This window comes from Streptacidiphilus sp. EB129, from assembly GCF_041262645.1.
Classification (GTDB): Bacteria; Actinomycetota; Actinomycetes; order Streptomycetales; family Streptomycetaceae; genus Streptacidiphilus.
Genome location: NZ_JBGCCS010000013.1, coordinates 115,343 through 172,442, shown reverse-complemented (window position 1 = coordinate 172,442; position 57,100 = coordinate 115,343). Strand labels below are relative to the sequence as shown.

Here is a 57,100-nt window from a genome sequence, read left to right as displayed (position 1 = left end):
CTGATCGGGGCATTCGCCTCATTCTTCGTCTCCCTCCAGCGGATCATCCCTGAGATCCACGCCCAGGACTACAACGAGGACACCAAGGCAGCCGTCCTGGACAACATCCAAAAGGCCCGGATGCTCCTCGACTGGTGCGAAAGCGCCATCACTACGGGCCGCACCGACATGGACAAGGCGTTGGCCAAGCTGCTTGAGGACGAAGCAGGCCAGTAACCATGGCCACGGAAAACCGCAGAACTGCGGGTGACAGCGGAGAGGAGATCTGGCAGCGGATAGCCAAGGCAGGTGATCAAGGCCTTTCCTGCCAGGACGCACAAGGACACCTCACCGGAGCCGAGTTCGATCGGGGCAAGGCCTGGATCCGCGACCGACTTCGCGGACGCGAAACCCGCCCCCGTGGCAGCCGTCATGCAACGACGAACGATGAGGACGAAGAAGGTGAGATGCCATGGCCACGCAGCGCCGCCAAGCGGCGCACGACAGTGGAGAGGACATATGGAACCGGGTCGTCAAGGCCGGTGACACTGGACTTCCCCGGCAGGAGGCCATCGGCCGGAACACGGACGCCCAGTTCGAGCGCGGGAAGGGATGGATCCGCGACTTCCAGTGCAAGAACGCCAAGAAGGGCTTCGTGCTGGTGCACGGACACTACGTGGCGACGAACAACGTCGACATGTGCACGCTGTACGCCGCGCTGAGGCTGCACTCCCTGGAGCACCAGGCCGTGCGCATTCGAAAGTGCTGCCTGGACAACCTGCCCCCGGAGGTGCAGAGCGACCTGCCCGTCATGTTGTTGGTCAAGACCTGCAACGACATCCTCGCCGCGCTGAAGTTCCTCAACGACGCCGGCTTCTCGCCGCAAGCCGCAGCAGCAGAGGCCGCGCAGACAAAGGCCAAGACGGCTCCGACCACGGGTAGCGGTCGGAAGACGTCCGGGACCACCACCAGGCGCCGATGAGTCCAATCGGCGGCGCGAGCCGGGCCCACGGGTAGCGTGGGCCCGACCCGCACGTCGAGCGTCACCGCGACCGTCGCCCGACGCAAGTCGAAGTCACGCGCTTCGATGCTCTCCGCAGCCAAACCCTCCGACGGAGCGTCGCGCTGCCGCTGGATCATCCCAGAGCGTGACGCGGCGGGGGGAGGAAGAGGCGCAGGCATGGAAGCGGCCGAGTGGGACGAGGGCGACTTCGACGAGACCGACGAGCCCTTTGAGGACACCTGCGACGAATGCGGCCGGCTACTCCAGATGGGACTGTACGAGGGGGATGATCCGCTGCTGTCGGTCGTGCCGGACTCGTCAGCCGTGTACCGAGACTATCCAGAGCGCGACGGCAAGCGAATGGTCATGGTCTGCTCCGCCGAGTGCCTGCGCAAGATCGAGCGGCGATATGGGCAGCGGCCGTTTGACGAGTCGGAGGTCTGGGCGGGAAAGATCGCCTGGGTCGTCATGACGCACGGCGGGACGACCGTCAGCAACGAGGCCCTTGAGCAGGAGACAGGCCTCGACCCTACGCAGATCCTGGCCGGCTTCGACTGGCTGGAGCATCGCCGCCCGAGAAGTCGGAGCGGACCGGACTCGCCCCCTCAGTAGGCGCCATTCCCGCATGACGCTGCATCAGGCGACGCCGTGCTTTGTGTTAGGTCCTCTTGCGCGGACCGGTGGGCCGGTCTCGAAACACCGGGGTCAGGAGGTAACGCGGAGCGTCAGTTCGCCAAGCTGGCGGCCGGTGGTAGTGATTCCGTATCGGCGCGCGTTGTTGAGAGACGCCTTGGTCAGGGCCTTACGCCGGTGGAAGTTCCGGCCCAGCTCGTCTAGGGCCACGGCCAGCGAGCGTGGGTCGCCAGGAGTGTAGGGAATGCCAGTGCTCCCGAGTATTTCCCTCACACCGGGTAGATCGGCGTAGGCGACCGGGAGTCCGTGGGCTTGGGCCTCGATGAGGACAAGCCCGAAAGCCTCCAGACCTCTGGTCGTGAAGACGAAGGCGTCGAAGTTCGGCAGACGGCGCCACAGTTCAGCGCGGGGCAGGAATGGAACAAAATGGACCCGGTCCCGCAGCCCAAGTTCGATAGCCCGCTGCTCCAGATGCTCCCGTAGGGGTCCTTTGCCGATCACGGTCAAGTGGTGCGGCTGATCGGTCAATGCGAGGGATTCGACGGCGGTGATCGTGGATTTGTTGTCGTCCAGGCGACCGGCGTGCACCACGGACAGGGGTCCGATTCCAGTAGGCGGTTGATCGCGTACCCGGGCATCACTCAAACGGATGCCCCACGGGATGACGGTGAGTCGATCGGTGAATCGGCGTCCGGTGAGACGGTCGATGCGGTCGGCGAGGGCGGAGGTCGGGGCGACGATCGCGGCGCTTGCGGCAGCAACTTCATTCATGACCTCGCGTTCCGATGCGCTGCGCTCGGCCACCATCACGTCGGGGCCGTGGGCGATGGCGATGATCGGGATGTTGCCGGCCGTTCGGGTGAAGGCCAGGCTGAGAGCGAACCCGAGGTACTGGGCGTGAATGGCGTTCGGCTGGATCTTCTCGATGAGCGCACCGACCTCACGGGTCAACTCGTCAACGTACGGGTCGAAGTCGGGGCCGTGAGGGCGTTTCGTCGTGGAGAGGATGATCAGATGATCGAACGCGGCCTTCCAGGCCTGATCGACCGGTGCCCTGCCCAGGAAGGTCGTGTGGATATCAGGCATTGCGCCGTAGAGATCGCTGACGAGGATCATGCTCCCGGACGAAGGCACGGAGGTGCGGTTGATGCCGGTCACGATGTTCAGGAGTTTGGAGGTCATGCGGAGATCCCATCAATGGATGCCCGTTGGGTGGGAATCGGAGATCGGGCTCCCAGGGCCACGTCGACTCGTGAGTCATCGGTGGTGATCTGCCTCTCGCGCTGACGAGCTGGCGCCCACCACGACGCCAGGTGCGGCGTGAGGACGGCCGAGACCTCCTCGGCCGGATGTAAGTAGCCGCTACTGTCCTGTTCTGCCGTCCATACTCTGACTGCCGACCTGGGGTAGACGGGATTTATCCCGATCTCTCCCTTGGGGAGGATTCCATTGAAGGGTGTGGGTATTCCCTCGCTGTTCCAGTAATCCCATGCCTCAAGAGCCTTCGCTTTCTCGAAGCAGTGGTAGAGCTGCTGGTAGCGCGGCATGTAGCGGATCTCGCGGAAGATCATCTGCCCGATCAGTCCAGGCGCGACGTTCCGGAGCGTGCTGAGATCAGCGCCAAGGAAGGTGACGGACGCCGCATCCTGGGACGGATGCAGCGCGGTGCGGGCGAACAGGTGGGACAGTCGTCGCCGGACGTACTCGGCGACTCCCGAGCCGAGAGCTGGTTCCATGCCTTCGATGAGCTGGACTAGCCGGTGATAGCGCGGATTGAAACGGGCCAGGTCGAACAACTGGTCCATGCCGTCCACGGCGGCGAAGGCGAGTCGCTTGTAGAGCCAGTTGTTCAGCTCTCCCGCCTGGGCATAGGTCTTGGTCTCCGGAGTAACGGAGTGGAGCATCAGGTATTCGGACAGAACCTCGAAGTACAGGTAGCCAAGGAACGGCACGTGGGCCACGGCGTCGGACAACTGGTCGATGAACTCGGGTGCCGGAGTGGCATGGCCGGCGGCGTTGCGCAGGGCGGCGTCGAGGAACACGGCCGCGGAACGCAGCCCGGTCAGCACGGCGTGGTCGAGCTGGTCGTTCTCGGCCAGGGTCAGGAAGCTCTGGAAGCGCTCGTAGGTACGCAGGTGGACGGCACCGAGATGCAGGTAGTCGACGCCCTTGAGCCGGATCGGGGCGTCCGGGATGACCTCGAAGACCATGGGCGTGGTGGAAGGCTTCGTCCGCATCAGGTAGGTGCCGAGGTTGTGGGGGCGCAGTCCTTCACGCTGACTGACGAGAGGCGAGCAGTACAGGGCTCCGACCAGGCATCCGGTGGAGACGTGCAACTGCCGGCTGATGCGGATGGCGTCGATGTCCTTGGTGGTGTGCAGCAGGTACATCGGCTTTCCGCTGACGAGCGCTTCGGTCATGGCGTTGTGTCGTATCAGCCAGCCGTTGGGGGCTGATGTCTCCAGATACTGGCGCCAGTCGCTCTCGCTTTCGGCCAGCGAGGCAGGAATTTGACGCTGCGCGGGCAGAGTGTAGTCCGTGTGGGCGTGTTCCCATTCGTCGCGCAAGAGAACTCCCGGGGATGGAGGATTGACAGCGGGTCGGGATGATTTCGAGATGCTAAAGGGTCTCGACGTTCGCTCCGGAAAGGCGGTTTCGGCAGTCGAGAACATAGGTTGCACATTTCTCGATCATCGGGAGGTCGAATCGGGTGTGGTCCATGAGAAGCACCACGGCATCAGCGGTCGCCACCTCCTCCGGGCTCGCGTCGACCCGGGGCATGTTCAGCGTGGTGTCGTCACCCTCCGGGATGTTGGGGTCGGCGCCGCGGACCTCGGCGCCGAGGTTGATGAGAAGTTCGGCGACACGTGCCGAAGGTGAATTGCGAAGGTCTGTGGCGTTGTACTTGTACGTCAGGCCGAGCAGCAGGATCCGAGATCCGTTGATGGTCATGCGGCGCTTGTCGAGTGCTTCCACGAGACGCCGGACGACGTAGTCGGGCATGTGGCGGTTCACGTCGTCGGCGAGTTCCACGAACCGGAAAGGGACGCCGAGATCCTGCTGGACCTTCCACGAGAGGAACAACGGGTCGACGGGTAGGCAGTGCCCGCCGACTCCCGGCCCGGGGGTGAACCGCGTGAATCCGAAGGGTTTGGTCGCGGCGGCGTCGATCGCCTCCCAGATGTTCACGCCGAGGGAAGCGGCCAGCATCGCCATCTCGTTGACCATAGAGATGTTGACGAACCGGAAGACGTTCTCGATCAGCTTGGCCAGCTCGGCGACCTTGGTCCCGGACACCGGTACCGTGGTCTGAAAGATGCCGTCGTAGAAACCCTTGATCACGTCGAGTGATTTGGCGTCGATTCCGGACACCAATTTGGGTGTCCCGTCGAACGACCACCGCTTGTTTCCCGGAGCGATACGCTCGGGACTGAATCCGGCCAGGAAGTCCACCCCGCCTTTGAGGCCCGACGCCGTCTCCAGGATCGGCAGCAGCAGTTCCTCGGTGGTGCCGGGATAGGTCGTGGACTCCAGGACAACGACCGCGCCGGGGCGAAGGTGCTCGCCCAGGGTCCGGGCGCAGGACTCGATGTAGGTCAGGTCGGGCACGCCGTCCCGCAGCGGGGTCGGCACGGTGATCACCGCGATGTCGAAGCCGGCCAGCGCGGCAGCATCGGCGGTCACGGAGTAGATCCCGGAATCCAGCACTGCGCGCAGCCGCGAGGAGGCCACGTCCTCCACGTAGGAGTGGCCGACGGCGAGCTGCTGGACGCGGTGCGGGTCCACGTCGTAGCCGACGACACGGTGACCCACCTCTGCGGCGCGTACGGCCAGTGGAAGCCCTACATAGCCCTGACCAGCGACAACTATCTGCATGGCAGCTCCTACTCGATTGCGGTGCTTGAATGGACCGTCGTTCCTGGTCTGGCAAGGAGAAGCGCTGTGCCCCTGGTGTCTGTCGTGATGCCCGTGTACAACTCGGCGGCCACCCTCGGCGCAGCCGTCCGATCGGTGCTCACGCAGACCCACAGCGACGTGGAGCTGCTGGCCACCGACGACCAGTCCTGCGATGGCTCCATGGACCTGCTGCACGAGTTCGCCGAGCAGGACGAGCGCGTTCTGCCGAAGTCGGCACCCGAGCGGTGCGGTGCGGGCCGGGCTCGCAACCTCGCGATCGAGCGGGCCCGCGGGGACTACATCGCCTTTCTCGACAGCGACGACATGTGGCTTCCGGAGAAGACCGAGAAGCAGCTCGCCTTCGCTGCGGAGGTCACTGCGCCTTTGACGTTCACCTCGTACTTCAAGATGGCCGCCGACTACGACGGCGAGAGCACCGACTGGGTTCCGAACGGGCGGGTGGTCCGTGCGCGGGAGCACGTGGACTACCGCGCGATGCTGGTCCAGGACCACATCGGTGCTCTCACCGCCATGTACGACCGCAATGTCCTGGGCACGAGGCTGATGCCGGAGATGCGCAAGCGCCAGGACTACGCTCTCTGGCTGTCGATCATGCGGGACGGCGCTGACGCCCGGGGCCTGGCTGAGCCGCTTGCGGTGTACAGGGCCCACCAGGCGGGATCGCTGTCCTCCAACAAGCTCTCGCTCGTGCAATACAACTGGGCCCTGTGCCGCGAGCACGAGCAACTGTCGGTCCCGCGGGCGACGCGGGCGCTGGCCGGCGCTGTGTGGCAGTCGCTGCGCAACTCGCTCATCTAGATCCGTGCACGGGCCCGAGGAGCCCGGTGCGCAACCGGTTCCTGGGGTGCCCGACTGGGGCCCGCCCCGTGGCCGTGCCGCGTGCTCGGGGGCTGGACCTGGAGGTGGGACTTTGTGGGTCACCGTGCCGTCGGCCGGCTACGCGGCCGAGCCGTCGGCGGCCCTCGCGCGGAGGAACAACTGGAGGAGTAGCCGCCGGTCGGCGACCGGGACGGTCTCCTGACCGCTGTGGAGTGCCTCCCGACCGTGCAGGAAGCGGCGCTGGTTCACGATGAGGTAGTCCCCGGGCTGGAGCATGAAGGAGACCTGCCCCCGGACGAGCTCGCCGGCGAGCTCCCGGGCGGCGTCGGCGTGCGCCTGGCCGAGCTGGGACCTCTCCAGCATCTTGGCGGTGAAGCGGACAAACCCCCCGCCCGGGTCGGAGCCGTCCAGGATCGGGAACGGCTTGTACTCCTCGCCGACGCCGTGCAGGTCGAAGAAGGTCCCGTAGTGGTAGGCCGTCTCGGCCAGGAGGGCGCGGCTGTCCTGCGACAGCCGCGCCACCGCCGCGTGGGCGTCGGAGAGGATGCTGGGGCCGCCGCCGAGCGGGTCGGGGCGAACGCACAGGAGCGTGGTGTAGTCCGGGGGCAGGGTTGCGTTCACCAGGTCCATGTGGAATGCGTTGTACCCGATGCCGCTGGACTTGCCGGGGTCCTTGTCGACCTTGACGCCGATGTCCTTCCACAGGGGCCACCGCGGGAAGGGCGAGAAGGGGACCGCCACCTCGGCCGCGAAGGCCATCGCCAGCCGCAGGAGGCGGTCGTCGTCGGTCCCCAGCGCCTTGGCGAGGGTCCCCAGGCGCAGCACGGCGTATCCGCCGTCATCCCCGGTCAGCGCGTGGCGCAGGATCGCGGCAGATTCCTCGAACCGCGCGGTGGCCTTCAGCTCGGTCCGGTACCGCTCCATGGTGGAGGTGGCCAGGAACGAACCGTCCAGTTCCCACGTGGGGAGAGAACGGTCGATCAGAGCGGCTTGGAGTTCGCTTGGGATGTCGATGAACACGCGGGGTTTCCTTCTCTCTTGGGGTTCTCGGCGGGGACCAGGGGCAGGCGGACGACGATCCGCTTGCCGCCGGTGGCGGTGTCCGGGATGACCTCAGCGCGGCCACGGAGCTCCCGCACCAGGGCGTTGACCAGGAACAGGCCTCGGCCCCCGTGGTCGTGGGCAGTCGGTAGGGGCTTCGGCTTGAACGGGTGGGCATCCGCGACGGCCAGCACCAGTTCGGCCCCGTCCTCGACGGCGAAGCTGACCGTGGCGGTGGGCGAGAGTACAGCCGCGTGCTGCACCACGTTCGTCACGAGCTCGCTGATGATCAGGCGTGCCGTGTCCACGACTTGCCCGGACATACCCCAGCCTGCGAGGACTTTGACGGTCTCACGGCGGGCCAGCGGGACGTGCTCGGCCATGGAGATCACCTGGAGGTCGTGGTGCATCCTGGACATCGCGCAGCTCACCCTCTCTCCGGCGGCAGCTGCCCGGACCGTGACAGAGAGTAATATTTCCAGCATGCAGGGGTGTTCACCATCGTGAACCCACAGCCCCGAAACAGTTCATGGCCGACGAGACACCGCCCGACGGAGCTTTCAAGGCACTGATGCTGGTACCGAAGGTCGCTTGCTTCGCGGACGCCCGTCTGGCCGACTCCATCCACGGGGTCCGCCACAACGCGCGCGTCAGCCTGCTCACATCCGTGCTCGCCATCGAGCTCCGGCTCGACGCCGGCGACGCCGCTGCGCTGCGCGCTGCCGCAGCCATCCACGACCGCCGACGGCGCGACGACCGGGACGACCCCGGCCACGGGCAGCGCGCCGCGCGGCCATCTACCTGCGGCCCGATGAGGTCGATGAAGCAGCATCCGCACGGCAGCAGCGAGAGCTTGGCCCCGTCGCCGTAGTGGATGCTGCCGCCGAACCCGGATAGGACGTGCCAGATGCTGCCGCAGCGGGTACCGGCGAAGCCCCGGTCGACGAGGCACGGGCGGTGGCGGAAGGGACGGGCCAGCCTCCAGCTGCACCACGCTCAGATCCGGCCGCGCAGCCAGGACCGCGCGGGCCGCGGCCAGCCCGGCCGGTCCGCTGCCTGCGATGACGATATTCCGATGCATCACTGGGCTCCCGATTGTGGTGGTGTCGGGCCGTGGGGGGGGGGGGGGGGGCGGGGGGCCCCCCCGGGGGGGGGGGGGGGGGGGGGGCCCCCCCCCCCCCCCCCCCCCCCCACGGCGGGCTGCGCCGGTGCCGAGGGACACCCCACGCCGTCCGGGCACGCCGCTTGACTGGCGGCGCGTCACATCAGGACACCAACGGGCGTCTTCGCTCGGAACGGGACAACTGTGTGCCCGGTGTGTGCCCGCCCCGATCACTCCCTGTCCCCGTCCGCCGCCGTGCGGCATCGTGGTGGCAGACGTCTACATCGCCGGGGGTGGTCCGTGAAACTGGCAACGCATCCGCTCGTGCTGATCCGGCTGGAGAGGGGCTGGTCACTCGCGGACCTCGCCCGGCTCATGCACCGCGAGGCCGCCCGCCATCAGCTGCGCTCAGGAATCGACCGCAACCGGATCTGGAAGTGGGAGCACCAGGTCGAGCCCACCGAGGAGCACCAGCTGCTGCTCGCCCGCGTCCTGGGGGTCCCCGCCGCCGAGGTCGAACACCTGGGGTGGCCGTGGTGGCTGCCCGCCCACGCCGACCCACTCCCGTTCGACCCCGCCGGCAGCCGAGCCGCGATCAGAGAGGCCACCACCGCCCGCATGGACCGCCGAAGCTTCCTCGTCTTCGCCAGCAGCGCCCTGGCCACCGGCGCGGCCCAATGGGCCACCACCGAACCCGGCCGGCTCACCGGCGCTCTGGCCGGGCAGTCCGTCGACCCCGAGCTGCTTTGCTGGTTGGAGGAGCGCACCACGGAGCTGCGCGGCCTGGCCAACGCCAACGGGCCACTCGTGGCCGAGCTGCTGGAGATCCACCTGAAGACCACCGTCGCCTTGATCCAAGAGGCCCGGTACGGCCAGGCCACCGGGCAGCGGCTGCATTTGACGGCGGCGCACCTGGCGCAGTCGCTGGGCTGGCTGCGCTTCGACGCCGCCCAGCACGGTGCAGCACAGCGACTGTGGCAAGGCGCCCTGCACGCGGCCCACCTCGCCGGCGACCGCGACCTCGGGGCCGGCGTGCTGTCCGACCTCGCCTACACCTGCACTTGGCTGGGACAACCCAAGGACGCTGTTCGGATCCTGGGCCACGCTCGCGCCCGCACCACCTCCCCCGCCGCCCGCTCTCTGCTCGACCTGCGCCACGCCCGCGCGCTCGCCGTCCTGCGCGACCGCTCTGGCGTCACCAGAGCTCTGGCTTCCGCCGAGAACGAGCTGGAGCACTCCGACCCACGGCACGCACCGGGGTGGGTGGCATGGATGTCCCCGGCGGACCTGTCCGCGGACGCCGGCCGCTGCTGGCTGGACCTGGGCGACCAGCACCGCGCGGCCGCCGCAATCGAGGGAGGGCTCTCCCAGCTCGATCCCGCGCGACGACGCACCCGGGCGGTCTTCCTCACCTACCAGGCCGAAGGCGACCTCCGCGACAAGGACATCGAGGCCGCCGCCGAACACGCACGCCTCGCACTCGACACCTCGCTGGACAGCAAGGCCACCCGCTGCCTCGACCTCGTCACAACCCTGATCAACCGCTTCGAGCGCCACAGCGAGCCAGCAGCAGCCGATCTGTGCGACTACGCCCGCCATCGCCTGGCGGCGTGATTCCTCCATCAAGCACGAACACGACTCGCCCTGGCCAGCTGACATTCCCGTGCCGGTGAGCCACCGCGGTCCCGCGATACCGGCCCAGCGCGTTGGTAGCGTCGGAGGATGCCGTGCCGACCGGCTTGGCTTGCCATTCGACGGGGAGAGACCTCATGGCCACCACGATCCGCAGGGCAGTGATCCCCGCCGCCGGACTGGGCTCCCGCCTGCTGCCGCTGACCAAGGCAACCCCCAAGGAGATGCTCCCGGTCGGCGACAAACCAGTCATCGAGCACACCGTTCGCGAGCTGGTGGCGTCGGGCATCACCGACATCACCATCGTCGTCTCGGGCGGCAAGTCCCTGATCCAGGAGCACTTCCGCCCCAACCCCGCTCTCGTCGACCAGCTGCGCGCGGACGGCAAGGCCGCGTACGCGGACGCGGTGGAGGAGGTCGCCGAGCTGTCCCGGCGCGGCCACATCACCTACCTCGACCAGCACGGCCCCTACGGCAACGGCACCCCGGTCCTGAACGCGGCCCGCAACTTCGGCGACGAGCCGATGCTGGTCCTGTGGCCCGACGACGTCTTCGTCGCCAAGGTCCCCCGCGCCCAGCAGCTGATCCGCGCGTACGAAGCGACCAGCTGCCCCGTCCTGGCCCTGATGCCGATGGAACCCGGCGACTCCCAGCGCTACGGCGTGCCTGTGGTCAAAGAGGACCTGGACGACGGCCTACTGCGGATCACCGGACTGGTCGAGAAGCCCAAGCCGGCCGACGCACCCTCCGCGTACGCGGCCATCGGAGGCTACGTCGTGACCCCTGGCATCATCGACGAGCTGCGCGAGCAGACCAAGCGCTGGTACGAGCACAAGACCGGCGAGGTCTACCTGACCAACGCCCTCAACGCCTACGCGGCCAGCCGCGCCGTGTACGGCCAGGTCATCCAGGGCCGCTGGTACGACACCGGCAACCCAGCCGACTACCTCGTCGCCCAGTTCGCCTCCGCCCTCGCCCATCCCGAATACGGGCCTCTGCTGCGCCAGCTCGCCCGCGACCTCGACGGCCACCCCAGCGCCAACCCGACCAGCTGATCCGTCTCCCTTGGACCGCACGGTCCGACCAGAGCGCCGGCGACGACGGAGTTCGACAAGGTGCCCGAGCGAGTCGGCCGACCTGGCACCGGCCCTGTCCTCGGAAGGCCGCGGGTCCCCGGCATCATGCAGCCCGCGTCCTGCGGTGGGTGGCCGGTAGGACCAGTGACGCGGGTCGCAACGCGGGCGCGCCGAATCGGGCGATGGCCCGATCGACCGTCGGTTCCAGGCTCCGCTTCAACTCCGTGCGCTGGTCGAAAGTGAGTTGCACGGACGCGGATTCGCTCGGTGCCAGGCCGTGGACCCGTACCGTGATCGCTCGCAGCCGGGCACGTTGCAGGGCGAGCGAGTCGAGCAGGGTATAGGCGGTCTGTTGCAGGGTGGCGGTGTGGTCGGTCGCCTCGGGCAGGGTTCGCGAGCGCGTGGTGGTGGTGCGGTCGGCGTAGCGGACTTCGAGGTCCATGCGTCGGGTGACCTGGCCGGAGGTGCGCAGCCGTGCGCCGAGTTCGACGGCGATCGACAGTGCGGCGCGGCGTGTGGCGGTCGGGTTGGTGGTGTCGTGTTCGAAGGTGCGGCGTGCGGAGATGCTGGCGGGTGGGCCCTGGGGTTGGACGGTGCGTGGGTCGGTCCCCGTGACGCGTTCGGCGATGAGGCGCCCGGTGGTGGCGCCGGTCATGCGCTGCAGGGTGGGTAGCGGGACGGTCCGCAGGTCGCTGATCGTGGTCAGGCCGTAGCCGGCCAGGGTGCGTTCCACAGCGGGGCCAACGTCCGGCAGGGCGCGGACCGGGAGCGGGTCGAGGAGGGTGGTGATCGCCGTGGGGTCGTTGGGGATCTGGTGGATGGTCCCGGGGTCCGTGGTCTGTGCGGCGAGGGTGGCGATCAGCCGGTTGGGGCCGATTCCCAGGGTCGTGGTGACGCCGTACCGTGCCTGGACGCGTAGCTGCAGGAGCTGGGCCAGGTCGGTGGGGTGCAGGTCGAAGTAGCGCGTCGCCCCGGACAGGTCCAGCAGTGCGGCGTCGGGCGGCAGCGCCTGCACGACCGGTGTCAGGTCTTCCATCGGTGCAAAGAGCTGCCGGTAGATCTCCTCCTGGCACCGGTGGAAGTGCGCGTACACGATGATGGCCATCAGCCTGCGCTGCCCGGAGAGGCGTGCCACATGCGCCGGGTGTTGGCGGCGTCGTCACCCGGTGTCTGCAGGTCGGCCCAGGGGTTGAGGGTGTAGCCGGACGGCAGGGTCAGCACCCGCCCGGGGTCCGGAGACGGGGTGTCGTCGGTGGGGGCTGCGGTGAGGAGGCGGTGCACGGCGGCCGCTCCCCCGGTCTTGTGGGCGTCGGCGAGGTCGGCCAGGTTCCAGGCGGCGGTGCCGACCACGCTGATGCTCCGCGGGCCGCGCCGCTGGACGGTGCCGCGCACCAGGAGCAGGAAGCTGTGGAAGACGACGTTGGCGCAGGCGGCGGCGTCGTCGAAGAAGGCGAGGTCGACCAGGCCGGTGCCGTCGTCCAGGGTCGCGAAGATGATCCTTTTGCCGGTCCGGTTCGGGGGCGTCTGGTTGGCGACTTTCGCTCCGGCGACCAGGACGGTCTCGCCGCGGCCGGCCTGTGCGAGCAGTCGGGCCGGGGTGACCGCGAGGTCCTTGAGCAGCTGGTGGTGCTCGGTCATCAGATGCCGGGAGGCATCGAGTCCCAGGATGGACAGTTCCTCCCCGAGTGCTTCGTGGCTGGTCATCACGGGCAGGCCGGTGGGGGCCGGGGCGGTGGTGTCGTCGGCGAGGGTGAGCTGGGTGGGGATGGCGGTGTTGTGGTGCTGGCGGTGGAGTTCGGCGACCTGGAGCAGTAGTTCGCGTCGGTGCTGGCCCCGGGCCAGGGTGTCCAGGGCGCCGATGCGGGCCAGTCGTTCGGCGATGGGGCGTGAGGGGCGGGCGCGGGTGAACCAGTCGGTGACCGAGGTGTAGGGCTGGCCGGCGACGATCCGCTGGGTCTCGGCTTCGCTGATGCCCTGGACGTCGCACAGGGCAAGGCGGATCCCCAGTCGGCGTTCCCCGTCGGCGGAGTCGGCCGCGGGGGCGGGTTCGGCGCGGTAGGTAGCGGCGGAGGTGTTGACGTCGACGGGCAGGATCGGCACCCCGAAGCGGCGGGCGTCGGCCAGGATCAGCCGGGCGGGGTACATGCCCGGGTCGTGAGTCAGGACGCCGGCGAAGAACTGCGCAGGATAGTGCCTCTTGAGCCACGCGGACTGGAAGGTCGGCACCGCGAACGCCGTACCGTGGGCAGCGCAGAAGCCATAAGCAGACACCGCGGCGAGAACGTCCCAGACCTCCAGGGTGACCTCGCGGGTGTAGCCGCGGTCGTGGCAGTGCTGCAGGAACCAGGCCCGGATCGCGGGCTGGCGCTGCGTGTCGCCCAAGGCGCGGCGGGTGACGTCGGCGAAGCCGAGATCGCAGCCGGTCATCGTCGAGATGATCTGCATGACCTGCTCGTTGAACACCACGACGCCGAGCGTCGGTTCCAAGGCGGGGATGAGGTCGGGGTGCGGGTAGTGGGGTTTGCGGCGTCCGTGGCGGGCCTCGATGAAGGGGGTGACCATGTCGGCTGCGACCGGGCCCGGGCGGAAGAGGCTGATGTCGATGACCAGGTCGTCGAACGTCTCCGGCTGCAGACGGCCGATCAGATCCCTCTGCCCGGGCGACTCAATTTGATAGCAAGCCAAAACCTGGGCGGAGCGGATCAGCTCGAACGTGGCGGGGTCGTCCGGGGCGACCTGCTTCGGGTCGTCCGGGTCCAGGTGCTGGCCGGTGGTGCGGGTGATCTCGGTGAGCGTGTGGGCGATCGCGGACTGCATCCGCACGCCCAGGATGTCGAGTTTGATCATAGAGAGGTCTTCGATGTCCTCCTTGTCGAAGAACGACATCGGAATGCCCTCGCCGCTGGTCGGGGCGACGGGGGTGCGGTCCAGCAGGGTGGCGTCGGAGATGATCAGGCCGCAGGGGTGCATGGCGATGCCGCGCGGCAGCGCGTCCAGGCCCTCGACCAAGTCCCACAGCTGGCCGTAGCGCTCTGCGTTGGCGGCGACCTCGCGCAGTTCGGGCAGTTCGGCCATGGCGGAGCGGGCATCTTTGGCGCGGATGTGCGGGAACGCCTTGGCGAGCCGGCCGATCTCGTGCGGATCGATGCCCAGAGCGGCGCCCGTGTCGCGGATGGCGTGGCGGACCCGGTAGGTCTCCGGCATGGACACCGCCGCCACCCGCTCGGAGCTGTAGCGGTCGAACACGGCCCGGTAGACCTCCAGGCGCCTGGCACTCTCCACGTCGACGTCGATGTCGGGCAGTGTCTTGCGCCGGGTGGAGAGGAAACGTTCCATCAGCAGAAGACCGTGGTCCATCGGGTTAGCGCCGGCGATCCGCAGCAGGTGCACCACAAGTGAGCCCGCGCCCGACCCGCGCGCGGTGGCGCGGATGCCCAGGGCCCGCGCGTCGTCGACCACCGCGGCGACGGTGAGGAAGTACGTTTCCATGCCGGTGGCGCGGATGATCTTCAGTTCGTGTTCGAGGCGCTCCCAGGTGGGGCGGTCGTGGTGGTAGCCGCGGATCACCATCTCGGCGGTGACCCGGGAGCGCAGCACCCGGTCCGCCGTCCTGGTCTTCGCGCCCACCAGGTGCGGCTCGGGCAGATGCAGCTGCCCGAGCCCGAGGTCGGCGTGAGGGTCCATCCGGCACTCGTCGGCCGTGGCCTGTGTGGCGGCCAGGAGCGCAGCGGCTCCCCCGTGCTCTCGTCCGGCCGCAGCGGCGATCTTCTCGGCGACGGCGCGCATCGCGTCCGGCGGCTTGAGCCACCGCTGCCCGCAGTCGAGTCGGGCGGGGTCGATCGGCACCATGCGCCGGGCCGCGTCCAGCACGTCGGCAACGGGGCCCTGGCCGGGGTCGGCGTAGCGCACGGCGTTGGTCAGCACCGCCTCGATGCCCAGGTCGGCTGCCAGGCCGACGGTGTGCGCGGCCAGGCGCAGTGACCCAGGTCCGGTTCCGTCCCGGTGGTGGGCGACAGCGGCCAGGCGCAGGCGGTCGCCGAACAGGTCGCGCCAGGGAGCGAGCAGAGTGGTTGCGCGGTCCGCGCGTCCGGCGGACAGGGCGCGCAGCGGCTCGGAGTCCGGGCCCAGCAGCACGGTCAGGCCGGCGTCGGCGCAGTGCGCAAGCGCGGACCATGCCAGCAGTGGTGTGCGCGTTGCGGGGTCGGCGTGGGCGGCGCTGATCAGGCGGCACAGCGCAGCCCAGCCCGACCCGTCGCGCGCGAGCAGCGTGATCCGGGGTGCGGACTCGTCGACGTGCGCGCCGCCGCGCACCGGCGAGCGGCGCGCAGTGGGAGTGGTGGGGGCGGGTGGTTCGCGCAGGGCGACGGCGAGGTTGGCGCCGAAGATCGGGCGCACCCCGTCCTTGATGCACTGCTTGGCGAAGCGCACGACGCCGGACACGGTGTCGCGGTCGGTCAGCGCGAGCGCGTCCATCCCGCGTTCAGCGGCGCGGCGCACCAGGTCCTGGGGGTGGGAGGCGCCGTAGCGCATCGAGTAGCCGGACGCCGTCTGCAGATGGGTAAACACACTGCCCGCGCCTCCTTGCTCCCGATAGCCCCCTCACCCAACCTGTCCCCTTTGTCCCCTTCGATCGTACGACCAAATCGTACAGATGTGCGAACATGTGGAGGCTAGCAGGCCTCACGGGTCATCACCACCGAGTACCGCGCCCGCCTGGCACCAGCGCCTGGCCCGTGCGCGCCCACTGTCAGCCTGTTCGAGAGAGCCGCTCGCCGACGAACCGAAAGCCCGTGTCCGGTTGACGGCCAGGGCTGGTGACCGGGGCGTTGCCGCTGGTGACTGAGTCACCAGTTCAGTCACCAGTTGCGCATCAGTGCAGGTCAGAGGGTTGATGCCTCCTCTCACGCTGTGGGGTGCGAGCGGCTGGTGACTGGAGCGCCCGGGGCTGCGGGGACTGGTGACTTCACAGTCACCAGTGCTCTGTTGTCGTCTTGTGATGCTGGCCGGGTGACTTCGGTGACCGGGGCGGTGACCAGCACCGGGTTTGGTCAGGGCAGGAGATCCACCAGTTCCCTGGAAGGCCCGCTGATGCCCCGCACCGCCACCGATCGACCACCGCGTACCGTGCCGGACGGCTCCCCGGCGACGCTGCCCCCTGCCGGACTGGACCGGGCCCACCGTCGCGGGCTGCTGGTGCGTCTGGGGGTGTGGGCGGCGATCGCCGCCGGCCCGCTGGCCCTGTTCACCTCCTGCGCCAGTGCCCCGGTCCCGCGCACTGCCGCGCACACCGCTGCGCCGACGGCCCCTGCGACGGTGGGCGCGGACCCGGCCGGGTTTGCGCAGATGTTCGTGTCCCTGTGGCTGCGCGCAACCAGCACGGCCGACGATGCGCAGTCCCGCGCGGTGCGCGCGATGGCCCCGGGGGTCGACCTGCTGACGGATGCGCAGAACGCACAGACTGCGCAGAGCGCGCAAGGCGGTCCGAGCGTTGCGCAGACCGCGGTGATCCGCAGTGCGCAGATCCAGCCCGGCTACTGGTCGGTGGTGGTGGCGGCCGAGCTGGGATCCGGCAGCACGCTCCAGGTGCGCTACTTCACCGTCCCGGTCCAGACCGCAGCGTCCGCCGGGAGCGGTGTGCTGGGGGCGATGACGGTGGCAGCGGCCCCCGCGGAAGTAGCCGCACCCACCAGCGGTGGCACCGCGCAAACCGTCTACGCACTGGACGCGGCACCGGGCTCGGCGCTGGCCCAGTCCGCGTCCGGGTTCCTCCAGGCCTACCTGACCGGCGCAGGTGCCACCGCCCCGCTGCTGGCGCCGGGCGTGCAGATCGCCCCACTGTCTCCAGCGCCCTATGCGCAGCTGCAGGTGCTGTCAGTGGGTGTGGACCGCGCGGGCATGGACGGCCCTGTCCCGGCGGACGGCACCACGGCCGAGGTGTGGGTCCAGGTGGACGGCACCGATCCGGCCGGGAGCAGCTGGCCGCTGCGCTACGCCCTGCGCATGCGCGCGCGGGCCGGCCGCTGGGAGGTGGCCGCGCTAGAGCCCGGCCCGTTGCTCACCGCAGCCCAGCCATCCACCCCCACCCCGGTGGCCGTACCGGTGGCGCCGAACCCCAGCACCGCCACTGCCTCTCCCGCCTCTCCCTGAACCGGCCCTGCTGCGCACCCCGTGCGCAGCCGCGGGCGCGCTGTGCGCGGACCGCCAGCCTCTGTGCATTTTCCGTACGAGCTTGGAGCGCGTCATGAGTCGACCTGCCGTTCTGGCCGGGGCCCTGCAGGGCCTGGGCAACCACTTCATCGGGATGTTCGCGGGGTGGGCTCTTCCCTCGCTGGAAGCGGCCGGCGGGCTGATCGTGGTGGTCACGATGGTCCGCCGGTTCTCGTTGAAGGCCGGGATCGGGGCGGCGCTGGCGCTCGTGCTGATGCTGGGGATCTACCAGTCGCGCGCGCAGCTGGCGTCGATGTTCACCAATGAAGTGCAGACCGCGTCCACCACCGGTGCCGCGCAGCACAGCCTCGTCATGCCCCTGGGCGGTACGGGCGGGCTGCGGTGAACCCGGGTAAGGGCGAGGCGGTGCTGATTGCGCGCTCCTATACCCGGGCGCGCCGGCATCCGTGGGTGCTGGGCCGGGTCGGGGACTGGACGCTGCCGCTGGGGCCCTACACCCCAGCGCAGCTGGTGGTGGCCGGGGTGGGGGTGCTGGCTCTGATCGAGACCTACGGGGTGTGGGCGCCGTTGTTGGGGCCGGTGCCGGTGTTCGCGCTGGGGGCGTCGGTGTGGGCGGTGCGCAGTGTGCGCATCGGCGGGCGGGTTCCGGCGGCCGCGCTGCTGGGTTTGGTGTCGGCGTTGCTGCAGCCGCGCGCCGGGCGGATCGGCGGGCGCACCGCGCGCGACCGCGCACCGGCAGAACTGTTCGACGGCTTCTACGTCACCTCCACCGAGGTCCCAGCCACCGGCTTCGACGGCCTGTCAGCCCCCGCTGCGCACACAGTGCGCGCAGTGCGCGCAGTGCGCGGACCGGTTGCGCAGCTGGTTGCGCAGACCGCGCAGCACCAGCCGGTGGCGGTGCGCAGCGGTAGCGCGGGTGGGCCGGTGGTCGCGCCGACGGTGCTGCAGCGGCTGCTCGCCGCCTCCAGCGACCACTCCGTGGCAGCGCCCGTATATAGAGGAGTGGAGTAGCGATGCGCGTCCCGATTCGTCATGTGGTCGACAACCTGCTGTGGACAGTGCACGGCACAGTGTGGGCGGTGTACCGGGTCACCCCGGTCGCCACCCGCTACGCCCCGGCGCGGGCCCGCAGGGAGCTGTTGGGCCGGTTGACCACGATGGTGCGTCAACTCGATGGTGCGCCGCGCTGGTACGGGCTGTGCGCGCAGGTCGACCACGGCGAGGTCATCGGACGGATGGTCGACGGGGTGGATCTGGACGCCCATCCCGAGTGGGAGGAGGTCGCCGACGCCGCGCTGGGCCTGCTGGTGGATCAGGAGATGCACCGGCGCACCCATTGGCTCGCGGTCCCTCTGCAGGCGCCCTCGGGCCGGGCTGAGGTCCAGGCCGCTGCCCGGGCCGGGTGGAGCGAGGTGGCGCACCTGCTCGGGCTGCCGCCGGTGATGGTGGACGCCGCCGAGGTCGCCGCCTACCGCACGCGCGCCGCCCAGGTGGCGGCACAGCTCAGCGGCGGCCCGCAGCTGCGTCCGGCGCGGCCGGCGGAGATCGTGTGGATGTGTCAGCACGCGGTCCACCGCGGCCTGGAGGAGCCACTGCTGCTTCAGGCGCAGTCGGCGACCACCGGCGCGGGACGTCTGGTCAACGGTGTGCTGCGCTCGCCGTCGTACCAGGGACTGGGGCAGGTGCGGCTGACGGAGGGCGGCCACGATGCCAGTCCGCAGCGGGCGAGCGGGCGCCAGTCGGGTGCGTGGTGGCGCCGGGCGGAGGGGACCTCGCCGGTGCGGCGCCAGTGGCTGGAGGTGGAGAGCGCCCAGGGCACCTCCTACCAGGCGCAGCTGGTGATCGGTGAGCAGCCGTCGGCGGTGGAGTGGTCGAGTGCGGACGTTTTGGCGCAGTTGGAGGTGATGCCGTTCGGGGTGGACTACGTGGTGGATCTGCAGGTGGTGCCGGCGGAGAAGGCGCGGCGTCAGGTGCGGCAGAAGAAACGTGAACTGGTGGACCAGTCCGAGCAGTACGGGGCGGAGACCACAGGGCTGCCGGACAGTATCTTCGGTGCGGCCGGTGACCTGGGTGAGCAGAGCGTGCGGTTGGAGCGGACCTCCAGCGAGGTCGAGGTGCAGTCGGTGACTGCGCTGACGGTGTGGGGTGACACCCCGGCGCTGTGCGACGAGCGGGCCCGCGCGCTGGAGGGGGCGCTGTCCGGGATGAACTACACGGTGATCCGGCCGATCGGCGGCCAGGTGCAGTTGTTCGCCTTGTCGCTGCCCGGGGCGGCGGCGTCGCCGAAGCTGCGGGAGTTCCGTCAGCACGAGCTCTCCGAGGACTGGGCGATGCGTGGGGCCGGTTCCAGTCTGGAGCTGGGGGACGCGGTGGGGGCGCTGGTGGGGGTGAGCTTGGACTGCGGCACGGTGCGGCCGGTGCTGCTTGACCTGGCCGGCGCGCCTGGGCGCAACGTCTCCGCGTCGATGGGGATCGTGGGTGAACTGGGCTCGGGCAAGTCGGTCTGCGAGAAGCTCCTTTGCAGTGCGGTGGTGGACCGGGGCGGGCAGGCGATCGTGATCGACCGCACCCCGCTGCGCGAGTGGGCCTCCTTCGCCACCGCCGCCACCAACGGCAGGGCGCAGATCGTGGACGCGGCGACAGCGACGGTGAGCATCGACCCGTTGCGGCTGTTTCCGCCGGCCGACGGGGTGCGGTGGGCGATGAGTTACCTGACGCTGCAGCTGGGCATCGGGCCGATGACCCCGGCCGGGGCGGTGCTCAGTCACGTCGTGCACAAGGTCGCTGCCAGTACCCGGCCCAGCATGCGCGCGGTCCTAGAGGGCCTGGACCAGTTGGCTGCCGAGCCCGAGCAGCCCAAGCGGGCGCAGGAGGCTGCGAACCTGGCCGACATGCTGCGGATCGTGGCCGACGACCGGTTCGGCGCCATGGTGTTCGACCCGACGCTGCCGCCGCTGCGCTGGCAGGACCTGGACGGCGACATGGTCGTGATCACCACCGCGGGCCTGACCCTGCCCTCCCGCGAGGCCCTGGCCAAGCCTGAGCTGCTGGCCCAGCAGCCGCTGGAGGCGCTGATCGGACGCGCGGTGCTGTACCTGGTGGCCGCCGTGGCTCGCACGGTCGCGTTCAGCGACGCGAGCCGGTTCTGCCTGATTGCTCTGGACGAGTGCTACTGGCTGACTTCCTCCACCGAGGGCAGCGCCCTGGTCCACGAGGTCGTCCATGACGGACGCAAACACGCCGCCGGAGCGCTGCTGGGCTCGCACGACGAAGAGGAACTTGGGGATGCCACCACCCGCGGGCTGCTCGGCTACAAGGCCGTCATGCGCCACAGCGACCGGTCCCTGGCCCGGCGCAGCGCTGCGTTCCTGGGCCTGGACCCGGGCAACGAGGAGGTCGTCAGCGACATCACGATGCTGTCGCCGGCCCGGGAGGAGGCGGACGACGAGGACCACAAGGGCGAGTGCCTGCTGCGTGACAGCCAGGGCCGCATCGGCCGGATCCGGGTCCTGATCCCGGAAGTGGAACGCATCAGCGTACGGATCCGCACCACCCCGTCCTCCGCCCAGGCGCACGATCAGCGGCCCGCCGAACCGCCGGACGCGCCCCCACCCGGGGTCGGGAACCGGCGGCTGCGCCGCCCGGCGGCCAAGGCGTCGGTGGGAGGGACGCGTTGAGTACCACCGGCCGCCTGGTGAGGCTGCTGTGTCGGTGTCCGACGCGCTACCAACTGCGCCGCGTGGTGACGCTGGCGGTGACGATGGTGCTGTTCACGCTGACCAGCCTCCAGGTCGCGGCTGCGGCCGATGGCGGCAGCACCCCGGGCATCCTGGGCCCTTTCGACGTCACCAGCTCGGAGAACGTGCCGCTGGACCACTACGAATTGGTCTCCAACCCCGGCTCGGTCACCGACTTCCAGCAGGAAGCCCAGTCCTACCTGATGGGCGCTCTGTTCTCACTGGTGCGCATGGTGGTGGGGCTGGAGTGCTGGCTGATCCACTGGGCCTATAGCTTCCCCCTGGTCCAGGCCGTCAGCCAGCAGTCGCAGCAGCTCGCCGACGCCTACCGCCTCTACGTCGTCGACGCCCTCGGGCTGCCTGGCCTGTTCCTGGCCTGGGCGGTGGTGGTCTGCTCGATCATGCTCATGCGCGGCAAGGTCGGTAAGGCCCTGGGCGAGCTCGCTCTCACGTTCCTGATCGTCGCTGTTGCCGCCAGCGCTCTGGTGCGCCCGGACGTGATCCTGGGCGCGGGCGGACTGCTCGACCAGACCCGCCAGGCCAGTCTCGAGGTCGCCTCCATCACCACCCACCACGGTGCCCCGCCGCCGGCGAGCGTGGACCCGGCCAGCGTGTCCGCGCCGATCCAGCAGTCCCTGACCGAGACGTTCGTCGCCGAGCCCTACCAGTTGCTCCAGTTCGGACGCCTGATCCCCCAAGGCGACAAGGCCTACCCGGCGTACCAGGCCGCGATCTCGATCGGCCCGTTCAACACCAACGCCCACGCCGACGGCTCCGCCCCGTGCGTCAAGATGACCGGCCCCGGCGCGGACGGCTTCTGCAAGACCGGCGACGCCCCCACCCCACCGAACTGCTCGGGGCTGACAGCGTTCGGCAAAACCGTCTGCGAGGAGAGCGGCCCCACCAGCGCCAGCAACTTCCGCTCCTACACCGACCTGGCGAACGGCTTCAAAACCGTCGACCCGGCCGTGTCCGCCTACATCGCCCCTCCGTCGTGGGACCGCGTGTTCGGCGCCCTGCTGGTACTGATCGCCGCCCTGGTGGTCGGCATGATGGTGCTGGCGATGGTGATGGCGATGTTCGCCGCCCAGTTCGCCGACGCGGTCCTTGCCTCCTGCGGCTACGGCGCCCTGGTGTGGGCCACCCTGCCCGGACCGAGCCGGGCCGTGCTCTGGCGCTGGGTGGGCAGCTTCGTCTCCTCAGCGCTGGTGATGTTCACCGCGGCGGTGTTCCTGCCGCTGTTCGGCGTCGCCGTCAACGCGTTCCTCGGCGGCGCGGGACCCGGCCTGATCCCGCGCCTGTTCCTGGTGGACCTGCTCGCCGTGGCCGGACTCGGCTTCCACCGCCGCCTGCTGGCCGGCGCCGGATCGGTCGGCACCCGGGTGGCCAACCGGCTGCGCTGGGCCAGGATCGGCGGCTCCGGATCCGGGGACGACGCCACCCGCACCGGCCAGGTCCTCGCCGGCGCCCTCGCCCAGGCCGGTATCGGCGGCGGCCTCAGTGCCGGCGCAGGGATGGGACTGCTCGGCGGCAGCGCGGCCGGCTCCCCCGCACACGCCCATCTCCTGCGCCGCGCCCGAATGCTGTCCAGCGCCCGCGCACTGGGCGACATCCCCGGCACTCCCCTGCACCCCGGACGGCTGCTGGGCGACGCCACCCGCCAAACCCGGCACGCCCTGTCCCCGGCCACCACGGCGGTCCGTGCCGGCCACCACCTGTGGAAGGGCAAAGCCCTGTCCCCCGAAGCACTGGAGCGACGCACCATCAAACCAGGCACCGGTGGTCACCTTCCGGTCGGCTCGCGCCTGCACAACCGGCTCATCCAGACCCGAGGCGGCCGCACCCTGCTCGGCACCAGCCACCTGGCCTGGAACACCACCCTCGGCGCGCCAGCCACCTGGACCCGAGCCCGCCGACACGGCGTCACCCTCATGGACAACGCCGAACGCCAGGCGCGGCACTACCAGCTTGAGTACCAGAACTACCGGGACACCGAGTGGCTGCCCGGCGCCCGCGCCATGACGACACCCGCCCGCGAGATCGCCAAAACCAGTCAACGCCTGAGCACCGCCGCCTCGCTCTACTCCCCGCACCACGCCGACACGGTACGCCGCGCGGCCACCGCGGCCGCGGCGCCACCCGCACCCACGCCCACAGCGCCCACCCCACGCGCAACGACATCGGGACCGATGCGGCCCCCGCACCGCACCGCCAGCACCAGCGCAGCGCCGGACCCCGCGCGGGAGAGCTTCGTGGAGTACCTGCACCGGGTCCAGCGCGAAGCCCGTGACCGGGACGGCGGCGCATGAAGACGCTAGCCTTCCTCGTCGCCCTGGGCGTCACCGCCCTGGGGCTGCTCGCGCTGCCCCTGGGGCTCGCGGCCAGCGGCGCGGCCAGCGCCTCCGCCAGCACCGCGTCGGGTGCGGGCCCGGTGGCGGCCGGGTTCCCCGCGGTGCTGGCCACCGCCTACCAGCAGGCCGCCACCCGCGCCCCGCAACTAGTCCCGGCCTGCAAGGGGATGCGCTGGCAGATCCTGGCCGGCGTCGCACAGGTCGAGTCCGACCAGGCCAGCGGCCACAGCATCGCGGCCGACGGCGAGATCACCCCGCCGATCATCGGCCCGCGCCTGGACGGCACCGGCGCCGGCGGCAACACCACCGTGGTCCGCGACACCGACCACGGCCGCTGGGACAGCGACACCGTCTACGACCACGCCATCGGCCCGTTCCAGTTCCTGCCCTCCACGTGGGCCACCGACGGCCTCAACGGACGCGGCACCGCCGCTGCCCCGGACCCGGAAAACGCGTTCGACGCCGCCCTGACCGCAGCGGTCTACCTGTGCGGCAACGGCCGCGACCTCACCCAACCCGCCGCACTGCACGACGCCCTGTATGCCTACAACCACAGCAACGCCTACGTGACCCAGGTCGAGGCTGCCATCACCGAGTTCGACCAGCAGGTCCCCACCAGCGCGGGCCCGACGAGCGGACGGGCCGCCATCGTGATCCGGGCGGCCCTCTCCCAGCAAGGAGTCCCCTACTCCTGGGGCGGCGGCACCGCCCACGGCCCCAGCCGCGGCATCTGCTGTTCCAACGGCGGCCAGAACGGCAGCCTGATCGTCGGCTTCGACTGCTCGGGACTGACCCTGTACGCCTACGCCCAGGCCGGGATCACCCTGCCACGCCTGGCCTCCGACCAGGCCGGCATCGGCCACCGCATCCCCGCCTCGGCAGGCCTGGCCGCACTGCACCCAGGCGACCTCATCTTCTACGGCTACATCCCCGGCAGCGACTCCTCCATCTACCACGTCGCCATATACCTCGGCGCCGGCAAGCAAGTCGCAGCGCCGCGCCCCGGCCTCGGCGTAGAGGTCGAGCCCGTAGACATCGCCGGAGGCTCCTACGCCGGCGGGATATCAATCGTATGAAAAACCGCAAAACATCCCTAATCGCCCTCGGCCACACCCGCATTGCCCGCCCACTCACCCGCGTAGGAGAACGGAGTGTTTTCACCGGGGTGAAGTAGAGCCACGGATTCGGTCTGTTGGGGAGCCAGTGGTTCTTCGGTGAGTTCGGGAGCCAGTAGGTGTGATGGTGTGGAACATGCCGCTTTCGGAGTAATCGTGAGGGCTTGGGCTGTTCGGCCGTCACGCTGTGCCTGTTGATCACGGTCCAGGTCAGGGAGACCGCTGGTGCACAGGTCACGTGAGTGGCTGTTCGAGAGGATCCGCCGGGCTCAGCGCGAGCAGGGGCTGTCGGGGCGGGAGCTCGCCGCGCGGTTCAAGGTGTCGCGGAACACGGTGAAGAGGGCGTTGGAGTCGCCGGTGCCGCCGAAACGCAAGTCGCCGCCGCCGCGCAAGAGCGTCTTGGAGCCGGTGAAGGGCTTCATCGACGCGATGCTGCGCGAGGACCTGGACGCGCCGTCGAAGCAGAAGCACACAGTCCCGCGGATCATCGAGCGGCTGGCCGCGGAGCACGACTTCGAGCTGGCCCGGAACACCACGGTCTGGGACTACGTCTCCAAGCGGCGCCCGCAGATCCGGGCGGAGGCCCTGGAGGGGCGCCGGCACCTGGACGGGATGGTGCCGCAGGCGAAGCGGCCGGGGGAGGAGGCGGAGGTCGACTTCGCGGACTTCTGGCTGGACCTGGCCGGGCAGCGGCGCAAGTGCGTGCTGTTCACGCTGCGGCTGTCCTACTCGGGCAAGGCGGTGCACCGGGTCTACGCGACGGCCTCGCAGGAGGCGTTCTTGGAAGGGCACCTGGAGGCGTTCACGGTGCTGGGCGGGGTGCCGTCAGTGCACATCCGCTACGACAACTTGAAGCCGGCCGTCAAGCAGGTGCTGTTCGGCCGCTCCAGGTTGGAGTCGGCGCGGTGGGCGTCGTTCAAGTCCTGGTACCAGTTCTCGGCGTTCTACTGCGCGCCGGGCGAGGACGGGGCCCACGAGAAGGGCGGGGTGGAGCACGAGGGCGGGAGGTTCCGCCGCAAGCACCTGGTCCCGCCGCCGGTGGTGGAGTCGCTGGCGGAGCTGAACGAGCGCCTGGCGGCGATCGACGTCGCCGAGGACGCCCGGCACATCCACGGCCGGCCGACTTCGATCGGGTTCGACTTCGAGGCCGATCGCGAGCGGCTTCGGCCGCTGCCGGCGGACGACTACGACTGCGGGATCGACCTGACGCCGGTGGTCGCGCGCAACTCCCGGATCACGGTGCGGCAGTGCTACTACTCGGTGCCGGCGAAGTTCATCGGCGCGAAGGTGCGGGTCAAGCTGCGGGCGAACGAGTTGTGGGTGTTCGACGGGCGCAAGGTCGTCGCCCGCCACCCGCGGCTGACCAGGCGTTACACCTACCACGACTTCCTGGACCACTACCTGGAGATCCTGCTGGTCAAGCCGGGCGCGTTCGCCGGGGCCTCGGCACTCGCGCAGGCCCGGGCGGAGGGCGGCTTCACCAAGGTCCACGAGGCGTTCTGGGCGGCGGCGAAGAAGAAGGCCGGCGACCGCGAGGGCACCCGGATGCTGATCGAGGTGCTGCTGCACCGCCAGCTGCCCGGTGAGGCGCTGGTCGCGGCGATGGAGACCTGCCTGCGGATCGGGTCGGTCTCCACCGACCTGGTCGCCATCGAGGCTCGCAAGGCGATGGAGGGCACCGACGCGGACGACGCCGAGCTGCTGGCCGACGCGGACGAGGTGGCCCAGGACGGTCCGGCGGCTGCGGACGGTGGGGCCCGGGTGATCTCCCTGCACGCGCGCCGCCTGCCGCCCGACCCGCGCCAGGGAATGCCCGACATGAGCAAGTACGACCGGCTGCTGAGCCCGGTCGCCGGCCGCGACAGCCAGACCCAGAAAGGCCACGGCGCATGAGCCCGACCATCACCGTCACCGATCAGGACGACGAGCAGGACACCGACGGCAGGGTCCCCGGCCGCAGGATGTCGCTGCCGGGCGATCCGGAGGACATGCTCATCGACGAGGCATGCCGCGAGCTTCGCCTGCCGGCCTTCCGCGAGCGGTTCATCGACCTGGCCGCCGGCGCCCGCCGCGAGCAGGCCACCTACAAGCAGTTCCTGCTGGACATGCTGCAGGCCGAGCTGACCGACCGGGACCTGCGCCGCCAGCAGCGACTGCTCAGGTTGGCCCGCTTCCCGCGGCCCAAGCGGCTGGAGGACTTCGACTTCGCGAAGAACCCGAACGTCACCCCGGAGGTCGTCGCGGACCTGAAGTCCCCGACCTGGGTGCGCGAGGGTCGGCCGCTGGTGCTGATCGGCGACTCCGGCACCGGCAAGTCCCACCTGCTGATCGGCATCGGCACCGCGATCGCCGAGACCGGCCTGTCGGTGCGCTACACCACCACCAGCGCGCTGGTGAACGAGCTCGCCGAGGCCGACGCGAGCCGCCGCCTGTCCTCCGTGATCGCCCGCTACAGCAAGATCGATCTTTTGTGCCTGGACGAGTTCGGCTACCTCAACCTGGACCGCAAGGGCGCGAAGCTGCTGTTCCAGATCTTCACCGAGCGCGAGGAGCGCAAGGCCACCGCGGTCGCCACGAACTCACCCTTCACAGAATGGGACAAGACCTTCGGCGACGCCCGCCTCTGCGCGGCCATCGCCGACCGGATCACCTTCCGCTGCACCCTGATCCAGACCGGCACCGAGTCCTACCGCTACCAGGCCACCCAGGAATCCCTCTTCCCCTCCCCGAACTGACCCGCCTGTCCACGTACTCATCAAATCACTCGGCTACGAAGGACGCACCTATGACGTCAGAGACCGCCTCGGTCGGGCAATCTGGGCAGGAATCGGTAGTTATCGCCAGCTTCGACAACCGCCACCGCGCCGAACACATGCTGGCGTCGCTCGGGCGAGGCTTCCGCAGGAAGGCCCGCAAGGGCCGCACGACAGCTGCAGTGGTCAGCGCAAACACCGACGGCTCGCTGAAGCTAACTCAGTCTCGTGTGCTGACGGCCAACGGCTTTGCGAGCGCCCTGCTCCGCATCTCCCTCTCCTGGACGGTCGGATTCATGGGTCTGTTCTCCACACTGAAAGGGGCAAGGGTCGGGGCCCGCACCGCTGAAGTGCGGGAAGGACACGTCGGATCCACCGAGCACCAAGCCCACAGGATCCTCGCGGAAGCCGGCCCCCATGCCGCCATCACGCTGGTTCGCTGCGAGGACACAGACACCCGGCAGATGGTCGCCGCAGCAGCGGCCGAACGTGCGAAAGACAGCTGGGACGGCTCGCTCACGGAGTTCCTCGCCTCCCTCGACCCCGGTAGCGCTCACGATTGGGTGCGCGCCGCTGTCGGTGAGAAGTCCTCCAACACACACCGCGACCAGTGACTGACAGCGCCGGCCCCGGACCGGACACCCGGCGGGAGGCCAAACCCTCGCACCGCATGATCGTGTGGGCTGCTCTGCGGATCGTGGGATCCGCCACCGCGCTGGTGACCTTGTACTTTCTGCTCCCCCTGAACCACTCCTCGACATGGCCCGCCGTCACGATGCTGGTCATCGGGCTGGTGGCATTCATCGGACTGGTCGCCTCTCAGGTCCGCTCGATCATCCGGTCACCGTTCCCGGGACTGCGGGCCGTCGAAGCCCTGGCCACCAGCGTTCCGTTGTTCCTACTGCTGTTCGCGAGCACATATGTCGTCATGGCCGCGATGTCGGCCGGCGACTTCGGCGGGTCGCTGACGCACACCGACGGGTTGTACTTCGCCGTCACCGTCTTCTCGACGGTCGGATTCGGCGACATCACGGCCAAAAGCGAGGCAGCTCGGCTCGTGGTCACCGGGCAGATGATCGCCGATCTCGTCGTCCTCGGCCTTGCGATCAAGATCATTATCGGCGCCGTCAGTCGCCACCGACAGCCGGGGGGAGCCTCAGGACAGGCCCCCGAGGGGATCTACCGCTAGGAGCACAGTCGCTGACGAGCAAGCGGCTCCGCGGGCCGCCGAACGATGACCGGTCGAGGTCGCCACACCAGTGCTTGTCGGGCCCTGACTGGGGCCTGCTTATTCGGAGGCATTCTGGGACGAGTGCGACCCGCGTCCGTGAAACGCCTTCGGCTCGCCGGTGGTCAGGCCGACGTCGGCGTGCCGTTCGATCACGGCGAGGCGGTTCTTCAGCCGTACGCCGACACACCACCAGCAGCACGAAGGGCTGGACTCACGGGTCCAGCCCTTCGGCACATCCAGAGGCGAGCCCCTGGCCGCGACTTGTCAGGGAGGCGACCCGGGCCCGCGATGACAAGCTACCGACGCTTCAGGCCCCGGTCCCTACGGACACTCCGCTCAGGCGCACCAGGTCACCCGATCAGTGGCTCCCGATCTCGTCGGAATGGCTCCCGAACTCGCCGAAGAACACCCGCCATGGTCGAGTACGTCTCCACCACGAACGGCCTAGACCTGGCTCCCGTTCACCCCGGAGCAGTGGCTCTCATATGACCCGACAAAATCAACGGAGAACACCGTGAGGCGAACTGGCCACACGACCGAGCAGCCCGCGCCCGACCCGCCTCGCCGATCCAAACAGCGGCGTCGGCGGCGGGAACCTCCCGTCGCGCTCGTCCTGCTCGCTGCCGCAGCACTGGCCACCCTCGGCGTCGAACTCCTGGTGCACGGACACGGAACTCGGCCCGGCCCGATTCCTGTATCCGCACCGGCACCCTCAACCACGACCGCAGCAGCTGTCCCGAACACGTCCCCCATCACCTCGACCATGCCAACACCACCCCAGCCCACCCCGTCCGACACCGCATCACCGACCGCCTCGCCAGCCGCCACCTACGCACCCGTCCCCGAAGCGGCTGTCCTCGCGCCGGGCGACGGCCCCGGCGCGGACGCCACGGTGCAGCAGATGCTCGACCGATCCAGCCCCGCCGACCTTCCCCCCGCACTGGAACACAACTTGGAACAGCTCGGCCGTCAGGTATGGCTCGCCGACATCACCGGCATCGGCCGCCAGCACTGGCCCCGCTACTTCACCGTGCCCGGCACCTCCGGCTACACCGCGGTCCGCATCCAAGCAGCCATCGCCCGCGCCGACGGCACCGGCAAAGCCCGCGTCACACTGCTGTGGGCCGGCACCTCCCCCGCCAGCGACACCCGCATCGCGCAACCCGGCACCGTCGAGTTGACCCAGCAGACCAGCGGAACCTGGGAGCCGACCCAATGAGCGACACCGCACAGACGCTCCCGTCCACCACCACGACAACCGCCCGCATCCTGGCCGTGCTGCTGCGGCACCACCTGGTCACCACCGCGCAGCTGCGCGAACTCCTGGACGACCGGCCCGAGGACTCCGGACAACTCGACGACCGGCTGGAGAACCTGCACGCACAGGAACTGACCGCCCGGCACATGGGGGCCTGGCACCTCACCGAGGAAGGACTGTCCATCGCCTGCGCCCAGCCGGAGAACACCGGCCTGCGCCCCGACCGCCCACCGCACTCCCACACCACCATGACCCTGACGACACTCGGCCTCGCGCTGTGCCGCCAGCACCGCACCGCATTCCACGCCGCTCCCTTCACCAGGCAGACCCAGGTCATCCACCGCTTCCGCGACCACCACGGACACACGCCCAGTTGGAGGCTGACGCCCGCCTGCGCACCTGCCACCGCATCCCGGGGGCACTCCTCCCCCTGACGCCCTGATCCAGTTGTGGCCCGCCCGCCTGCCCCGCGGCGCAGGCCACCGAGCGCCTGCTGGCCCTGGCCCGCTTCTACGCACCCAGGGGAGCGACAGGTCCATGGCCGGGGCACCGCTGGTACCCCGGCCCCCGCACCTGCTGCTGATCTCCCACTCCCCGGACGACGGGCTGGAACAGGTCCTGCAGCAAATCGATGCCGCAGCCGACACAGAGCCGGACGTCGCTGTGCTGCTCACACGGGCACCGCTGGGCGTGACGTCGCTGGCCGAACTCGAGCACCGCGGCCCGCGGTCCGCCTGTGGACCTCCCCAGCGAGTCGCAAGAGAGAGGTGTGGATGCAGTTGCCGTGCGGTATAGGGGAGGACGAACAGTGAGGGATGTTTCGGCACCGTTTTATCGCCCCATCGGGTGATTTTGAACGGTTTTGTCATCCTTGGGAGTCAACCCGGCTCTCCAGAAGGGCAGCTGACATGCGCTCATGATTCGAACATGGAAATCGAACGCATGCCGAGACCGTCAAGCGAAGCGCTACGATCCGGTCAAGATCGGTCTACATTCTGTGAGGGGGGATTCCCAAGGTGGCACTGCACCAACGCTCCTTCGACCACGCACAGGCACGTACACGTCACACCGTCCTGGGAGCAGCGGCTTCCGCTGTCCTCGTGCTGATGACCGCGTGCGGAGGTGCCGGTAGCCACCCCTCAGCAGACTCCGCACCGCCGTCTGTCCCCGCGTCCGGGTCGCCGAGCGCATCGCCGACTCTGAGCGCCGCAGACGCGGCAAAGGCAAAGATCCTGGCCACTTACCAGGGATTCTGGAAGATCCAGGAAGAGGCGTACTCCACTGGCAACCTGAACGGACTACCGGTCAACACGTATGCCGTCGGTCAGGCCGCCGCAGGCATCACTTCGTCCGTGGACTACTACAACTCGCAGCACCTCGTCGTGCGGGGCCACCCCCAGCTCAGCCCGCAGGTCACGTCGGTCAACCTCACCACGGCTCCCTACAGCGCCACCATCACCGACTGCGTGGATACGACCACGTTCGTTCCAGTCGACGCGACAACTGGCCAACCCGAGAAGCTGAACAGCAGCGTTCACCGGCACATCTGGACCTTCACAGCCACGTACGACAACGTCCAGTGGTACATCAACTCCGGATCGATCAACCGGAGCGGGACGTGCTGAAGACCCGCTCGGCCTTACTCGGCGTGGGTGCCGCACTCGTGGCCATGAGCCTCTGGACGCCGACTCCCGCCTCAGCGGACGGTAGCGGAACCGGCGTCGGGTGCGGGGCTTTCGTCGGTGACTGCAATGTCACTGCGGGCAGCAGCGCACCGCCTTCTCCTGGCACTCCTGCCTCAGGTAGCGGTGGGGCAGGGGGCGGCAGCGGGAGCGGCGGGGGATGCAGCTTCCACGGCCAGGCCTTTCCATGTTCGGGCCCCAGCGGGTGGTTCGATGAACAGGACGGCTGCTACTACAAGCTGATGGACCCGCAACCGCCAGCGGACAGCACCTGGTGGCAAGGCCACAAGCCTGGTGACGGCGCGGTGTACTCCGAGACGTGCCCGCTGATAAGCGGAGCCGGGCTACCCGGCGGCTCAGGCAAGTGGTTCCAGAATCCACCGCCGGGATACGGCGGCACGGTGGACGTCGCCGCACTGGCCCAGCAAGCGGTAAAGAACATGGCGCTGGTCGGTCCAGCTATCGGCATCGCGCCCAAGCCCGGCGGCAAGTCGCTGGTGGGGTTGCCGGTGTGGTTGTGGGACAACGTGGCGCCGACGACGTGGGGGCCGAACACCGCACAGGCGGCGGCGGGCGGGGTGACGGTGACCGCGACCGGCAGCGTGACCCAGATCGTGTGGAACATGGGCGACGGCTCCACGGTGACGTGCACGACCCCGGGCGTTGCCTACCAGCAGTATTTCGGCGCGCAGACGCCCGCGTGCGGCCACGTCTACACGGTCGGCTCGGGCAAGCAGCCCGGTGGGGCCTACGCGATCACGGCCACCGCGACCTGGGTCGTGAACTGGACTGCGACCACGGGGCAGACCGGCCAGATCACGGTCACCCGGCAGTCGCAGTCCTCCGCGATCATCGGCGAGCTGCAAGTGCTGAACAGCAACTGATCCATTATCCGCAGCGCCCGGCGCGACGGCCGGGCATCACGTTCTGGCAGTAGGGATGCATAGCATGGCGATTACCAAGCCGCCCCGGCAGTCGAGCGGCTCTTCGGCAGCGCCCGGCTTCGGGGTTCCCCCGGTGGGGATCACCGGCAGCGCGCCGCGGCGTGCGCGCCGCCCCGTGGTGGTCGCCGTGGGCACGATCCTGACCGTGGTCGGAGCACTGGGCGCGTACGCGCTGGTCAACCACGCCGGTGACCGCGTCGCGGTGCTGGCCGTGGCCACGGCCGTGCCGCGCGGGCAAGTGGTCACCGCAGCCGATCTCACGGTCGCCCAGGTTGCCCCCGATCCCGCACTGCGGCCGGTGCCCGAGGCGGACTCCGGCCAGATCGTCGGCAAGACCGCCGCGGTCGACCTGCCCGTGGGCAGCCTCCTGACCTCGGGGTCGGTCCGCGCGGGCACCTCGCTGACCGCGGGCAAGACCCTGGTGGGCGTGCTCGCGAAGCCCGGCGTGATCCCCGCCGGGCAACTGCTCCCGGGCGACAACGTCACCGTGGTCAACACGCCGGGGCCCAACGGTGCGGGTAGCGCTGGCACGAAGACCACGGTGGCGCCGCTGACCATCAACGCGGTGGTGGTCTCGGTCGGCGCCGCGGACGCGAACGGGAACTCGATCGTCGACCTGGCCGCGGATCCGGGCGACGGCCCGCAGCTGGCGACCTGGGCCTCGACCGGCTCGGTGGCCATCACCAAGCAGGCCGGGTCCTGATGGCGGTCATCGCCCTGTGCTCGGCCAAGAGCGGTGCGGTGACCACCAGCGCGCTGGCATTGGCGCTGGCCGCGCCGCGCCCCACGCTGCTGGCCGAGTGCGACCCGGCCGGCGGCACGATCCGCTCCGGGTTCCTGCAGGGCCACAGCACCACCGCCGCGCTCGGACTGCACCGCCTGGCCACCGCCTGGCGGTCCGGAAAACTGGGTGAGGACTTCCACCAGCACATCGTGTCCCTGGACGGCGGCACCGGTCAGCGGCTGCTGCTGCCCGGGCTGACCGACCCGGCGCAGGCCCCGGCTCTGGCCGGGACCTGGGAGCAGCTGGTGCTGTTGTGGCCGGTCCTGGAGGGTGTGGGCACCGACGTGGTCATCGACGCCGGGCGGGTCGTGGTCGACTCGGCCGGGACGCTGTCGGCGAGCCGTTCCCCGGCCGCGTTGCTGCGGCGGGCGGATGTGGTGCTGCTGGTGGTGCGGCGCAGTCTGAACGCTGCGGTGGCGGCGGCGCCGGTGGTGGCCACGGTCCGTCGCGACCTGCAGGAGCACGGCACGGGTGCGGACGCGCTGGGGCTGCTGGTGGTCGACGAGGAGCGCCAGCCGTCGAACAGTGAGCTGAGCACGCATTTGGGTCAGGTCCCGGTGTTCGGTCAGTTGCCCTTGGACCGGGAGACCGCGCGGGCTCTGACCCACGGGCCCAGTGGGCGGGCCATCTCGCCTCGCGCAGAGTTGCTGCGGCATGCCCGGACCGCTTACGAGCAGATCGGGGCGATCGTCAACCGGCGCCGGGTGCAGCTGGATCCTTCCGGCGCGCTCACGTCGGTGTACACGGGGGTGGGCGGCAATGGCTGACACGATGCGACGACCCGACGGCAGCTATCCCCCTCCCCCGCCGCCCCGGCAGCCGGGGCTGGCGCCGACAGCCGGACTGCGGGACCGTTTCGCCGCCGCGCTGCAGCAACCACCTGCGGCCATGCCTCACCCGAACCACGCAGGCACCGGGCCCGCTGCGGTACCCGGAGCAGTCGCGGCTGGCACGGTGACCGCCGGTGTGCTGCCCGTCGGCTTTCCCGTCATCAGCGAGTTGCGGGGCCTGGTCGCCAACCGGATCGCCGCCGAGTCGGCCGGGGTGGTGATGAACGAGGAGGACCGCCGGGTGCGGGGCCGGGCGCTGGTGGTGCAGGTGGTGTCGCAGTGGGCGACGGACTACGCGGTCAAGCACGGCCCGCTGACCCGGCCGCAGGAACTCGCCATCCAGGACGCGGTCTTCGACGACCTGTTCCGCGCCGGCAGACTGCAGCCGCTGCTGGACGACCCGCGGGTGGAGAACATCCTGATCGACGGCTTCGACCAGGTCGAGGTCGACTACCAGGACCGCCCCCAGGCCTCCTATCCGCCGATCGCCGCCAGCGACGCCGACCTGGTCGAGCTGATCAACCAGCTGGCCCGCACCCAGGGCCAGGGCGAACGCGTGCTGACCCCCTCCACTCCGAATCTGAACCTGCGGCTGCCCGACGGCTCGCGCCTGGCCGCCTCCTACGGTGTCACCGCCCGCCCCCATGTGGTGATCCGCCGCCACCGGATCCTGGAGAACCACCTGTCGAACCTGGTCGCGTGGGGCACCATCGACCCGATCCTGGAGGCGTTCTTGCGCGCGCTGATCCGAGCACGCAAGAACGTGATCCTGGTCGGTTCCCAGGGCGTGGGCAAGACCTCGCTGCTGCGCGCGATGGCCCGCGAGATCCCGGCCACCGAACGGGTGGGGACCCTGGAGAGTGAGTACGAGCTGTGGCTGCACCAGCTGCGGCCGAGGGTGGTGGCCTACGAGGCCCGCGAGTCCAACGGGGAGCGCGGACCCGACGGCCGCATGGCCGGCGAGATCTCCCTGTCCGACCTGTTCCCGCAGCTGCTGCGCATGCACCTGCGCCGGGTGATCGTCGGCGAGGTCCGCAGCCGGGAGGTCGTGCCGATGCTGCACGCCATGAACGAGGGCGAGGGCGGCTCGATGTGCACCCTGCACGCCCGCTCCGCGCGCTCGGCCATCGACCGCATCGTCACCCTGTGCCTGGAAGCCGGGATCGGGATGACCGAGACCCTCGCTTACCGGCTGGTGGCCGAGACCCTCGACTTCATCGTCTACATCCGCCTGGTCGACGAGACCGCGCTCCCCGGCGGGGTCAAGCACCGCTTCGTGTCCCAGATCCTGGAGATCACCGGCATCGGCGAAGGCCAGCGCCCGGCCGTGCAGAGCGTGTTCGGCCCGCGCGAGAGCGGCGGCCACCGCGAGCCGCGCGCGGTGCCCGACGTCACCCCGCTGTGCATCGAGGACCTGGTGCGCGCCGGCTTCGACCGCTCCCTGCTCCAGCACCCGTTCGGGGCCTGGAGCCAGCCGATCCGCACGGTGGTGCCGCTGTGACGATCTCCGTAATGGCCCTGCTCGCCGCCCTGTGCGGCGCCCTCGCCACGGTGGGCCTGGTCCTCGCCGTCGCCGGGAGCGTGGGCTGGACCCCGTCGACCGGATCGCGGCGCCGTACCCGGGGCGAGCGCCGACTGCGCGCCGTACTGGGCACCGACCGGTCCGGGGCGCGCACCGCCTGGTGGGCCGCGCGCCGCACCCGACTGCTGGCCGCGTGCGCGGCGGGCGCTGGGGTGTGGCTGGCGACGTCGTGGCTGCTGGGCGGGCTGCTGGCCGCGTGCGCGGTCGGCGGGCTGCAGTGGATGCTCAACCCCGGCCAGGAACACGCCCACCAGATCGCCCGACTGGAGGCCCTGGAGGAATGGGTACGCCGAATGTCCGACATCCACACCGTCGGCATCTCCTTGGAGCAGGCGGTGGTCTCCAGCATCCGCACCGTCCCGGGACCGATCGCGGTGCCGGTGCAGCAGATGGTCGCGCGCCTGGGGGCGGGCTGGAAGCCCGCCGACGCCTACCGGGCCTTCGCGGACGACCTGAACGACTCCACCAGCGACATGGTCGTCGCCCTGATGCTGCTGCACGTCACCGACCGTGGCGCAGGCCTGGGCCGGGCACTGAGGGAGTTGTCCGCGGCCGTGGCGGAGGAGGTGCTGATGCGCCGCAAGGTCGAGGCCGACCGCGCCAAACCGAAAGCCAACGCCCGCTGGGTAACGATCTTCTGCCTGGGCGTCTTCGGCCTGTCGATGTTCTCCGGCTCCTACGTCCAGCCCTACAGCACCCCCCTGGGCGTGGGCGTGCTGGTCGCCCTGGCGCTGGGGTTCGTCGGGCTGCTGGTGTGGATGCGCCGCATGGCCACCATGCGCCCCACCGCGCGTTTCCTGTCCCCGCTGGACCGTACCGGCACCGCGACCTTGGAGGATTCCCGGTGATCGACCTCGCACCCGTCCTGCTCACCGGCGCCACGGTCGGCGCCGGCATCACTGTCGCCGCGGCCGGGCTCATGCCCGGGCGCACCGACCTGGGCGACGTCCTGTCCCGTCTGGACGCGAACCGCCTGGACGTCCTCGAACCGCGACGCCACGCGGGCGCCGTCACGGTCACCGAACGCCTGGGCGCCCGGGTGCTGGCCCAGGTGGGCGAGCAGGTGCTGCGGATCCCGCGCCGCGAACTGGAACTGACCGGGCGCAGCGCGGCCTGGTTCATCGGCAAGAAGCTGACCACCGCCCTGGCCGCGATGCTGATGCCGATGGCAGGGGTGGCGCTGTACACCGCGGCCATCGGCCCGCCCCCGGTCGCCATTCCGCTGCTGGGGGCGTTGGCGTTCGCGGTGGTGGCCTGGTTCCTGCCCGACATCAAAGTGCGTCAGGAAGCCGCCGAGGCCCGCACCGAGTTCCGCACCGCCGTGGCCTCCTACCTGGAACTGGTCGGTCTGGAACGCGCCGCAGACGCCGGCCCCACCGAATCGCTGCGCCGCGCGGCCGAGGTGGGTGACGGGTGGGTGTTCCAGCGCATCCGCGACGCCATCGTGCGCGCCGAACTGGCCGGCATCCCGCCCTGGGACGGACTGCGGCAACTCTCCACCGAGATCGGCGTGCCCGAACTCGGCGCACCGGCCGACATCATCGCCCTGGCCGGCGAAGAAGGCGCCGCCGTCTACTCCACCCTGCAGGCCCAGGCCCGCTCACTGCGCGGCCAGCTGCTGACCGACCAGCAAGCGGACGCCAACACCGCCAGCGAAACGATGGTCGCCCCGGTCGCCGCCCTGGTCATCCTCATGACCCTGTACATCGCCTTCCCCGCCATGATGCGCGTCATCAACAGCTGACAGCCCCATCCCCTTCACCCTCCCCCGTCGACCGACCCGGAAAGGCCCTGCCCATGCACCTCGACCCCACGCTGCAGGCACTGTTCACCGCTGCCCGCCACCGCACCGCCCAACTGCGCGCGTTCGTACGGCAGCGCCAGCCAGAGCCGGACAAGGGCGCGCTGTCCATCGAGCTGGCCCTGCTGGTCGGCGCCCTGGTCGTGATCGCGGTGGCCATCGTCGCGATCCTGATCGCCAAGGCCACCCAGAAGGGCGCCGCCATCGGCTGACACGCCGTCGGCCCACCCAGACCCTCCACCACGCGCCTCAAGGAGGTGAACCGATGCCGCGTCCCCTCACCCTGCCCAGACCCCGAGGTCTGGCGACGGCGGACCATGCTCCGAAGCTCCGGCCGAGGCGCCCTCACGTGATCGGCGACCGGCACGCCCGTACTGCGGATCGCGGGGCACTGTCGCTGGAGCTCGCGTTCCTGGCACCGGTGGTGATGCTGCTGCTGTTCACCACCATCCAGGCCGGCCTGTTCCTGTATGCGCGGGACGTCGCGCTGACCGCCGCCCAGCAAGGAGTCGAGGCCGCCCGCGTCCAGGGAGCGTCGCTCAGCGACGGCGAGGCCCGCACCTGGGACCTCCTGCAACGCACCGGCGGCAGCATCACCGGCCAGAGCGTCACCACCAGCAGCGGCACCCAGGTGCAGATCACCGTCACCGGCCACGTCGACACCTGGATCCCCGGCCTGTCCCTGCCCCTGTCGCAGACCGCCACCGGCGCCAAGGAGGTCCCCGCGCCGTGACCCTCCACCGCCTCCGCCACCTCAGCCGAACCGGTCGGGCGGCTGCGCGCCGCGACGGCGGGGCCCTGTCGCTGGAGCTGGCGATCCTCGCCCCGGCGGTAATCATGATCCTGCTGCTGGTCATCGCCGCAGGCAGGATCTACCTGTCGGGCAGCACCGTGGACGACGCGGCCCGCGACGCCGCCCGCGCAGCCTCGCTGCAACGCAACGCCACCACCGCGCAGGCCACCGCCCTGCAGGTCGCCACCAGCGCCCTGGCAGCCCAGGGGATCCACTGCTCCAGCACCTCAGTCGATGTTCCGGTCGACGGTTTCAACGCTCCCCTGGGGCAGCCCGCCACGGTCACGGTGACCGTAAAATGCCAGGTCAACCTCGCCGACGTGGCATTTCCAGGCCTTCCAGGGACCAAGATCATGACAGGGACGTTCACGTCCGCGATCGACCCGTACCGCCAACGCGCTCTCGGATCCAGGCACCCTGACGTGGTGTCACTGACGACCGCAGGCAACGGGGGTGGGCACGATGGTCCGGATGCGTAGACCCGGGGAGGGTTCGGAGCGTGGCAGTCTGTCGTTGTTCACCGCGATCACGATGGTCGGGATCCTCGCGATACTCGCTCTGGTCGTCGACGGCGGCGGAAGGCTCCAGGCCCTGGCTCACGCCGAGGGCACCGCGCAGGAGGCAGCACGGTCCGGGGCCGAGTCGATCAACGTCGGCCAGGCCGTCTTGGGGCAGGGCATCACCATCGACAACACCCAGGCCATCACCGCCGCCCAGTCCTACCTGCACAGCGCCGGCGTCACCGGCACCGTCACCCTGGACCCGGCCACCAACACCCTCAAGGTGAGCGTCGTCGACCACTACACCCCGCTGTTCAGCTTCTTCGGGTCCACCGACGTCACCGGGAACGGCAGCGCCACCCTCGTGTACCAACCAGGAGGCTGACCTCCCATGACGAACCGTCCCCTGGCCGCACTCCGCGCCCTGACCGCCCTGCTGCTCCTGGCAGTGCTCCTGGCCGGGACGCCGATCGCCCTGCTGCGCCTGGGCGTCCTGCCCGCCCAGTGGCCCACCTGGGCCCAGACCACCCACGCCCTGACCGGCCCCGACAACGGACAACTCTTCCTCGGCGCCATCACCCTGCTCGGCTGGTGCGCCTGGGCCTCGTTCACCCTGTCCCTCGCCGTCGAGACCGCCGCCGCACTGCGACGGCGCAGCGCTCCCCGGATCGCGGCGCTCGGCGCCACCCAGCGCCTGGCCGCACTGCTCGTCAGCAGTATCGTGCTACTCCTGCCCACCACCGGGGCGCTGGCCGCCACGGCCGCGCCGGCCAGCGCAGCGACCCTGCACCTGCCCCACGCCACCACGCGCACCCCGCAGCAGGCCACCCAGCACCTGCACGCCACGCACACCTCGACAGCCGCGTGGAGCGGACTCACCCACACCGTCCGCCCCGACGACACACTGTGGAACCTGGCCGAGCACTACCTGGGTGACGGCATGCGCTGGCGCGAGATCGTGGCCGCCAACCAGGGAGTCGTCCAAAGCGACGGCTCCGCCCTGACCGCCTCGACGAGCCACCTCACGCCCGGCTGGACGCTACGCCTGCCCGCGTCCGCCCACGTCCCCGCCACCAAGGCACACGAGACGCGCGAGGGCCACCACCACACGACCTCTGCCTCACAGCACTCGCACACCGAGGATGGCGGCCCGCTCCACGGGGCCAGCCCCGAACACACGCACAGGGTTCGGCCCGGGGAGACGCTGTCGCAGATCGCCCAGGACGACCTGGGCAACGCCGACGCCTACCCGACGATCGCCGCCGCCAGCACGGGCACCCTCCAACCCGACGGCCGCCACCTCACCAATCCCGACCATATCGACCCCGGCTGGGAACTGACGATCCCCCAGCCCAACCAGACAACCCCCGCACCCACCGCACCGATCAGCAGCACCCCCGCACCCGCGCCGGTCAGTGGCGGCAGCGGTTCCGGTGCCGGCAGCTCTGCCGGGAACACGGCCACCATCCCGCGCCCCGGCACCTCTTCAACCTCCCCAACCGCGTCGCCGGCCCCAACAAGCCCGCCCCCGGCAGCCACCACCTCGCCCTCGGCCGACGCATCCGCGCCGCCGGCGGGAGTCGGCACCGCCACCTCACCCGCGCCCGCGTCGGTACCCCAGCCCTCGACACCACCCGCCACGGCATCGGATTCCAGCCTGCCGCTGCAGGTAGGCGCGGGGATCGCGGCCCTGCTGGCCGCCGGGCTGCTCACCGGATACGGCGTCAAACGCGCCCTGCAGCAGCGCGAACGGCGCCCCGGTGAGACCATCGCGGTCCCTGACGAGACCAGTGCCCTGGAGCACGCCCTGATCCACCAGGCCGAACCACCCACCGCGGAGCTGCTGGACCGGGCACTGCGAACCCTGGCCGCCCGCCTGCCGACCGACACCCCACTGCCAGACGTGGACGGTGCACGGATCACACCCCTGGGCATCCAGCTGCACGCCGACGCAGACCCGCTGGCGCCATTCACCGCCGGCGCCGACGGATGGTGGCAGCTCGACCCGGCCGAGCCACTGCTCAGCGACGAGGAAGCCGACCGGGTCGACCCGCCGTACCCGCTGCTCGCCGTCCTCGGCCGCCAGCCCGAGCACGGCATGCTGCTGGCCGACCTCGCCCAGGTACGCACCGTGCTCCTCGACGGACCCACCGAGCAGGTCCGCGAGGTCGCCCGCTCCATCGCCCTGGACGCCGCCACCTGCCCGTGGGGAGAACAGGTCCAGGTGATGTGTGCCGGAATCACCGACCCGGACCTGCCGGCGATCGTGCACACCGGCCGCGTCCAGCACCTGCGCCGCCTCAGCGAGGCCGTACAAGACCTGGCCGAACTCCTGCTCACCGCCCACCAGGACGCCGATACTCCGCTGCCCTGGCTGCTGGTGGTCGCCGACCAGGCCGACGAACGCGACGCCTGGCAGCTCGCCGACCTGATCGCCCGCGTCCCCCACGCACCCATCGCCCTGGTCCTGGCCGGCGAAGGGCTCGACTCCCTGTTCCCCGACGCCCCACACCTGGACTGCACCAATGCACAGCCCCAACCCAGTCCGGTCCCAGACTCACCCGTCGTGCTGCAGCGCGTCACCGACGCCGAATACCAGCAGCTCATGACCGACCTGCGGACCACCGAACAACCGGCTCGACCGGCCCAGGGAGCCTGGATCCACGTGCCCCACAGCGTGGAGCAACTCGAAGCCGAAGCAGCGCAGCAGGAAGCCGCGCAGGTACCGGACGAGCAGGCGGCCGCCGACGCCGGTGCTGGGCCGGGGCTGACGCCGTTTCTGGCCTTCACCCAGCACCAGGCGTCGCCGGGGGCGGGACCGGCAGCCGTGCCCCTCCTGCCCCCGGCCCGCGCCAGTATCACGGTGCCTGACGCGGACTCACCCACTGCCGATACCGCGCCGGATGGGGCCGTGCCCGACGACGGCGACCGGCAGACTGAGCTCGCGCCCGTACCCGAGCCAGGCCAGGCGCTTGAACATCACGACCCGGCCGATCCGGCGGCGCTCAATGCTCCCGAGATCCTGGTGCTGGGGCCGCTGGACGTGACCGGGCTGGGTTCCAGTGGTCGCGGCCGCCGGCTGGCGGAGTTCGCCGCCTACCTCTACCTGCGTCCGCAGCGCACGGCTGACGCCATCGCCGAGGCCATGGACCCGATGACCCCCTGGGAGCACCGCACCGTGGTGGCCCGCACCTCGGAACTGCGCAAGCTGTGGGGCAACGCCCCCGACGGCACCCCCTACCTGCCCTACGTCTCACGCACCGCCACCTACCCGCGCCTGGTCGCGGTGCGCTGCGACTGGACCCGGTTCCAGCGCCTGGCCGAACGCGGACTCGCCGCCGGCCCCGCAGGCACCGGCGACCTGGAATCCGCACTCGCCCTGGTCCGAGGCCGCCCCTTCGCCGGCAGCAACGCCTCCTGGGCCATGCCCGAACAGCAAGAAATGATCTCCCGGATCACCGACGTCGCCCACACCCTCGCCGCCCGGCGCATCACCACCCACCACTGGGACGCCGCCCGCACAGCCATCGGCACCGGCCTGCACGTCAACCCCACCGCCGAAGTCCTGTTCCGCGACTGGATCACCCTCGAACACCGCCGCGGCAGCCGCACCGAACTCGCCCGCGTCATCACCGAACTCCAGAAAGCACTACGGCCCCTGAACGTCGACATGCAACCCGCAACCCAGGCCCTGATCACCGACATCTACAACCGCGAGCAGCACCACGCGGGAAGTGCCTGACCCCAGCGACAACACCCGCCCACAATTCCACGAGCAGCTGCCCTGCGACTGGGCACGCATCGAGAAACTCGCCGAGCGAGGCCTCGCACGGGGCCCCGCCGGCGTCAGCGACCTGGAAGCCGCCCTCTGCCTGGCCTGCAGGCGGCCCTTCGCGGGCAGTGCAGCCCCCTGGGCGATGCTGCTCCGGCGCCGTGTCGGTTCCGGTGAGCACCCATGCATGCGACCCTGCGCTGCTCGGCCGCCCAGCTGGCGTGTTGCAGGGCTATCAGGTCGGGCGGGATACGCGGCGTGGGCACATGATCCATTGTCGCAGGCGGCACCGACAGGACGCGCGGGCCAGGGCTACGAGATCGGGCCGAGATCCCAGGCCTGCGCGTGCCCGGCGGCGATCGCGTCGATGCGCTTGGCCAGCTCGAAGTCGGCGGCCGTGAGCTTCCCGCCAGCATCGTGGGTGGTGAGGGTGAACCGGACGCCGTCGAACGTGAGGTGAATGTCGGCGTGGTGGTGCGTCAGCCTGCTGATGTCGGCGACGTGGACGATCAGCGCCACCCCGGCGTGGTAGCGGACGGGAAACAGGCGCGTGATCGTTTCGTTGCCCGTCCGCTCCCACAGCGGCACCTCGTCCATCCGCAGCATGATCTCGATCCCGTTCAGTGCCACCGGGTCACTGCTCACGATGCCCCTTCCAGTGCTGGTGCGAGAGCCTGCGCCAGCTCCCGCCCGACCGGGGCATCCTGCCACGGCCGCATCGCCGACGACAGGGCTCCCAACTCCCGCCGCATCCGAGCGCTGCCGGTCTCCACAGCGATCTGCGCCGCACGGGCGCCGATCTCCGCCGCCTGATCGGGGGCCTTGGCCCTGGCGCACACCGTGGCGTGACGGGCCAGCCAGACTCCGGAGTCGCGCCGGCCCACACCGGAGGCGGGGCCGATGACCTGCGTCCAGAGGTCGGCGGCTTCCGCGTGGAGGCCGAGTCTGCCGTAGCAGGTGGCGCGTTGGACTTCGAGGTACCCGGGGGTTCGGCGGCAGGCGTTGCCCCAGGGCAGCTCATCGTCGACGCGGTTGATGAGCCGCCCGGCCTGTGCCAGGAGCTTGTCGACGCTGCTGCGGTCGCCGGTGAGGGACGCGCCGTGGGCCTGCTGCTGCAGCGCCATTACCCTCACCTTGGGGGCGAGGTTGCGGGGGTTCGCGAGGGCCGCCTCGCACAGGTCGGTGACGCCGACACCATCCCCAAGGTCGGTCCGCACGGAAGCGTGGTTGACGAGGGCGTAGCCGACCAACTGGGCATCCCGGGACCGTGCCGCTATCTCACCCGTGACACCCCGCCAGAACGCCGCTGCAGCCAGGTCCCCGGCGTCCTGGTACAGCCAGCCCACCAGCGCCGCATACGCGGCACCGGACCGCAGCAGGCCCCGACGGGTGTCGCCGGTCGCGTTGCGGGACAGGCGATCGATCAGGGAGTACTGCTCCGAGACGGTGCCGATGAGGTCGAGCGGCCCGAGCATCATGTCCGCCCGGTAGTGGCCTTCGAGCTGCTGCTGGAAGTAGGGGATCAGGTCGGGGTCGACTTGCCGGGGCGGGATCGGTCCGGCGGTGAGTGCTGCGGCGGTGGCCGACATGAAGCTGCGGCGTTCCACGTCGTCCTCTGTGCTGTCCACGGGGTAGTCGTCGGGGGTGTCGAAGCCGAGCCGGGTCACGGGCTGCCCGAACGTGGCCTCGATGGCGGCCTGGTAGTCCGCGCGGGGCCAGCCGGGGTCGTTCGACTCCCACTTGCGGTAGGTGCGGACGGCGACGTCGAAGTGGGGGTCTTCCAGGACGCGCTGTCCCGCGAGGCTGATCGCTGCGGCGGCTTCGTTCTGGGAGCGCAGTCCTTGTTTGAGGCGTGCGGCGCGGAGCCGGTTGTTGCCGCCATGGGGTTGATCGTCGCGTGCCACGGGGTCCCCTTGCGTGGTGATGCCGCGAAGATGCCGCACAGATGACGGTGCCGTGCCTCGTGGCCGGAAAGCTCTGTCTCCATGCTGGCGTATGTGAGTACAGGACGTGACCATTTGGTCGCACATTCATCAGCCAGTGGTGTGCCTGCGGGTGCGGGATACGCCGACGCCCAACTCCATGCCCTCGCCTGCATCGTGTGCACCAAGGACGACGGTGAGCTGCTGCCCGCCGGCCACGGCCAGACCGAGGCCCGGCCGGGCGAGCCGCTCACGTGGGCCGTGGCAGCCTGCCCGGAGCACCAGGACGGGGCGTCGTGACCGTGCTGGCCGTCCCGGAGATGATCAGGATCGGTGACGCCTGGCACATCGTAGCGATCCCCGCCACTCGTGGCCGGCCGCTGTTCGACACGCTCGCCGCCGAAGGCCGCCATCGTCTCGGACCCGTCGCCTACTCGGCGAGTTCCGGGCAGACGTACTGGCTGATCCGCGCGGGCCGCCAGTACTACACGTGGCCGCGCGGCTGCCGTCTCCTCACCGCCGGGGTGTGGGTGACGCTGCCCGCGCTTGGCGTCAGCACCCGCCTCGCAACGTGGCTACAGCCACCCACCGCGGACCTCTACGACACAGACCTTCACCTCACCGGCGCCACCTGGCTCGCCGCTGCCCTCGACATCAACCCTGGGGAACCCTCATGAAACTCCACCCCGACGACACCGCCGCCCTCAACGCCTGCTCCTGGGAGGCAGGCACCTGCGGCATCTGCTCGAAGTCCAGGCCGGTGGCCGACGCCGTCGACGTGCCCGCCTGCCGCAACTGCCTGGAGTACAGGCTGTTCCTCGACCGGGACTGCCGGATGCCCCTACGGTCCCTCCCACAGCCCGCAGGCGAGCCACGGTGAACACAAGCCCGGGCAGCGTGTCGTCCACGCCACGCACCGGCGAAGTCGAAACCGAGGGTGCCGGCAATCAGCAGTGAGCGGGCAGGCCCGGTCGGTGCCCGCCGGGCCTGGGGATGGCTGCGTGCCCCGGGAGCCCGGCGGTGTGGGGCCCCGGGGGGACCTGCGGTCAGCTGCAGTTGATGATGAGTGAGGTGACGATGGTGCAGGTGCGGGTCGCGCTGTCGTTGGCGGGGTTGGGGTCGACGGGGGTGCTGGCGGTGCGGGTCGCGGTGACGGCGTAGGGCCAGCCCAGGGTGAGCAGGCCGATGGGCACGGTGAAGGTGCGCGTCGTGCTCGCCCCGTCAGCCAGGGCGCCCAGGGTGCAGATGACGTGGCCGCTGGCCGCCTTCACGAGTTCCGCGGTGAACACGGGGACCTGGAGGTCGGCGGCGGGCAGTGCGGTGGCCACAGTAGTGCCCTGGTCCACCTGGCCGAAGGTCGCAGGGTCGACGCTGGGCAGTGGATCGCCGTACTGGGCCAGCTTCAGCGGCAGGAGGGCACGGACGACCATCGCCCCCACCTCCATCGCCCTGCTGTTCCTGCCCGCCCCGTGGTCACCCACGTCAACCCCGGCTGGGGCAGCGGCACCGTCGGCGTCGAAGTCACCTCCCCCGGCGGCACCAGCGCCCCCGTGCCCGGCGACCACTACACCTACGCCACCGCCGGCCTGAGCTTCACCCTGGCCGCCATCGGCGTGCCCGGCCTGCTGGGCGGCCACATCAACTACACCATCACCGTCACCGACAACGGCCCCTCCGCGTTGACGTCGGCCACCGTCACCGCCACCCTGCCCAGCCCGATGACCGCCACCAGCAGCTGGATCCGGGTCCCCGTGCGGGGCCCGGATCCAGACCTGCCCTCGGTCGCAGTTCGCGCCGTGGTCGGCGCGAGGTGGTCAGTGCTGGTGGCTGGTCACTCGGTCGGATCCGGCCCGGTCGCGTCGGCGTAGCCAGCGGCGGCCGAGCAGGCCGGCGGCGAGGTGGGCCAGCAGGCCTGCGGCGGCGATGGCGAGGCCGGCTTTGGTGCCGAGCCACAGGTGCAGGCCGAGGCCGACTGCGGCCAGCGGGATTGCGGCGAGCCGGACCGCGCGCAGGCCGGCGGGCTGGCGGTTCATCGGGCGGCGCCGCGGGTGGCGGGCTTGGCGGCGGCTGTGCGGGTGGGGGGCTTGGCCGCGGTCACGTAGCGGATCCACGGGTGCAGGTCCCCGGCGCTGACCTCCTCGAAGCGGGCGTCGCGGACCAGTGCCTCCAGCAGGTCGATCGGGTTGTTTTCCATCGCGGGTCCGGTGACGGCGCCGACCAGGTGGCGGCCGACGCGGCCCCTGGGGGGACGGAAGTCGGCGATCATCAGGCGTCCGCCGGGGCGTAGTACCCGGTACATCTCGGCCACGGCCTGCGGGCGTACGGGTGCGGGCAGATGATGGACCATCAGGCTGCTGACCACGACGTCGAACGAGTCGTCGGCAGCGTCGAGCTGTTCGGCGATCCCGCGCTCGAAGGTGCAGTTGGGCTGCTTCGCGGCCAGCTTGCGGGCGTGTTCGACGACCTGGGCGGACGGGTCGATGCCGAGCGCGCTGCCCGCGGGGGAGACGGCCGTGGCCATGCGCTGGGTGAGGTAGCCGGTCCCGCAGCCGAGGTCCAGGGCGCGGTCGCCGGGGCGGGCGCCGCTGATCTCGGCGAGCCGGGTGAAGACGTGGTTGCGGCGGCCGCCGAAGGCGAGCGTCCCGAAGAGCTCGTAGCCCCGGCCGTGGGCGATGGTGATGCCGTCGGTGTCGGTCTGCGGGTCTCCGTGCAGCAGGCGTGCCAGTTCCATACCGTTCCCCAAACTTAGTGGCGACTAAGAACACTGACCTTAGTCGCCACTAAGTTTCCTTGGCAAGAGCCGTTTACGATGACCGGGTGACCTCGCCCACTCCCGCCAAGCCGCGCCGCACCCGCCTCAGCGCCCAGGACCGGCGCGCCTCGATCCTGGACGCCGCGATCAAGGTGTTCGCCGAACGCGGCTACCAGCGCGGCAAAGTCTCCGAAGTCGCCGCCCGGGTCGGCGTCACCGAGCCGGTCGTCTTCCAGAACTTCGGCTCCAAGGCGGCCCTGTTCGCTGCCGTGGTCGACCTCGCCGCCACCCGGATCTGCGCCGAACTCGCCGACACCGTAGCCACCGGGATCCCCGTCACCACCCTGGTGGCCCAGGCCCTCTCCCCCGCCCACCTCGACCAGATGCACGCCCAGGGCTCACTCGGCGTCCTGTTCGCCGACTCAGTGGCCCCCGCCGCCGAACCAGCCGTCGCACAGGCCGGCCAGGCCGCTGTGCGCCGCATCGCCCACGCACTCGCCGACACACTGCGCCACGGCCAGACAACAGGCGACATCCGCGCGGACGCGGACCCCGACGCAGTCGCCTGGCTGCTGCTCTCCCTGATCTCCGCCCGCCCGCTACGGCTGGCCGCCATGCCCCAGGACACCCGCGACCACCTCGACACCGCCATCGCCACCATGGCCGCAGGACTCCTCACCCCACACACGGCACAACCGCCGACACAACACCCACCCACCTGAGCACCCCGCGAACAGCCACACCCCACCAGTGCCCCCCACACCACAACATGACCTCCCCCTGCCGGCCAGACCAGGATCACCCACCCCGCCCCGCCCCGCCCGACGCCGGCCCGCGGCGGGCACGGAGACCGGCAACTCCCGCGCCCGCAGCAGCAGCCCGGGGGCCTCTTCCCCGCGGCTGCCCGCCACCTTCTCCCGGGCGGCCGCGCTGTCCTCCAAGCGCCTCGCGTGCCAGGTCAGCTCCCTGCGCGAGACCAGCCAGCCTTCCCCATCACCCCCGCCACCGCCCAGGTCGCCCGCGCGCGGACCCGGTGGCGCAGCAGAGCGGGGTCCCGGGAGTGGGGACAACCGCCTTGCCCTCAGCCGCCTTCACGATTTCCGGCGGGAGCGGACACCCGTACAGGAAGCAGTCGGCCCCGCCGAACCCCCTTGTCCGCGCCGCTGACCTGGCTCTTCCCCACCGTCACCACACTTTGGGTCCACCCCGTGGTCCCGGGGGGCGCCGGCAACCAGCAGTGAGCGGGCAGACCCGGCGGCGCCCGCCGGGCCTGGCGATGGCCGCGTGCCCCGGGAGCCCGGCGGTATGGGCCCCCGGGGGGACCTGCGGTCAGCTGCAGTTGATGATGAGTGAGGTGACGATGGTGCAGGTGCGGGTCGCGCTGTCGTTGGCGGGGTTGGGGTCGACGGGGGTGCTGGCGGTGCGGGTCGCGGTGACGGCGTAGGGCCAGCCCAGGGTGAGCAGGCCGATGGGCACGGTGAAGGTGCGCGTCGTGCTCGCCCCGTCAGCCAGGGCGCCCAGGGTGCAGATGACGTGGCCGCTGGCCGGGGTGCAGTCGCTGCTGGTTGCGGTCATCGGGGTGGGCAGGGTCGCGGTGATGGTGGCCGAGGCCAGGGCGGAGGGCCCGTTGTTGGTGATGGTGATGGTGTAGTTGATGTGTCCATTGAAGAGTCCGGGGACGCCGGTGGCGGCCAGGGCCACGGCGAGGTCGGCAGCGGCGTAGGTGTACTGGTCAGCGCTGCTGGTGGCGCTGGTACCGCCGGTGGTGGCGGCCTGGACATCGACGGTGCCGATGGAGCCGGCCGGGGCGGTGGCGGTGCAGCTGGCGGCGGTGCAGGTCACGGCGGTGGCGCGGTGGCCGGCGCCGAAGGTGATCGTGGCGCCGGTCAGGTTGCTGCCGGTGATGGTGACGACGGTGCCGCCGGCCGGGGGTCCGGTGGCGGGGGCGACCGAGGTGATCACGGGGGCGGCGATGTAGGTGTACTGGTCGGCGGTGCTGGTGGTGCTGGTGCCGCCGGGGCCGGTGACGGTCACCTCGACGGTTCCGGCGGTTCCGGCCGGGGCGGTGGCCGTGCAGGTGGTCGCGGTGCAGGACACGTCGGTGGCCGGGCCGTCGGCGCCGAAAGTGACCGCGGTAACACCGCCCAGGTTGGTGCCGGTGATCGTGACCGGGGTGCCGGCTGCCAGTGGGCCGCTGCTGGGGCTGATCGCGGTGACGGCCGGTGCGGGCAGGAACGTCAGGGCGATGGAGGACGGTGAGGTGGTGGCCAGGGTGCCGGTGACGGTGTTGGTGGCCGGGTCGATCAGCGAGACGGTGTTGCCGTCCTGGTTGCCCGCGAACAGGGTGCCGTCGGGGCCGAACGTCAGCCCGGAGGGGAAGGCGCCGGTGGGGATCGTGGTGGTGACCGCGGCGGTGGCCAGGTCGATGACGATGACGTCGTTGCCGCTCTGGCTGCTGACGTAGGCGGTGGTGCCCGCCGGGTTCAGGGCCACCAGGGTGGTGGAGGTCGCGGTGCCGATGCTGCCGGTCAGGGTACGGGTCGCGGTGTCGACCACATCCAGCTTCCGCTGCCCGCTGGTGGTGACGTAGAGAGTGGATCCGTCCGCGCTCAGGGCGCTGTGGTCGGCGCCGGTCACTCCGGTGATGGTGGCGGTGATCGCGGCACTGGCGGTGTCGATCACCCACACCGTGTTACTGCCGACCGCGTACAGGGTCGCGCCGTCGGGGCTGACGACCACATCGGTGGGAACGCTCAGGCCGGTGACGGTGGCGGTGACGGTATCGGTGGCCGTGGAGACCACCGACACCGTGCCGCTGACGAGGTTGGCGACGTACACGTCGGCGCCGTCCGGGCTGACCGCGGCGTAAGCCGGATTCGAGCCCACCGGCACGGTGGCGGTGACAGTATCGGTGGCCGTCGAGATCACCGACACGCTGGCGCTGGAGAAGTTCGCGACGTACAGCTGCGACCCGTCGGGGCTCAGCACACCCTTGAACGGGTTGGCGCCCACCGGGATCGTGGCCGTGGTGGCACCGGTGGCGGTGTTGATCACCGAGACGGTCCCGGCGCTCTGGTTGGTCACATACGCGGTGGTCAAACCTGCCGGGGCCGCCTGCGCGGCCGGGGCGGACAAGCCGCCAAGCCCCACGGCCCCCAGCGCGCCGGCAACGGCCAGGGCGGTGATACGGGCGCGCCAGTGGGCACGCGGCGGTTGCATGATCGAAGACACGGGGTCTCCCTCCTCCGTATCCGAGCCGCCGCAGCGGGGACCGAAGGGCCCCCTTGAAACCGCGACGGTGCGGTCGCACGGGGCGGACCGAACCGCCCGGCGGCCGATCCACCGCCGGACACGGACCCTCGCCCCCTCGCCCCCTCGCACGCCGCGCGGCGGGGACCGGGACCGGGCCGCGACAGCCTCCAAATCAGGCGACAGACAAGAAAGTTGGCCTACCTGCGTCATCGCTGAGCATGTCATCGGCATGTGCCCACACGGTGCAGAAGCGGTGAATCCAACCTGGAAAATCCACCCCGAAGACCACTTACGGAAGATATTGACCATCCATGTCTCTTTTTTCCGGCTGGCCACTTGAATCCCGCGGTCCGGCCGCACGGCGCACTGGACAAGGCCGTTCATCCAGATGCACCGCGAGCAGCACCGCCACGGGAGGGCACCGCGGGGCAGGCGCCGGACCAGGCCAACCCGACCGCCCCGCCAGAGATGAACCACCACCCGGTGAACCCGCGCGGCTACCGCACCAGCCAGACACCATCACCGCGGCCTGCAGCCGGGCGGCCTCGGAGGCGACCGCGGCTGCAGGCCGCGCGCGTGACCGGATGCCCGCCCCGACTCCTCAGCCGAGGTGCTGGGCGTTCAGGCTCGTGAGGTGTTCGTGAGCGGGGTCCTGGTCCGGGTAGAGGACCTGGATGTCGATGCGCAGGTCGGCGCCGGGGTCGATCGTGTGCCCGCCGCCGTCGGGGGAGGCGAGCAGGACACTTCCGTCGGTGCCGTCCTGCAGGATCCGGCCCCAGAAGACGTTGGTGAAGCCCTTGTACAGCGCGGTTCCCCCGGGCAGGTCACCGAAGCCGAGCGCCCATTTCACGACGCGCGTCTCCTGGGCACGCACCGTGATCCGGTAGGAGTAGATCCACTTCTGGGTCTCCCAGTCCTGCCACTTGCTGAGGAAGGACTGCTCGACGACCAGGTTCCCCAGGAACGGGGCCGCGAGCGCCGACTGGGCCTGGTCGTTCCAGCTGCCGTTCGGGCTGTCGGCCATGGCGATCCGCGCCAGGTTCGCGATCGAGGACCTGCGGTCCACCGGCAGCGAATGCCCCCGCTGATCGGCGGCCGAGAAAAGCGCGTTGTCCTCGCCGGTCCTGTTGACGACACTGCTCACCCCGTCACCGCTGTCGTCGAAACCGTACGCGGAGAAGTCGTTGACATAGGTGCCCAACGGAATGGCCAGGATCTGGTCACCGCCTCCCCCGGCATTGAAGTTGACGTGACGGTAGAGACAGAAACTTCCCTCGGGGCACGCCTCTTCCCCCTGACCGTGGATCAGCTGCGCCTTCTCGTCACTCACGTGTTCGCCTTCCTGCTGACGGCTGATGTGTCCGGACAGGTGCGGCCGGCCCCACATCCGCCGGAGTCCTTCGGGGCATGGCCGCATCGGGCACCGGTCCAGGACGGCACCCGGCAAGACGCGGCCATGGGAACCGCCATGGACACCGCCGATGCTTTGCGCGACCGAACTGTCACCATTCGTAGTCGATCGGGCTGAACTCCGCACCGCCTCGCTCCCGAATTGGCCAGTCTTCACCGATCGATTGACGCAACCGCGCCACCCAACCACGGCACCACGCAGGGCCAATGCCAGGTCCGTTCCAACTGCTGCCGGGCCGCGTGGTCGTCGCCTTCCTGCTGGGCGCACACCGGTTCCGACCTGCCCGGATGCACCCGATTCGACCGCAGGACGCAATGGGGCGCCCGGAAGCCGGAACGGAAGGGAGAACGGAAGGACCCCGGCGGCACTGGTGACCGCGACGGAAGGACGCCGGAGCGCGGGCAGAGGTGGCCGGGGCGGCACACGGACACGAATCACAGCGCCGCCCCGGCCAGCACGACCACATGGGGATGGTCTCCCCCGGACCAACGAGCAACCCGGCCCGGCGTCACGGACCAGCGGTGCCTAGGATCCTCGGGTGCACCATGACACTTCCGATCCCCTGCTGACCGCGCGGCAGTGGGACGCGCTCGGAGAACTCCGCCGTCTCCAGGAGCACGGACTGCCCGCAGAGCGGGGAACAGCCGGCCTGCACCTGGCCACCCTCAAGCCCCTGGCCACCATGGGCCTGGTCACCCTCGACGAATCCGGCGAACCCGACCGCCGCGGACGTCAGTGGACCGCCGCCCTCACCCAGGCCGGCCACCACGCCCTCGACCTCGGCGAGGCGGAGCCCACCAGCCCCGGATGGCACCCGTTCGCCTTCAAAGAGAGGCGCTCTACTGGATGAGTTCGTAGACCGTAGGTGAGGCGCTGGGGGCGGACCCGCCCGCGCCCAGGTAGGCGGCCCTGATCAGGTGGAGGCCGACGGTCAAGGTGGAGGTCGTGAACGCCGCGTGCCCGGTGCTGTCGAGGGGGACGACGGCGATGAGCCGTGACCTGTCCATGAACACCACGAGGCCAGTAGGGACGACCGTCCCGGACCCGGTCACCACTGCGGCAGTGAAGGTGACCGGCTGACTCGCCGGCGTGGGGTCGGCCGAGGTGGTCAGGCTGGTGGTGGTAGTGGCGGGCGCCTGGTCGGGCGTCGTGCGACTGATCGTGTCACTGTCCAGTGTGACCGCAGCGTTGCGGGCCAGCGTCCGGCCGTCGACGGTCGCCCCCGTCGTGACGGTGATCGAGGTGAGGGCCAGAACGTTGCCCTGGAGGGTGGAGTAGGTTCCGAGCGTCGCAGAGCTGCCGACCTGCCAGAAGACGTTGGCCGCTTGCGCGCCGTTGACAAGGTTCACGCTGCTCGCGGACGCGGTAATGAGGGTGGATGCAGTCTTGAAGATGAAGACGGCATTCGGGTCGCCTTGGGCGTCGAGGGTCAGCGTGCCGGTGATCCCGAACGTGCCGGCGGGCGAGTCGTACACGCCGGGCGTCTTAGTGGTCCCGCCGAGCTCCACCGGGACGGTGGCCGTGGTCGGGCGCCCCGCCGCGTCGTTGTACGCGGCGGTCAGGTCGTTCTGGGCCTGCAACGCGGCAGCGTCGGCCACGTGCTGGGTCCCGTTCAGCTGCCCGGGGGGAAAGCCGGTCACCGATGTACCCGGGCTCAGTCCGAGGTCGCCGTTGATCGTGGTGGGACCGGTGTTCGTGACCGTCGACGCGGCGAGGACCGCGAAGTTTCCGGCGGTGCCCAGCGAGACCGGTGGCGTGGCCGCTCTCGCACTCGCGCTCGGTGGCGTGGCCGCACTCGCGCTCGGAGGCGCAGCTACACCGATCAGGGCGGTCGTCGCACAGGCGAGGGCCAGGCCCAGCGCCAGCCGGGATCTTGCGACAATCCTCCGAGGGGTGTCCGTGAGGGCCGTACCAGTGGGCGACATGGGGGTTCCTTTCGCTGAGTTGACGTCGAGTGAGCATTTCGAAATTCACAGTCTCATACATAGGCGTCAATATCACCTTAGGGTGTATGCAAATATTTGTTTGCGGCGAATCGCCGCCCACCTGTACCGTTCCCGGTATTCAGAATTCAATACGACAGACGATGCGTGATCAACCATTCTCGCCACCTTTGACCGCTTCACTCTCGCGGTGCGACGCCCGGAATGATGACGTCACGCACGGCCCACTCCCCAGACGGGCCAGCGGCACCAAGGGGTTGGTGCCGTCCTGTCCCTCGGTGTCGTCCGCGGCGACCTCGAGCATCGCCCAGCAGCGGTAGTCGCGTGCGGCCTTGCCGCCGGTACCGGTGTCCGCCGCCAGGCCCGCGCCGAACGCGGGTGCCCGGCCAGGCCCGGGGTTCAGGCCGCCGCGGCCGGAGCCGTACCGGATTTCTGCGGTGCCCGTTCTCGCGGCCCGCACAGCGCTAGCGTTGGATCCCATGATCGTATGGCTCAACGGCACCCACGGCGCAGGCAAGACGACGACCGGTGCACTCGTGCAGCAGCTGATCCCGGATTCGCGGGTGTTCGACGCCGAGAAGGTCGGCGAGGCACTCATGGACATCACGCCAGGGCTGCCCGCGACGGACAACTTCCAGCACTGGCCGCCGTGGCGGCCACTGGTAGTCGAGACCGCCCGCCGCGTACTCGACTACACCGGCGGCACCCTGGTGATGCCCATGACCGTCCTGGTCGAGCCGTACTGGCGCGAGATCAGCACGGGCCTGGCGCACCATGCCATTCCGGTACGGCACTTCGTCCTCCACGCCGACCAGGACACCCTCCGCGGGCGCATCGAGGGGGACACTCTTCTCGGCCCCTCCCCATTCCGCCTCAAATACCTTGAGCCCTACGCCCAGGCGGCCCGCACATGGCTACACGGCGAGGCCGAGGTCGTCGACACCACGCACCTCACGCCCGCCCAGGCCGCCCTGCAGATCGCACAGGCCCTCAAGAGCTGAGGTCCGCCCGCCACGCGAACACAGGCACGGGTGGCAACAAGAACGACCTTCCGGCGTCAAGCAGCGCGAATAGACTCAACCAGAGACCCGGCTCAGCCCAGCACGGCGGTGTCGTCGAGTCGCACTGGCGAGCGTCCCGGAAGCGCCACGTCGAAGCGCCGCCGCACGGCGGAAGCAGGCTGTCCGCCGTCGGCGGCCACCGTGACGCCGACGGTCGTGGTCGTGGTGCAGCCGAGCCCCGGCGCGATGAGCCCGGGCCAGCCCACGGGCGGCGACCATCCCGTCGACTCCCAGGGCGCGCAGCAACGCGGCGTCCGTAGGAAGTTCACCGGGATCTGGGGTTCGGTAGTGGGGCGGATGGGAGCGCTTCGGTGGCGTGCCGGTCAGGCGGGGGGCGATGTTCGACCTCTACCCGCTCGCCTGGGCGGGCGGCCTGCCCGAGGAGGCGGGCGTGTTCTGGGACGTCGTGGCGATCCCTGCCGGCCGTGGCCCGCGCCTGTTCGATCGGCTCGGCGCCGACCATCCCCACCGGATCGGCCCGGTTATCCATTCCGCCCGGTCCTGGCAGACGCATTGCCTCATCACCCTCGGCACGGTGGCCGAAGCATGGCCGGACAGCTGTCGCTTCCTGTCCCTCGGCTCGTTCGTGACGCTGCCCGCGCTCGGCCTCGACCAGACCGTGGCCGCTGGCTGCATCTGCCCGAAGACCCCGCCATCCCTCACCGGCGCCGTATTGGCTCGCCGCCCCCTCGATGCCTGCCGCTGGACGAACGGCACCTGCAACGTCTGCACGCACCCCACACCGGTCGCAGACGCCATCGATGGCGTCCTGTGCCGCGGCTGCCTGCAGTACCGGCTGTTCCTCGACCGAGACTGCGGCATGGCCCTGCGGTCCCTCGCCCAGCCTGCAGGCGAGCCACGGTAAAGCACCAGCCCGGGCAAGCACATCCCGGAAGCAATGCTCCTCAACGGCCTGCGATGGATTCGGGCCCCTGGATGCCCTCCGGTCCCGAGGTGACGCCACGCCCTGTGCGCCTCTTCAGTTCGGCTTCGAGGTAGGTCCCCCCAGCCGGTGTGGCCCAGGGCTATCCAGACGCGGCCTTGGTGGGCGGTGCGGACACGGTCGGCGAGGTGAGCCAGGACCTGGTGGGCTCTGTGAATCGCCTGCCGGAGTTCACCGGTCAGCAGGCGTCGACCGGCTCAGCGCCTCGGCTCACGGCCGGTACCCGCGGGGTCACTTCTCCATCATCGCCCGGACCGGAAGCAGCGGCTGGGGGCGGTTGGGAGTGCTTGGGCGGCACGCTGTTCCGGCTGCGCGCCGGGGTTCGGGACCGGCGGGGTCGGCGCGAGATGATGTCGGACAAGACCGAGCCCATTCCCGACTTCGGCGCGCAGCCGATGACCGCCCCCCGGTCGGCACCAAGGCGCAGCTGAAGGCGCTCAAGCCGCCCTACAAGGCGGTCAGCGCCGGGCCCGGGCTGGCGTTGTCGGAGCCGTGGGACGTGCCACCGCGAGCGCGGCCTCGTCCAGCCGGATGAACGCCGCCGGCTCCCGCAGCGAGGGATCCTGTGCGAAACGCCCCTACCGGGCAACCTGGCCACTTGCCAAGTACTCCAACAGTCACAGGCGGGCACGCCGAGTGGCAAACGCCCCATTCGAAGAGCAACCGGACCGCGCCGACACGGAGGCGATACACACCTTGGTCACCAGGCCCGTGTCCGCCGTCCGTGCTGCCTTCGCGCTCCTCGGTGAACTGCTGATCGTCGTCGGCGCGGTCGTCGGACTGTTTGCGGCCTGGCTGTACTGGGGGCAGAGCCCCCTGCCGACTGCCGCGCAGCAGCGCACCAACCAGCGGATCCAGCACGCCTTCCGGTCCGGCACTTCGGTGCCGGACGGGGCCGTGGCACTGATCCGGATCCCGGCGCTCGGCGCGAGCTGGCAGTACCCGGTCTACGAGGGCACCGGCTTCGAACAGCTCAGTAAGGGCCTGGCCCACTACACCGGGACCACGGAGCCGGGCCGCCCTGGCAACTTCGCGGTGGCCGGGCACCGTTCGTCCAACACCGGCTTCGAACCCCTGGCGGACCTGCCGGACGACATCCGCGTGGGCGGGCAAATCCTGGTCGACACCGCGTCCGCCGAGTACATCTACCAGGTCACCGGCACCAAACAGACCAACCCGTCCGACGTCTCGGTGCTCCGGCCGGACCAGGGCCGGGGCGCGGACCCGAAACCGGGACTGTTCACCGTCACCACCTGCACGCCGCGCTACGGTTCCTCAGGCCGGTTCATCGTCTTCGCCACCCTGGTCAGAA

56 protein-coding genes (2 of these 56 cut by a window edge) are annotated in these 57,100 nt (G+C 70.3%); 40 read left to right on the top strand and 16 right to left on the bottom strand.

The window, feature by feature from the left end; translation table 11 throughout:
- The 3 genes from ABH925_RS18320 to ABH925_RS18310 all read left to right on the top strand — a co-directional run.
- Positions 1-216, top strand: partial view of a DUF6192 family protein gene (locus tag ABH925_RS18320; RefSeq protein WP_370149181.1) — the 3' end only. The gene continues 714 nt to the left of window position 1, outside the view; only the last 216 of its 930 coding nucleotides appear in the window; its start codon lies beyond the left edge, outside the window; its stop codon occupies positions 214-216.
- Between the two features lie 235 nt (positions 217-451).
- The gene (locus tag ABH925_RS18315) at positions 452-961 is read left to right on the top strand and encodes a hypothetical protein (protein ID WP_370149180.1); all 510 of its coding nucleotides are present in this window, start codon (positions 452-454) and stop codon (positions 959-961) included.
- Between the two features lie 198 nt (positions 962-1,159).
- The gene (locus ABH925_RS18310) at positions 1,160-1,594 is read left to right on the top strand and encodes a hypothetical protein (RefSeq protein WP_370149178.1); all 435 of its coding nucleotides are present in this window, start codon (positions 1,160-1,162) and stop codon (positions 1,592-1,594) included.
- A 93-nt stretch (positions 1,595-1,687) separates the two neighbouring features.
- Here the strand turns inward: ABH925_RS18310 and ABH925_RS18305 are convergent, their stop codons facing one another.
- The 3 genes from ABH925_RS18305 to ABH925_RS18295 are packed head-to-tail and all read right to left on the bottom strand — an operon-like array spanning position 1,688 to position 5,491.
- On the bottom strand, positions 1,688-2,797 hold the full coding sequence (locus tag ABH925_RS18305) for a glycosyltransferase family 4 protein (protein WP_370149177.1): 1,110 nt from the start codon (positions 2,795-2,797) through the stop codon (positions 1,688-1,690).
- Positions 2,794-4,182: a hypothetical protein gene (locus tag ABH925_RS18300; protein WP_370149176.1), complete on the bottom strand. Its 1,389-nt coding sequence runs from the start codon at positions 4,180-4,182 to the stop codon at positions 2,794-2,796. Before ABH925_RS18300 ends, ABH925_RS18305 begins: the two co-directional genes overlap by 4 nt.
- A 52-nt stretch (positions 4,183-4,234) precedes the next feature.
- Entirely contained in the window at positions 4,235-5,491 is a 1,257-nt protein-coding gene (locus ABH925_RS18295; RefSeq protein ID WP_370149174.1) for a nucleotide sugar dehydrogenase, read from the bottom strand.
- Between the two features lie 66 nt (positions 5,492-5,557).
- Between ABH925_RS18295 and ABH925_RS18290 the strand changes: the two genes are divergently transcribed.
- The gene (locus tag ABH925_RS18290; protein ID WP_370149172.1) at positions 5,558-6,331 is read left to right on the top strand and encodes a glycosyltransferase family 2 protein; all 774 of its coding nucleotides are present in this window, start codon (positions 5,558-5,560) and stop codon (positions 6,329-6,331) included.
- 138 nt (positions 6,332-6,469) lie between these two features.
- Here the strand turns inward: ABH925_RS18290 and ABH925_RS18285 are convergent, their stop codons facing one another.
- Positions 6,470-7,372, bottom strand: a complete 903-nt coding sequence (locus ABH925_RS18285) for a TauD/TfdA family dioxygenase (protein ID WP_370149171.1) — start codon at positions 7,370-7,372, stop codon at positions 6,470-6,472.
- A complete protein-coding gene (locus tag ABH925_RS18280; RefSeq protein WP_370149170.1) occupies positions 7,333-7,812 on the bottom strand; it encodes an ATP-binding protein in 480 nt (159 codons plus the stop codon). Before ABH925_RS18280 ends, ABH925_RS18285 begins: the two co-directional genes overlap by 40 nt.
- A gap of 110 nt (positions 7,813-7,922) precedes the next feature.
- On the opposite strand from ABH925_RS18280, the gene ABH925_RS18275 reads away from it, so the two are divergent.
- The 3 genes from ABH925_RS18275 (at position 7,923) to ABH925_RS18265 (ending at position 11,182) form a co-directional block, all read left to right on the top strand.
- Entirely contained in the window at positions 7,923-8,264 is a 342-nt protein-coding gene (locus tag ABH925_RS18275; RefSeq protein ID WP_370149169.1) for a hypothetical protein, read from the top strand.
- Positions 8,265-8,795: 531 nt separating this feature from the next.
- Positions 8,796-10,109, top strand: coding sequence for a helix-turn-helix domain-containing protein (locus ABH925_RS18270; RefSeq protein ID WP_370149167.1), 1,314 nt, complete (start codon positions 8,796-8,798; stop codon positions 10,107-10,109).
- Between the two features lie 155 nt (positions 10,110-10,264).
- Positions 10,265-11,182: a UTP--glucose-1-phosphate uridylyltransferase gene (locus ABH925_RS18265; protein WP_370149165.1), complete on the top strand. Its 918-nt coding sequence runs from the start codon at positions 10,265-10,267 to the stop codon at positions 11,180-11,182.
- Positions 11,183-11,306: 124 nt separating this feature from the next.
- On the opposite strand, the gene ABH925_RS18260 is transcribed toward ABH925_RS18265, so the two are convergent.
- Positions 11,307-12,308, bottom strand: a complete 1,002-nt coding sequence (locus ABH925_RS18260) for a hypothetical protein (RefSeq protein WP_370149164.1) — start codon at positions 12,306-12,308, stop codon at positions 11,307-11,309.
- Positions 12,308-15,733 (bottom strand): DNA polymerase III subunit alpha, encoded by a 3,426-nt coding sequence (locus ABH925_RS18255; RefSeq protein ID WP_370149231.1) that lies wholly within the window; start codon positions 15,731-15,733, stop codon positions 12,308-12,310. The genes ABH925_RS18260 and ABH925_RS18255 overlap by 1 nt, the downstream gene beginning before the upstream one ends.
- A 477-nt stretch (positions 15,734-16,210) precedes the next feature.
- Between ABH925_RS18255 and ABH925_RS18250 the strand changes: the two genes are divergently transcribed.
- The 24 genes from ABH925_RS18250 to ABH925_RS18135 all read left to right on the top strand — a co-directional run bounded on the left by ABH925_RS18250 (position 16,211) and on the right by ABH925_RS18135 (position 42,474).
- On the top strand, positions 16,211-17,350 hold the full coding sequence (locus tag ABH925_RS18250) for a conjugal transfer protein (RefSeq protein ID WP_370149162.1): 1,140 nt from the start codon (positions 16,211-16,213) through the stop codon (positions 17,348-17,350).
- A gap of 94 nt (positions 17,351-17,444) precedes the next feature.
- Positions 17,445-17,756 carry a hypothetical protein gene (locus tag ABH925_RS18245; protein WP_370149161.1) on the top strand — a complete coding sequence of 104 codons (312 nt, stop codon included), beginning with the start codon at positions 17,445-17,447 and terminating at the stop codon, positions 17,754-17,756.
- Complete coding sequence (locus ABH925_RS18240; RefSeq protein WP_370149159.1) at positions 17,753-18,382, top strand: hypothetical protein; 630 nt, start codon at positions 17,753-17,755, stop codon at positions 18,380-18,382. The genes ABH925_RS18245 and ABH925_RS18240 overlap by 4 nt, the downstream gene beginning before the upstream one ends.
- Before the next feature lie 2 nt (positions 18,383-18,384).
- Complete coding sequence (locus ABH925_RS18235; RefSeq protein WP_370149157.1) at positions 18,385-21,048, top strand: ATP-binding protein; 2,664 nt, start codon at positions 18,385-18,387, stop codon at positions 21,046-21,048.
- The gene (locus tag ABH925_RS18230) at positions 21,045-23,417 is read left to right on the top strand and encodes a hypothetical protein (protein ID WP_370149154.1); all 2,373 of its coding nucleotides are present in this window, start codon (positions 21,045-21,047) and stop codon (positions 23,415-23,417) included. Before ABH925_RS18235 ends, ABH925_RS18230 begins: the two co-directional genes overlap by 4 nt.
- The gene (locus ABH925_RS18225; RefSeq protein WP_370149152.1) at positions 23,414-24,535 is read left to right on the top strand and encodes an NlpC/P60 family protein; all 1,122 of its coding nucleotides are present in this window, start codon (positions 23,414-23,416) and stop codon (positions 24,533-24,535) included. Before ABH925_RS18230 ends, ABH925_RS18225 begins: the two co-directional genes overlap by 4 nt.
- 264 nt (positions 24,536-24,799) lie before the next feature.
- Positions 24,800-26,467, top strand: a complete 1,668-nt coding sequence (gene istA / locus ABH925_RS18220; protein WP_370149150.1) for an IS21 family transposase — start codon at positions 24,800-24,802, stop codon at positions 26,465-26,467.
- Positions 26,464-27,309 (top strand): IS21-like element helper ATPase IstB, encoded by an 846-nt coding sequence (gene istB / locus ABH925_RS18215; RefSeq protein WP_370149148.1) that lies wholly within the window; start codon positions 26,464-26,466, stop codon positions 27,307-27,309. Before istA ends, istB begins: the two co-directional genes overlap by 4 nt.
- Positions 27,310-27,359: 50 nt before the next feature.
- The gene (locus ABH925_RS18210; protein ID WP_370149146.1) at positions 27,360-27,941 is read left to right on the top strand and encodes a hypothetical protein; all 582 of its coding nucleotides are present in this window, start codon (positions 27,360-27,362) and stop codon (positions 27,939-27,941) included.
- An 83-nt stretch (positions 27,942-28,024) separates the two neighbouring features.
- Positions 28,025-28,516 (top strand): potassium channel family protein, encoded by a 492-nt coding sequence (locus ABH925_RS18205; RefSeq protein ID WP_370149144.1) that lies wholly within the window; start codon positions 28,025-28,027, stop codon positions 28,514-28,516.
- An 805-nt stretch (positions 28,517-29,321) separates the two neighbouring features.
- The gene (locus ABH925_RS18200; RefSeq protein WP_370149142.1) at positions 29,322-29,777 is read left to right on the top strand and encodes a hypothetical protein; all 456 of its coding nucleotides are present in this window, start codon (positions 29,322-29,324) and stop codon (positions 29,775-29,777) included.
- Positions 29,774-30,250, top strand: a complete 477-nt coding sequence (locus ABH925_RS18195; RefSeq protein WP_370149140.1) for a hypothetical protein — start codon at positions 29,774-29,776, stop codon at positions 30,248-30,250. Before ABH925_RS18200 ends, ABH925_RS18195 begins: the two co-directional genes overlap by 4 nt.
- Before the next feature lie 666 nt (positions 30,251-30,916).
- Positions 30,917-31,441, top strand: a complete 525-nt coding sequence (locus ABH925_RS18190; protein WP_370149138.1) for a hypothetical protein — start codon at positions 30,917-30,919, stop codon at positions 31,439-31,441.
- Positions 31,442-31,740: 299 nt separating this feature from the next.
- The gene (locus ABH925_RS18185) at positions 31,741-32,382 is read left to right on the top strand and encodes an ATP/GTP-binding protein (protein ID WP_370149136.1); all 642 of its coding nucleotides are present in this window, start codon (positions 31,741-31,743) and stop codon (positions 32,380-32,382) included.
- A 64-nt stretch (positions 32,383-32,446) separates the two neighbouring features.
- The gene (locus ABH925_RS18180) at positions 32,447-33,145 is read left to right on the top strand and encodes an SAF domain-containing protein (RefSeq protein WP_370149135.1); all 699 of its coding nucleotides are present in this window, start codon (positions 32,447-32,449) and stop codon (positions 33,143-33,145) included.
- The gene (locus tag ABH925_RS18175; RefSeq protein ID WP_370149134.1) at positions 33,145-33,993 is read left to right on the top strand and encodes a hypothetical protein; all 849 of its coding nucleotides are present in this window, start codon (positions 33,145-33,147) and stop codon (positions 33,991-33,993) included. The genes ABH925_RS18180 and ABH925_RS18175 overlap by 1 nt, the downstream gene beginning before the upstream one ends.
- Complete coding sequence (locus ABH925_RS18170; RefSeq protein ID WP_370149133.1) at positions 33,986-35,557, top strand: CpaF family protein; 1,572 nt, start codon at positions 33,986-33,988, stop codon at positions 35,555-35,557. The genes ABH925_RS18175 and ABH925_RS18170 overlap by 8 nt, the downstream gene beginning before the upstream one ends.
- Positions 35,554-36,486 (top strand): type II secretion system F family protein, encoded by a 933-nt coding sequence (locus ABH925_RS18165; RefSeq protein ID WP_370149131.1) that lies wholly within the window; start codon positions 35,554-35,556, stop codon positions 36,484-36,486. Before ABH925_RS18170 ends, ABH925_RS18165 begins: the two co-directional genes overlap by 4 nt.
- Complete coding sequence (locus ABH925_RS18160; RefSeq protein WP_370149129.1) at positions 36,483-37,382, top strand: type II secretion system F family protein; 900 nt, start codon at positions 36,483-36,485, stop codon at positions 37,380-37,382. Before ABH925_RS18165 ends, ABH925_RS18160 begins: the two co-directional genes overlap by 4 nt.
- A gap of 53 nt (positions 37,383-37,435) precedes the next feature.
- Complete coding sequence (locus tag ABH925_RS18155) at positions 37,436-37,651, top strand: hypothetical protein (RefSeq protein ID WP_370149127.1); 216 nt, start codon at positions 37,436-37,438, stop codon at positions 37,649-37,651.
- Positions 37,652-37,788: 137 nt separating this feature from the next.
- On the top strand, positions 37,789-38,172 hold the full coding sequence (locus ABH925_RS18150; protein ID WP_370149125.1) for a TadE/TadG family type IV pilus assembly protein: 384 nt from the start codon (positions 37,789-37,791) through the stop codon (positions 38,170-38,172).
- Complete coding sequence (locus ABH925_RS18145; protein ID WP_370149123.1) at positions 38,169-38,711, top strand: TadE/TadG family type IV pilus assembly protein; 543 nt, start codon at positions 38,169-38,171, stop codon at positions 38,709-38,711. The genes ABH925_RS18150 and ABH925_RS18145 overlap by 4 nt, the downstream gene beginning before the upstream one ends.
- Positions 38,704-39,117 carry a hypothetical protein gene (locus tag ABH925_RS18140; RefSeq protein WP_370149121.1) on the top strand — a complete coding sequence of 138 codons (414 nt, stop codon included), beginning with the start codon at positions 38,704-38,706 and terminating at the stop codon, positions 39,115-39,117. The genes ABH925_RS18145 and ABH925_RS18140 overlap by 8 nt, the downstream gene beginning before the upstream one ends.
- A gap of 6 nt (positions 39,118-39,123) precedes the next feature.
- Complete coding sequence (locus ABH925_RS18135; protein ID WP_370149119.1) at positions 39,124-42,474, top strand: LysM peptidoglycan-binding domain-containing protein; 3,351 nt, start codon at positions 39,124-39,126, stop codon at positions 42,472-42,474.
- A gap of 342 nt (positions 42,475-42,816) precedes the next feature.
- Here ABH925_RS18135 and ABH925_RS18130 read toward each other — a convergent pair whose 3' ends face one another.
- Complete coding sequence (locus tag ABH925_RS18130; protein WP_370149229.1) at positions 42,817-43,110, bottom strand: 4a-hydroxytetrahydrobiopterin dehydratase; 294 nt, start codon at positions 43,108-43,110, stop codon at positions 42,817-42,819.
- 35 nt (positions 43,111-43,145) lie between these two features.
- On the bottom strand, positions 43,146-44,408 hold the full coding sequence (locus ABH925_RS18125; protein ID WP_370149118.1) for a Twin-arginine translocation pathway signal: 1,263 nt from the start codon (positions 44,406-44,408) through the stop codon (positions 43,146-43,148).
- Between the two features lie 141 nt (positions 44,409-44,549).
- On the opposite strand from ABH925_RS18125, the gene ABH925_RS18120 reads away from it, so the two are divergent.
- Genes ABH925_RS18120 through ABH925_RS18110 form a run of 3 tightly spaced genes read left to right on the top strand, consistent with a single transcriptional unit; the run spans position 44,550 to position 45,306 of the window.
- On the top strand, positions 44,550-44,726 hold the full coding sequence (locus ABH925_RS18120; RefSeq protein WP_370149117.1) for a hypothetical protein: 177 nt from the start codon (positions 44,550-44,552) through the stop codon (positions 44,724-44,726).
- Positions 44,723-45,103, top strand: a complete 381-nt coding sequence (locus ABH925_RS18115) for a hypothetical protein (protein ID WP_370149116.1) — start codon at positions 44,723-44,725, stop codon at positions 45,101-45,103. The genes ABH925_RS18120 and ABH925_RS18115 overlap by 4 nt, the downstream gene beginning before the upstream one ends.
- Positions 45,100-45,306: a hypothetical protein gene (locus ABH925_RS18110; protein ID WP_370149114.1), complete on the top strand. Its 207-nt coding sequence runs from the start codon at positions 45,100-45,102 to the stop codon at positions 45,304-45,306. Before ABH925_RS18115 ends, ABH925_RS18110 begins: the two co-directional genes overlap by 4 nt.
- A 166-nt stretch (positions 45,307-45,472) precedes the next feature.
- Here ABH925_RS18110 and ABH925_RS18105 read toward each other — a convergent pair whose 3' ends face one another.
- A complete protein-coding gene (locus ABH925_RS18105; RefSeq protein ID WP_370149111.1) occupies positions 45,473-45,856 on the bottom strand; it encodes a hypothetical protein in 384 nt (127 codons plus the stop codon).
- Positions 45,857-45,895: 39 nt separating this feature from the next.
- On the opposite strand from ABH925_RS18105, the gene ABH925_RS18100 reads away from it, so the two are divergent.
- Complete coding sequence (locus ABH925_RS18100; protein WP_370149109.1) at positions 45,896-46,294, top strand: hypothetical protein; 399 nt, start codon at positions 45,896-45,898, stop codon at positions 46,292-46,294.
- Here the strand turns inward: ABH925_RS18100 and ABH925_RS18095 are convergent.
- Together ABH925_RS18095 and ABH925_RS18090 are read right to left on the bottom strand one after the other, a co-directional pair.
- On the bottom strand, positions 46,241-46,459 hold the full coding sequence (locus ABH925_RS18095; RefSeq protein ID WP_370149107.1) for a hypothetical protein: 219 nt from the start codon (positions 46,457-46,459) through the stop codon (positions 46,241-46,243). The genes ABH925_RS18100 and ABH925_RS18095 overlap by 54 nt on opposite strands.
- Entirely contained in the window at positions 46,456-47,157 is a 702-nt protein-coding gene (locus tag ABH925_RS18090; protein ID WP_370149105.1) for a class I SAM-dependent methyltransferase, read from the bottom strand. Before ABH925_RS18090 ends, ABH925_RS18095 begins: the two co-directional genes overlap by 4 nt.
- 86 nt (positions 47,158-47,243) lie before the next feature.
- Between ABH925_RS18090 and ABH925_RS18085 the strand changes: the two genes are divergently transcribed.
- The gene (locus ABH925_RS18085) at positions 47,244-47,900 is read left to right on the top strand and encodes a TetR/AcrR family transcriptional regulator (protein ID WP_370149103.1); all 657 of its coding nucleotides are present in this window, start codon (positions 47,244-47,246) and stop codon (positions 47,898-47,900) included.
- Between the two features lie 607 nt (positions 47,901-48,507).
- Here the strand turns inward: ABH925_RS18085 and ABH925_RS18080 are convergent.
- Complete coding sequence (locus tag ABH925_RS18080) at positions 48,508-50,409, bottom strand: IPT/TIG domain-containing protein (protein ID WP_370149101.1); 1,902 nt, start codon at positions 50,407-50,409, stop codon at positions 48,508-48,510.
- Positions 50,410-51,031: 622 nt separating this feature from the next.
- Positions 51,032-51,760, bottom strand: a complete 729-nt coding sequence (locus ABH925_RS18075) for a peptidase inhibitor family I36 protein (protein WP_370149100.1) — start codon at positions 51,758-51,760, stop codon at positions 51,032-51,034.
- 619 nt (positions 51,761-52,379) lie between these two features.
- On the opposite strand from ABH925_RS18075, the gene ABH925_RS18070 reads away from it, so the two are divergent.
- Complete coding sequence (locus tag ABH925_RS18070; protein ID WP_370149098.1) at positions 52,380-52,691, top strand: hypothetical protein; 312 nt, start codon at positions 52,380-52,382, stop codon at positions 52,689-52,691.
- Here the strand turns inward: ABH925_RS18070 and ABH925_RS18065 are convergent.
- Positions 52,681-53,766, bottom strand: a complete 1,086-nt coding sequence (locus ABH925_RS18065; protein WP_370149095.1) for an ice-binding family protein — start codon at positions 53,764-53,766, stop codon at positions 52,681-52,683. The genes ABH925_RS18070 and ABH925_RS18065 overlap by 11 nt on opposite strands.
- A 497-nt stretch (positions 53,767-54,263) precedes the next feature.
- On the opposite strand from ABH925_RS18065, the gene ABH925_RS18060 reads away from it, so the two are divergent.
- Entirely contained in the window at positions 54,264-54,785 is a 522-nt protein-coding gene (locus ABH925_RS18060) for an ATP-binding protein (protein ID WP_370149094.1), read from the top strand.
- Positions 54,786-54,877: 92 nt separating this feature from the next.
- Here ABH925_RS18060 and ABH925_RS18055 read toward each other — a convergent pair whose 3' ends face one another.
- Positions 54,878-55,051, bottom strand: a complete 174-nt coding sequence (locus tag ABH925_RS18055) for a hypothetical protein (RefSeq protein ID WP_370149092.1) — start codon at positions 55,049-55,051, stop codon at positions 54,878-54,880.
- A 131-nt stretch (positions 55,052-55,182) separates the two neighbouring features.
- Here ABH925_RS18055 and ABH925_RS18050 point away from each other — a divergent pair, with 131 nt between their 5' ends.
- Both ABH925_RS18050 and ABH925_RS18045 read left to right on the top strand, forming a co-directional pair.
- A complete protein-coding gene (locus ABH925_RS18050) occupies positions 55,183-55,710 on the top strand; it encodes a hypothetical protein (RefSeq protein ID WP_370149091.1) in 528 nt (175 codons plus the stop codon).
- A gap of 774 nt (positions 55,711-56,484) precedes the next feature.
- Positions 56,485-57,100, top strand: partial view of a sortase gene (locus tag ABH925_RS18045; protein ID WP_370149090.1) — the 5' portion only. The gene runs 23 nt beyond the window's last position; 616 of the gene's 639 nt are visible here — the first part of the coding sequence; the start codon lies at positions 56,485-56,487; its stop codon lies off the right edge, out of view.

Coding starts and splice junctions, on each gene's coding strand:
- ABH925_RS18175 (WP_370149134.1), top strand. CDS start 33,145: ATGGCGGTCATCGCCCTGTGCTCGGCCAAGAGCGGTGCGGTGACCACC.
- ABH925_RS18105 (WP_370149111.1), bottom strand. CDS start 45,856: ATGGTCGTCCGTGCCCTCCTGCCGCTGAAGCTGGCCCAGTACGGCGAT.
- ABH925_RS18200 (WP_370149142.1), top strand. CDS start 29,322: ATGCCAACACCACCCCAGCCCACCCCGTCCGACACCGCATCACCGACC.
- ABH925_RS18275 (WP_370149169.1), top strand. CDS start 7,923: ATGGCCGACGAGACACCGCCCGACGGAGCTTTCAAGGCACTGATGCTG.
- ABH925_RS18280 (WP_370149170.1), bottom strand. CDS start 7,812: ATGTCCAGGATGCACCACGACCTCCAGGTGATCTCCATGGCCGAGCAC.
- ABH925_RS18155 (WP_370149127.1), top strand. CDS start 37,436: ATGCACCTCGACCCCACGCTGCAGGCACTGTTCACCGCTGCCCGCCAC.
- ABH925_RS18180 (WP_370149135.1), top strand. CDS start 32,447: ATGGCGATTACCAAGCCGCCCCGGCAGTCGAGCGGCTCTTCGGCAGCG.
- ABH925_RS18265 (WP_370149165.1), top strand. CDS start 10,265: ATGGCCACCACGATCCGCAGGGCAGTGATCCCCGCCGCCGGACTGGGC.
- ABH925_RS18090 (WP_370149105.1), bottom strand. CDS start 47,157: ATGGAACTGGCACGCCTGCTGCACGGAGACCCGCAGACCGACACCGAC.
- ABH925_RS18050 (WP_370149091.1), top strand. CDS start 55,183: ATGTTCGACCTCTACCCGCTCGCCTGGGCGGGCGGCCTGCCCGAGGAG.
- ABH925_RS18060 (WP_370149094.1), top strand. CDS start 54,264: ATGATCGTATGGCTCAACGGCACCCACGGCGCAGGCAAGACGACGACC.
- ABH925_RS18170 (WP_370149133.1), top strand. CDS start 33,986: ATGGCTGACACGATGCGACGACCCGACGGCAGCTATCCCCCTCCCCCG.
- istB (WP_370149148.1), top strand. CDS start 26,464: ATGAGCCCGACCATCACCGTCACCGATCAGGACGACGAGCAGGACACC.
- ABH925_RS18095 (WP_370149107.1), bottom strand. CDS start 46,459: ATGAACCGCCAGCCCGCCGGCCTGCGCGCGGTCCGGCTCGCCGCAATC.
- ABH925_RS18255 (WP_370149231.1), bottom strand. CDS start 15,733: ATGCGCTACGGCGCCTCCCACCCCCAGGACCTGGTGCGCCGCGCCGCT.
- ABH925_RS18140 (WP_370149121.1), top strand. CDS start 38,704: ATGCGTAGACCCGGGGAGGGTTCGGAGCGTGGCAGTCTGTCGTTGTTC.
- ABH925_RS18110 (WP_370149114.1), top strand. CDS start 45,100: ATGAAACTCCACCCCGACGACACCGCCGCCCTCAACGCCTGCTCCTGG.
- ABH925_RS18130 (WP_370149229.1), bottom strand. CDS start 43,110: ATGCTGCGGATGGACGAGGTGCCGCTGTGGGAGCGGACGGGCAACGAA.
- ABH925_RS18195 (WP_370149140.1), top strand. CDS start 29,774: ATGAGCGACACCGCACAGACGCTCCCGTCCACCACCACGACAACCGCC.
- ABH925_RS18295 (WP_370149174.1), bottom strand. CDS start 5,491: ATGCAGATAGTTGTCGCTGGTCAGGGCTATGTAGGGCTTCCACTGGCC.
- ABH925_RS18260 (WP_370149164.1), bottom strand. CDS start 12,308: ATGGCCATCATCGTGTACGCGCACTTCCACCGGTGCCAGGAGGAGATC.
- ABH925_RS18210 (WP_370149146.1), top strand. CDS start 27,360: ATGACGTCAGAGACCGCCTCGGTCGGGCAATCTGGGCAGGAATCGGTA.
- ABH925_RS18225 (WP_370149152.1), top strand. CDS start 23,414: ATGAAGACGCTAGCCTTCCTCGTCGCCCTGGGCGTCACCGCCCTGGGG.
- ABH925_RS18315 (WP_370149180.1), top strand. CDS start 452: ATGGCCACGCAGCGCCGCCAAGCGGCGCACGACAGTGGAGAGGACATA.
- ABH925_RS18065 (WP_370149095.1), bottom strand. CDS start 53,766: ATGTCGCCCACTGGTACGGCCCTCACGGACACCCCTCGGAGGATTGTC.
- ABH925_RS18310 (WP_370149178.1), top strand. CDS start 1,160: ATGGAAGCGGCCGAGTGGGACGAGGGCGACTTCGACGAGACCGACGAG.
- ABH925_RS18305 (WP_370149177.1), bottom strand. CDS start 2,797: ATGACCTCCAAACTCCTGAACATCGTGACCGGCATCAACCGCACCTCC.
- ABH925_RS18245 (WP_370149161.1), top strand. CDS start 17,445: ATGAGTCGACCTGCCGTTCTGGCCGGGGCCCTGCAGGGCCTGGGCAAC.
- ABH925_RS18235 (WP_370149157.1), top strand. CDS start 18,385: ATGCGCGTCCCGATTCGTCATGTGGTCGACAACCTGCTGTGGACAGTG.
- ABH925_RS18135 (WP_370149119.1), top strand. CDS start 39,124: ATGACGAACCGTCCCCTGGCCGCACTCCGCGCCCTGACCGCCCTGCTG.
- ABH925_RS18185 (WP_370149136.1), top strand. CDS start 31,741: ATGGACCCGCAACCGCCAGCGGACAGCACCTGGTGGCAAGGCCACAAG.